Source organism: Mesorhizobium sp. WSM4306 (assembly GCF_007003975.1).
Classification (GTDB): Bacteria; Pseudomonadota; Alphaproteobacteria; order Rhizobiales; family Rhizobiaceae; genus Mesorhizobium.
This window is the reverse complement of sequence record NZ_VFTC01000001.1, coordinates 447,302-504,220: the sequence shown is the minus strand read 5'-3', so window position 1 is coordinate 504,220 and position 56,919 is coordinate 447,302. Positions and strand designations below refer to the sequence as shown.

Sequence of the window (56,919 nt, the reverse complement as noted above, 5' to 3'; positions counted from 1 at the left end):
GAACCAGGAGCACGCCTTCGCGCTCGCCGCGGAGCGGCTGCTCGGTATCGAAGTGCCGAAGCGCGGCCAGCTGATCCGCGTGCTTTATTGCGAGATCGGCCGCATCATGTCGCATATCCTCAATGTGACGACGCAGGCGCTCGATATCGGCGCGCTGACGCCGCCACTGTGGGGCTTCGTCGAACGCGAAAAGCTGATGGTGTTCTATGAGCGGGCTTCCGGCTCGCGCATGCATGCGGCCTATTTCCGCCCTGGCGGCGTGCACCAGGACCTGCCGCAAAAACTGGTCGAGGACATCGGCAAGTGGATCGATCCGTTCCTGAAGTCGCTCGACGATCTCGACAAGCTGCTCACCGGCAACCGCATCTTCAAGCAGCGCAATGTCGATATCGGCACCGTGTCGCTGGCCGACGCCTGGGCCTGGGGCTTTTCCGGTGTCATGGTGCGCGGCTCGGGTGCAGCCTGGGACCTGCGCAAGTCGCAGCCTTATGAATGCTATTCCGAGATGGATTTCGACATTCCGATCGGCAAGAACGGCGACTGCTACGACCGCTATCTCGTGCGCATGGAAGAGATGCGCCAGTCGGCCAAGATCATGCGCCAGTGCGTTGACCTTTTGCTCGGAAAGGAAAGCGCCGGGCCGGTGTCGAACCTCGACGGCAAGGTTGTGCCGCCGAAGCGCCAGGCGATGAAGCGCTCGATGGAAGCGCTGATCCACCACTTCAAGCTCTACACCGAGGGTTATCGTGTGCCGGCCGGGGAGGTCTATGCGGCGGTCGAGGCGCCGAAGGGCGAGTTCGGCGTCTACCTCGTCTCCGACGGCTCCAACAAGCCCTACCGCTGCAAGCTGCGCGCCCCCGGTTTCGCGCATCTGCAAGCCATGGATTTCCTCTGCCGCGGCCACATGCTGGCCGACGTCACCGCCGTTCTCGGCTCCCTCGACATCGTGTTTGGTGAGGTCGATCGCTAAATGTCAGTCCGCCGCCTCGCAGAAGCCAGCGTCCAGCCAGCCTCCTTCGCCTTCAACCGGGCGAATGCGGCCGTGGCCAAGCAATGGATCAAGAAATATCCGAAGGGCCGCGAGCAGTCGGCGATCATTCCCTTGCTGATGATCGCGCAGGAGCAGGAAGGCTGGGTCACCAAGGCGGCGATCGAGACCATCTCGGATATGCTAGGCATGCCCCGCATTCGCGGGCTCGAGGTCGCGACCTTCTACACGCAGTACCAGCTCAACCCGGTCGGCACCCGCGCCCATATCCAGGTCTGCGGCACCACACCCTGCATGCTGCGCGGTTCGGAAGCGCTGATGGATGTCTGCCGCTCCAAAATCCATCACGACCAGTTCCACACCAACGACAAAGGCACGCTGTCGTGGGAGGAGGTCGAATGCCTTGGCGCCTGCGTCAACGCGCCGATGGTCATGGTGTTCAAGGACACGTTCGAGGACCTGACGCCGGAACGGCTGGCCGAAATCATCGATCTCTACGATGCGGGCAAGGGTTCCACGGTTCCTACGGGACCGCAGAACGGCCGCACCGGCTCCGAGCCGGCGCCCGGCCTGACGACGCTGAAGAGCGAAAAGGCGATCCTGAAGTCGACCCGCGACAAGGAAGCCAAAGCGGCGACCAAGGCTGCCAAAGCGGCGCCGGCCGCAGTTGCGCCGGCCGCAACGGTTTCGCAGGCGCCGGCCGCAGCGCCGGTTGCGCCGTCCAAGGCCGGCAAGCCAAAGACCGATGCTCCAGAGACCAGTCCGGCTCTGAAGTCGCCATCGCCGGTCAAGGTCGCGCCCGAGGTGGAAAAAGCAGCGAGCGTTGCCGCACCGCTGCATTCTGCTGCCAATGCCAATCTGGCTGCGCCGGAAGTCGAGGAGGTCTCGAAACAGCGTAGCGGCCCCAGGAACAAAGCCGAGCCGGCGGCTGCCTTCAAGGCGCCGGAAGTCAAGATTCCAGCCGCCAAGCCGGCAAAACCGTCGCTGGAAGACAAGAACCGTCCAGCCGGCATCGACAGGCCGGCAGCGGTCGACGATCTCAAGCTGATTTCCGGTATCGGCCCGAAGATCGAGGGCATCCTGCACACGCTCGGCATCTTCACCTTCGCGCAGGTCTCTTCGTGGAAGAAGGCCGAGCGCGAGTGGGTGGACGGCTATCTCGCCTTCCATGGCCGCATCGACCGCGACGACTGGGTCGGCCAAGCCAAGGCGCTCGCCAAGGGCGGCGTCGCCGAATACATCCGCGTCTTCGGCAAGAAGCCGGTCTGAGGGACGAAAAATGCTTCAGGATAAAGACCGCATCTTCAACAACATCTACGGCCTCTTCGACAAGTCGCTGGCCGGCGCCATGGCGCGCGGCGCCTGGGACAACACGCCCGGCATCATCGCCAAGGGGCGGGAGTGGATCGTCAACGAGATGAAGGCGTCGGGCCTGCGCGGTCGTGGCGGCGCAGGCTTCCCGACCGGGCTGAAATGGTCGTTCATGCCCAAGCAGAGCGATGGAAGGCCGAGCTATCTCGTCGTCAATGCCGACGAATCCGAGCCCGGTACCTGCAAGGACCGCGACATTCTGCGCAACGATCCGCACACGCTGGTCGAGGGCTCGTTCATTGCCGGCTTCGCCATGGGCGCGGTCGCCGCCTATATCTATGTGCGCGGCGAGTTCGTCAGGGAGCGCGAGGCGCTGCAGCGCGCCATCGACGAGGCCTATGAGGCCAAGCTGATCGGCAAGAACAACACGTCCGGCTACGATTTCGACATCTACATGCATCACGGCGCCGGCGCCTACATTTGTGGCGAGGAAACCGCACTGCTCGAAAGCCTCGAAGGCAAGAAGGGCCAGCCCAGGCTGAAGCCGCCATTCCCGGCCAATGTCGGCCTGTACGGTTGTCCGACAACGGTGAACAATGTCGAATCGATCGCGGTGGCGCCGACCATTCTGCGCCGTGGTGCAGCCTGGTTCTCGTCCTTCGGCCGGCCCAACAATGTCGGCACCAAGCTGTTTTGCATCTCGGGCCACGTCAACAATCCGTGCACCGTCGAAGAGGCGATGTCGATCCCGTTCCGCGAGCTGATCGAGACGCATTGCGGCGGCATTCGCGGCGGTTGGGACAATCTGCTTGCGGTCATTCCGGGTGGCGCCTCGGTGCCGCTGGTGCCGGCAGAGCAGATCATCGATGTGCCGATGGATTTCGACGCGCTGCGCGACCTCAAGTCGGGCCTCGGCACGGCGGCTGTCATCGTCATGGACAAGTCGACCGATATCGTGAAGGCGATCGCCAGGCTTTCCTATTTCTACAAGCACGAGAGCTGCGGCCAGTGCACGCCGTGCCGCGAAGGTACCGGCTGGATGTGGCGGGTGATGGAGCGGCTGGTGCGCGGCGAGGCGCAGAAGCGCGAGATCGACATGCTGCTCGACGTGACCAAGCAGGTGGAAGGCCATACGATCTGCGCGCTGGGCGATGCGGCAGCATGGCCGATCCAGGGCCTGATGCGGCATTTCCGCGGCGAGGTGGAGCGTCGCATCGACGAGTTTTCGCGCAACGCGCACCGGGCTGAACCGGTGATGGTGGCGGCGGAATAGATAATACGGGCGTGAAGCCCGGGACTGACATATCGGGGCGGGGCAGACGAAGAAACGACCAGGAGATTTCTATGGCGCCGTATTCGAACCCTTTGATGCCCAAATTGGATGAACTTGAGAAAATGAACCGCGACCTGACCAGAATGATGCCGAAGGAGATGGCCAGCGCCGTCAACCTTCTCGCGCATCCTGTCGCCGGTGCTGCGGCCATGTCGGCGCTTGGCCTCGGCCTTGCCAACCATGCCTTTGGCGTCTGGCTCGGCGCATGGTCGGGTGCGGCCGAGGCATCGCAGCGGATTTTCCAGCCGATCATCGACGATTTCGAGCAGCGCGCCGAGCGTTATACGGAGACCGCCCCCGCCACCAAGGCGCGCGCGGCGACCAAGACCCTGATCGCCGAGGCGCAGACTTTTGCCCAGGACGTGACCGATATTGCCGCCCGCACCGTCGATGCCGAGCCGGAGAAGGCGGATCCGGTCGCCGAAGACGCGACGACCGGGTTGATGCCGGAGGATTTCAGGCAGCCCAAGACCATTGCGCGCCCGTCCAAGCCGTCTGATCTCAAGGCGATAGCGGGCGTCGGGCCGAAGCTGGAAAAGGTGCTGAACGGCCTCGGCATCTGGACCTTTGCCCAGATCGCCGCATGGACGCCGGAAGAGATCGCCTGGATCGAGGATTACCTGTCGCTCAAGGGCCGCGTCGGCCGCGACGAGTGGACCCGCCAGGCGGCGGCGCTGACGCTCGCCGCCAAGGCGAAGAGGTAGGGGGCAGGTATGGATGTCCACGACAGGAGCGATGTTCGCGATGTGCGCAATGCCTTCGCCAGCAACTCCAGATTTGACGATGTGAACCTGTCGAACACGCAGTTTCGCAACGTCAACCTGTCGGCCGTCCGGGTCGAAGACGCGAACCTCTCGAACGCGTTTTTCACCAATGTGAATATGAGCAATTTGAAGATAGAAAACGCTGAAGTCGCCGGCATGATGATCAATGGCATCAAGCTGAGCGATCTGTTTCAGGCATATGAGACGGCGCAGACCGCCGGGGGCAATTGATGGCAAAGCTCAAGGTCGACGGGAAAGAGATCACTGTACCCGACCACTATACGCTGCTGCAGGCGGCCGAGGACGCCGGCGCGGAAGTGCCGCGCTTCTGCTTCCACGAGCGGCTGTCGATCGCCGGCAATTGCCGCATGTGCCTGATCGAGGTGAAGGGCGGGCCGCCCAAGCCGCAGGCTTCCTGCGCCATGGGCGTGCGCGACCTGCGCCCCGGCCCGAACGGCGAGCCGCCGGAGATCTTCACCAACACGCCGATGGTCAAGAAGGCCCGCGAAGGCGTGATGGAGTTCCTGCTGATCAACCATCCGCTGGACTGCCCGATCTGCGACCAGGGCGGCGAGTGCGACCTGCAGGACCAGGCGATGGCCTTCGGCGTCGACTCCTCGCGCTATCACGAGAACAAGCGCGCGGTCGAAGACAAGTACATCGGCCCGCTGGTCAAGACGGTGATGAACCGCTGCATCCACTGCACGCGCTGTGTCCGCTTCACCACGGAAGTCGCCGGCATTTCCGAGCTCGGCCTGATCGGCCGCGGCGAGGACGCCGAGATCACCACCTATCTCGAAAGCGCGATGACCTCGGAGCTGCAGGGCAATGTCATCGATCTCTGCCCGGTCGGCGCGCTGACCTCGAAGCCTTTCGCCTTCCAGGCGCGGCCGTGGGAGCTGACCAAGACCGAATCCATCGACGTCATGGACGCCGTCGGCTCGGCGATCCGCGTTGATAGCCGCGGCCGCGAAGTGATGCGCATCCTGCCGCGCGTCAACGAAGCGGTGAACGAGGAGTGGATTTCCGACAAGACCCGCTTCATCTGGGACGGATTGCGCACGCAGCGCCTCGACCGCCCTTATGTGCGCAAGGACGGCAAGCTGGCGCCCGCCAGCTGGGCCGAAGCCTTCGCGGCGATCAAGGATGCGGTGTCGAAGGCTGCGCCGGAGAAGATCGGCGCCATTGCCGGCGATCTCGCGGCGGTTGAGGAAATCTACGCGCTGAAGCAGCTGATGGCTGCGCTGGGCTCGAAGAACATCGACTGCCGCCAGGATGGCGCCGCACTTGATCCGGCGCTTGGCCGCGCCAGCTACATCTTCAATCCGACCATCGAGGGCATCGAGCAGGCCGATGCGGTGCTGATCATCGGCGCCAATCCGCGCTTCGAAGCCTCGGTGCTCAACACACGCATCCGCAAGCGCTGGCGCATCGGCAATCTGCCGGTCGGCGTCATCGGCGAAGTCGGCGACACACGCTATGACTATGAACAGCTCGGCGCCGGTCCGGAATCGCTGAAGGATCTGGCCGACGGCAATGGCAAGTTCTTCCAGGTGCTGAAGAAGGCGACGCATCCGCTGATCATTGTCGGCCAGGGCGCACTGTCGCGCGCCGATGGCGCGGCGGTGCTCGGCCAGGCGGCGAAGCTCGCCGCTGCCGTCAACGCTGCTCGCGCCGACTGGAACGGCTTTGCCGTGTTGCACAACGCCGCCGCGCGCGTCGGCGGCCTCGATGTCGGCTTCGTGCCGGGCGAGGGCGGCAAGAATGTCGCCGGCATGCTGGGCGACAGCGACGTGCTGTTCCTGCTCGGCGCCGACGAGATCGACATGGGCAAGACCAGCGGGGCCTTCGTCGTCTATGTCGGCACCCATGGCGACGCCGGCGCGCACCGCGCCAACGTCATCCTGCCGGGCGCTGCCTACACCGAGAAGTCGGGCACCTATGTCAACACCGAGGGACGCGTGCAGCAGACCAACCGCGCCGGCTTCGCGCCGGGCGATGCGCGCGAGGACTGGGCGATTCTCAGGGCACTGTCGGATGTGCTCGGCAAGAAGCTGCCGTTCGATTCGCTGCAGCAGCTGCGCGCCAAGCTCTATGGCGAATACCCGCATCTCGCCCGCAACGATCATGTCGAGGCCGGTAACGCCGACGACATCGCCAAGGTGGCGAAGCTCGGCGGGCGGCTGAACAAGGGCACTTTCACCTCGCCGGTCACGGACTTTTATCTGACCAACCCGATCGCACGGGCGTCGGCCGTGATGGCTGAGTGCTCGGCGCTGGCGAAAAACGGCTTCAGGCAGGCGGCAGAGTAGACATGGACACTTTCTTCTCCTTCTACGTGTTGCCGGCGCTGATCATCCTCTTGCAGTCGGTCGTGCTGATCGTCGTTTTGCTGATCGGGGTCGCCTACCTGCTTTACGCCGACCGCAAGATTTGGGCGGCGGTGCAGTTGCGCCGCGGCCCGAACGTCGTCGGCCCCTGGGGCACGCTGCAGGCCTTCGCTGATCTGCTTAAATTCGTCTTCAAGGAGCCGGTCATTCCGTCCGGCGCCAACAAGGGCGTGTTCCTTTTGGCGCCGCTGGTGTCGGCCGTGCTGGCGATCTCCGCCTGGGCGGTCATTCCCGTCAACGCCGGCTGGGCAATCGCCAACGTCAATGTCGGCATCCTCTACGTCTTCGCCATCTCCTCGCTCGAGGTCTATGGCGTGATCATGGGCGGCTGGGCATCGAACTCGAAATATCCGTTCCTCGGTGCGCTGCGCTCGGCGGCGCAGATGGTGTCCTACGAAGTCTCGATCGGCTTCGTCATCGTCACCGTGCTGCTTTGCGTCGGCTCGCTCAACCTGTCCGATATCGTGCTTTCGCAGCAGGATGGGCTGGGCACCAGGCTTGGCCTGCCCAACAGCTTCCTCGACTGGCACTGGCTGGCGCTGTTCCCGATGTTCGTCATCTTTTTCATCTCGGCGCTGGCCGAGACGAACCGCCCGCCCTTCGACCTGGTGGAAGCCGAGTCGGAACTCGTCGCCGGCCATATGGTCGAATATTCCTCGACGCCGTTCCTTTTGTTCTTCCTCGGCGAATACGTTGCCGTGGTGCTGATGTGCGCGCTGGCCACCATCCTGTTCCTCGGCGGCTGGCTGCCGCCCTTCGACTTCGCGCCCTTCACCTGGGTGCCCGGCGTGATCTGGTTCGTGCTCAAGATCTGCCTGATGTTCTTCATGTTCTCGATGGTGAAGGCTTTCGTGCCGCGCTACCGCTACGACCAGCTGATGCGCCTTGGCTGGAAAGTCTTCCTGCCGATCTCGCTGGCGATGGTGGTGATCGTCGCTGCCTTTCTCAAGATCACGGGGTTTGCGTGATGTCCGCTCTTGGCCAAGCCGCAAAATCGCTGCTGCTGCAGGATTTCGTCAGCGCCTTCTTCCTGTCGATGCGCCAGTTCTTCGCGCCGAAGGAGACGATCAACTATCCGCACGAGAAGGGGCCGGTCAGCCCGCGCTTCCGGGGCGAGCATGCGCTGCGCCGCTATCCTAATGGCGAGGAACGCTGCATCGCCTGCAAGCTGTGCGAAGCGATCTGCCCGGCGCAGGCGATCACCATCGAGGCCGGCCCGCGCCGCAATGACGGCACGCGCCGCACCGTGCGCTACGACATCGACATGGTGAAGTGCATCTATTGCGGCTTCTGCCAGGAAGCCTGCCCGGTCGACGCCATCGTCGAGGGACCGAATTTCGAATTCGCGACGGAGACGCGCGAGGAGCTTTACTACGACAAGGACAAGCTGCTGGCGAATGGCGACCGGTGGGAGCGCGAACTGGCGCGCAACATCTCGCTGGACTCGCCCTACCGCTGACATTTGACGCATGGACGGGGCGAGGGGCCTCGTCTAAGGACAACGCAACTTGCCGGCCGGAGGCGGTCGCAAACATCGAACAGGACGGATGTCCTGTTTCGGACAGGAACCCGGGGGATCCCCAATGCTGAGTGGACTAGAGGCGGCCTTTTTCTACCTCTTCGCCTTTGTCGCGGTGGCGTCGGCCTTCATGGTCATTTCGTCGCGTAACCCCGTGCATTCCGTGCTGTTCCTGATCCTGACCTTCTTCAACGCTGCCGGCCTGTTCATGCTGACCGGCGCCGAGTTCCTGGCGATGATCCTGCTCGTCGTCTATGTCGGCGCCGTGATGGTGCTGTTCCTGTTCGTCGTCATGATGCTCGATGTCGACTTCGCCGAGATGAAGGAGGGCGCTCTGCAATATGCGCCGATCGGCGCGATGGTCGGGCTGATCCTGGCGGCGGAGCTGATCGTCGTGCTTGGCGGGTACACATTCGCGCCGCAGCTGGCGTCGACGGTCTCAAAGCCGATCCCGGACCTCGCCGCGCGAACCAACACCGCCGCCCTCGGCGACATCCTCTATACCGACTACCTCTACTACTTCCAGATTTCGGGCCTCATCCTGCTGGTCGCCATGATCGGCGCGATCGTCTTGACGCTGCGCCACAAGGAAGGGATCAAGCGGCAGTCGATCGCAGCCCAGGTTGGCCGCACGCCGGCGACGGGCATGGAAATTCGCAAGGTCAAGTCGGGCGAGGGGCTCTGAGATGGTCGTCGGCATCGCACATTACCTCACCGTATCGGCGATCCTGTTCACGCTCGGCGTGTTCGGCATCTTCCTGAACCGCCGCAACATCATCGTCATCCTGATGTCGATCGAGCTGATCCTTTTGGCGGTCAACATCAATTTCGTCGCCTTCTCGGCCGCACTCGGCGATCTCGTGGGACAGGTGTTTGCGCTGTTCGTGCTGACGGTCGCGGCCGCTGAAGCGGCCATCGGTCTTGCCATTCTTGTCGTCTTCTTCCGCAACCGCGGTTCGATCGCGGTCGAAGACGTGAACCAGATGAAGGGTTGACGAGGCAGTTATGTATCAAGCGATCGTCTTCCTTCCGCTGCTGGGCTTCCTGATTGTCGGCCTGTTCGGCAATTCGCTCGGCGCAAAGGCATCGGAATACATCACCTCGGGCTTCCTGGTGATCTCGGCCGTGCTGTCCTGGGTCGCCTTCTTCTCCGTCGGCTTCGGCGAGGGCGAGGTGTTCACCGTGCCGGTGCTGCGCTGGATCCAGTCGGGCGGTCTCGACGCGTCATGGGCGCTCAGGATCGACACGCTGACGGTGGTCATGCTGGTGGTGGTCAACACCGTGTCGGCGCTGGTTCACATCTATTCGATCGGCTACATGCACCACGACCCGAACCGGCCGCGCTTCTTTGCCTTTCTGTCGCTGTTCACCTTCGCCATGCTGATGCTGGTGACGGCCGACAATCTCGTGCAGATGTTCTTCGGCTGGGAGGGCGTCGGTCTCGCCTCCTACCTGCTGATAGGTTTCTGGTACAAGAAGCCGTCGGCCAATGCCGCCGCCATCAAGGCCTTCATCGTCAACCGCGTCGGCGATTTCGGCTTCGCGCTCGGCATTTTCGGCGTCTTCGTTTTGTTCGGCTCGGTCAATCTCGGCACCATCTTCGCCAACGCCGCGACCTTTATTCCGGCTGAAGGCGCTGAGCACGGTGCGGCCGTGCTCACCTTCCTTGGCTATGCGCTCGACAAGCACTCGGCCATGACCATCGTCTGTCTGCTCCTGTTCATGGGCGCCATGGGCAAGTCGGCGCAGGTGCCGCTGCACACCTGGCTGCCGGACGCCATGGAGGGCCCGACACCGGTTTCCGCGCTCATCCATGCCGCCACCATGGTGACCGCCGGCGTATTCATGCTGGCGCGCCTGTCGCCGCTGTTCGAGCTGTCACATTCGGCGCTGACGGTGGTCACCTTCATCGGCGCCTTCACCGCCTTCTTCGCGGCGACCGTCGGCCTGGTGCAGAACGACATCAAGCGCGTCATCGCCTATTCGACCTGCTCGCAGCTCGGCTACATGTTCGTCGCGCTCGGCCTTGGGGCCTACGGTGCGGCGATCTTCCATCTGTTCACACATGCCTTCTTCAAGGCGTTGCTGTTCCTCGGCTCCGGCTCGGTCATCCATGCCGTCTCCGACGAACAGGACATGCGCAAGATGGGCGGCCTGAGGACGCTTATTCCGAAGACCTACTGGATGATGGTGATGGGCACGCTGGCGCTGACCGGCGTCGGCATTCCGGTGACCGTTATCGGCACCGCCGGCTTCTTCTCCAAGGACGCCATCATCGAGGCTGCCTTTGCCGGGCACAATTCGGTCGCCGGCCTCGCCTTCATCCTGCTGGTCATCGCCGCCTGCTTCACCTCGTTCTACTCCTGGCGGCTGATCTTCATGACCTTCCACGGCGAGCCGCGGGCGAGCCACGACGTCATGCACCATGTCCATGAATCGCCGCCGGTAATGCTGGTGCCGCTGTTCATCCTGGCCGCGGGCGCGCTGTTTGCCGGCATCATCTTCCATGGCGCCTTCATCGGCGAGGGCTATGCCGAGTTCTGGAAGGCGTCGCTGTTCACGCTGCCGGACAACCACATCCTGCACGATATCCACGAATTGCCGCTGTGGGTCGAGCTGGCACCGTTCGTGGCCATGGTCATCGGCTTTGCCGTCGCCTGGAAGTTTTACATACGCTCGCCGGAACTGCCCCGGAGTGTCGCCGCCAACCATCGCCTGCTCTATGCCTTCCTGCTCAACAAGTGGTATTTCGACGAGCTCTACGATGTCCTGTTTGTGCGGCCGGCCAAGGCGCTGGGCAGGTTCCTGTGGAAGACCGGCGACGGCACCATCATTGACGGGCTCGGGCCGGACGGCGTCTCGGCGCGCGTCGTCGACGTCACCAACCGCGTCGTCAAGCTGCAGACCGGCTACCTCTATCACTATGCCTTCGCCATGCTGATCGGCGTTGCCGCACTCGTCACCTGGATGATGCTCTGATGACCGCTTGGTCCAACCTTCTCTCGCTGGTCACCTTCCTGCCGCTGGTGGGTGTGCTGCTCATCCTGTTCATCAGGGATGACAGCCCGAATGCGCGTCGCAACATCCGCGCCATCGCGTTTTCCACGACGGCGTTCACCTTCCTCGTGTCGCTGTTCATCTGGACCGGCTTCGACAACTCGCAGGCCGGCTTCCAGTTCGTCGAGAAATACGCCTGGCTGGATTCGGGCATTTCCTACCATATGGGCGTCGACGGCATTTCGATGCTGTTCGTCATCCTGACGACGTTCCTGATGCCGCTCTGCATCCTGGCGTCGTGGGAAGCGATCGACAAGCGCGTCAAGGCCTACATGATCGCCTTCCTGCTCCTGGAAACGCTGATGATCGGCGTGTTCTGCGCGCTCGACATCGTACTGTTCTATGTCTTCTTCGAAGCCGGCCTGATCCCGATGTTCATCATCATCGGCGTCTGGGGCGGCAAGCGGCGCGTCTATGCCTCGTTCAAGTTCTTCCTCTATACGCTGGCCGGCTCGGTGCTGATGCTGCTTGCCGTCATGGCGATGTTCTTCCAGTCCGGCACCACCGATATCCCGACGCTTTTGACCCACAACTTCCCGGCCAGCATGCAGACCTGGCTGTGGCTCGCCTTCTTCGCCTCCTTTGCCGTGAAGATGCCAATGTGGCCGGTGCACACCTGGCTGCCCGACGCGCACGTCGAGGCGCCGACGGCGGGCTCGGTGATCCTGGCCGCCATCCTGCTCAAAATGGGCGGGTACGGTTTCCTGCGTTTCTCGCTGCCGATGTTCCCGCTGGCGTCGGAGATGTTTGCGCCACTGGTGTTCACGCTGTCGGTCGTCGCCATCATCTACACCTCGCTGGTGGCGCTGATGCAGGAGGACATGAAGAAGCTGATCGCCTATTCCTCGGTCGCCCATATGGGCTTCGTCACCATGGGCATCTTCGCCATGAACCAGGAAGGCGTGCAGGGCGCGATCTTCCAGATGCTTTCGCACGGCCTGGTGTCCGGCGCGCTGTTCCTGTGCGTCGGCGTCATCTACGACCGCATGCACACACGCGAGATCGACGCCTATGGCGGTCTGGTCAACAACATGCCGAAATACGCCACCGTGTTCATGATCTTCACCATGGCCAATGTCGGCCTGCCCGGCACCTCAGGCTTCGTCGGCGAGTTCCTGACCATGCTTGGCGTGTTCCGGGTCAACACCTGGGTGGCGTTCTTCGCCGCCACCGGCGTCGTCCTGTCGGCGGCTTATGCGCTCTGGCTATATCGCCGGGTGATCTTCGGCGCGCTGACCAAGGAAAGCCTGAAGGGGCTGCTCGATCTCTCGACGCGCGAGAAGGCGATCATCTATCCGCTGGTCGTGCTGGTCATCTTCTTCGGCGTCTATCCCGCTCCCGTCTTCGATGCCACGGCCCAGTCGGTCAAGGCGCTCGTCACCAATGTCACCGCATCCATCGGCGCCGCGCAGACCGCGGCGGCGAACTGACCAGAGGTTTTGCGAACCATGACGCCGGACCTTTACTCCAGCCTTTCGCTCTCGACGCCGGAGCTGATCCTCGCCATCGGCGCGCTGGCGCTGTTGATGGTCGGCGCCTATTCGCGCGCCAGCGCCGTCAACCTGGTGACCGGCCTTGCCGTCGCCGTGCTGGTGATATCAGGCCTATGGCTGGTCTTTTCCACGGGGCAGGGCAGCGCCTACGGCAACGCCTTCATCCAGGATCCCTTTTCCCGCTTCATGAAGGTGCTGTCGCTGGTCGGTTCGGCGGTGACGCTGGTGATGTCGATGCGCTTTGCCAAGCAGGAGCATTTCGACAAGTTCGAATACCCCGTGCTGATCCTGCTCTGCACGCTCGGCATGATGCTGATGATCTCGGCCAACGGTATGATCGGGCTTTATCTCGGCCTCGAACTGCAATCGCTGGCGATCTACGTGCTGGCTGCGATCAATCGCGACAATCTGCGTTCGACCGAAGCCGGCCTGAAGTACTTTGTGCTCGGCGCGCTGTCGTCGGGCATGCTGCTCTACGGCATCAGCCTGGTCTACGGCTACACCGGCAATGTCGGCTTTCAGGAAATCGCCTCGGCGCTCGGCAGTGGCGAGCGCCAGCTTGGCCTCGTTGTCGGCCTCGTCTTCGTGCTGGCCGGCCTTGCCTTCAAGATCTCGGCGGTGCCGTTCCATATGTGGACGCCTGACGTTTACGAGGGCGCGCCGACGCCGGTCACCGCCTTCCTGGCGGCAGCCCCCAAGATGGCGGCGATGGCACTGATCGTTCGCGTCACCATGGGCGCGTTCAAGCCGATCGCTTCGGAGTGGCAGCAGATCGTCGTCTTCATTTCCATCGCCTCGATGGCGCTCGGCGCGTTTGCCGCCATCGGCCAGACCAACATCAAGCGACTGATGGCATACTCCTCGATCGGCCATATGGGCTACGCCCTGGTCGGCCTTGCCGCCAACAGCCAGGCCGGCGTGCGCGGCGTCGCCATCTACATGCTCATCTATCTGGTGATGACGCTCGGCACCTTCGCCTTTATCCTCGCCATGCGGCGCAAGGAAGGCAATGTCGAGCAGATCAGCGATCTTGCCGGTCTGTCGTCGACCAATCCGATCATGGCGACTATCCTGACCATCCTGATGTTCTCGCTGGCCGGCATCCCGCCGCTCGCCGGCTTCTGGGGGAAGTGGTACGTCTTCCTCGCCGCCATCAACGCCAACCTCTATGCGCTGGCGATCATCGGCGTGCTGGCCTCGGTGGTGGGCGCCTATTACTATCTGCGCATCATCAAGATCATGTGGTTCGACGAACCGGCCGGCGGCTTCGTGCCAATGGCCAGCGAACTGCGTCTCGTGCTCGGCGTCTCCGGCGCCTTCGTGCTGTTCTATGTGCTGATCGGCGGTCCGATCGCGACCTACGCCGAAGCCGCCGCCAAGACATTTTTCTGAGCGGGATGGCATTTCGGCTGGCTCCAACCTCTGAGACGGAAGGGTTCCGGCTCGAGGCCCATGACAGTATCGGCTCCACCAACACGGTGGCGCTCGACCATGCAAGGGCAGGCGACCCCGGCAAATTGTGGGTCGTTTCCAAAAAGCAGGAAAGCGGGCGCGGTCGGCGGGGTCGAGCCTGGGTATCGCCCGAAGGCAATCTGGCCGCGACTTTGCTCGTCATCACCGGCGGTGAGTTGCGTCTAGCGGCGACACTCGGTTTCGTCGCCGGCCTGTCGCTGGCCGACGCGCTCGATGCCGTCGTGCCGAAGGGCAGGATCGCCATCGGCCTCGATGGCGCCAGCCAGGGACAAAACCGCTTCGAGCTGAAATGGCCGAACGACGTGCTGGCGTCCGGCGCCAAGCTGGCCGGCATCCTTTTGGAATCGGCCATTCTCGAGGGCGGCCGTTTCGCGGTGGCGGTCGGCATTGGCGTCAATGTGGTGGCGCATCCCGAGGATTTGCCCTATCCGGCGACATCGCTGCGGGCGCTTGGCGCGACATGCGATGCCGAAACGCTGTTTTTGGCGCTGTCGGATGCGTGGACCGACAATGCCAGGCTGTGGGATGAAGGACGCGGGCTCGACGCCATCCGGCGGCGCTGGCTGGCGCGCGCGGCGGGGCTCGGCGGCGAGGTTGCTGTCAGGATTGACGGGAATGTGGTGCGCGGTACCTTCGAGACCATTGACGCGGACTGCCGTTTCGTGATCCGCGATGATGAGGGGTCGGTTGTGACGGTAGCCGCCGGCGACGTGCATTTCGGCGCGGTCGCTTCGGCAAGAGTCTGATTGTTGTGCGCAATTCCTGTGGGAAAACCGTTACACACTTTTCCTGGAATTGTTTAAGGGGCTGGCCGCAAGGGCCGGGAAGGGAAAATTGATGGCGAAAGCGCAAAACGCCGAACTCGTCTTCGTGCCGCTCGGCGGCGTCGGCGAGATCGGCATGAACTTCGCCCTTTACGGCTACGGCCCGCCCAGTGCGCGCGAATGGATCGTCGTCGATGTCGGCGTGACCTTTCCCGACGCGGCGCATCCGGGCGTCGACCTGATCCTGCCCGATACGCGCTTCATCGAGGAGAACCTCGCAGATCTGCGCGGCATCATCATTACCCATGCGCATGAAGACCATTATGGCGCGCTGCTCGACACCTGGCCGAAGCTGAAGGCGCCGGTGTGGATGACACCGTTCAGCGCCGGCCTGCTGGATGCCAAGCGCCAGGGCGAGCAGGGCGCGCCGAAAATCCCGGTGACGATCTACCGGGCGGGCGAAAAGTTCACCGTCGGTCCGTTCGAGATCGAGGCCATCCCGGTGGCGCACTCGATCCCAGAACCGATGTCGCTGGCCATCACCTCGCCGGCCGGCACGGTCATCCATACCGGCGACTGGAAGATCGATCCGGAACCGACGATCGGTCCCAAAACCGACGAGGCGCGCTTTCGCGCCTATGGCGACAAGGGCGTGCTGGCGCTGGTCTGCGATTCGACCAATGCGCTGCGCGAAGGTGAATCGCCGTCGGAAGTGGCGGTTGGCGAGGGCCTGAGGGGCGTGATCCAGAGTGCCGTCGGCCGCGTGGCGGTCACCACCTTCTCCTCCAATGTCGGGCGCATCGTGTCGATCGCCAAGGCGGCGCGCGATGCCGGCCGGCAGTGCCTGGTGCTGGGACGCTCGCTGAAGCGGGTCATCGATGTCGCCGGTGAACTCGGCTACATGGACGGGCTGCCGGAGTTCATCGCCGAAGAGGATTTCGGCTTCATCCCGCGCGAAAACCTGGTCATCATCTGCACAGGCAGCCAGGGCGAGCCGCTGGCTGCACTGGCCAAACTGTCGCGCGAAGAGATGAAATCGGTGTCTCTGACGGCAGGCGACACGGTGGTGTTTTCCTCGCGCACCATTCCCGGCAATGAGAAGGCGATCCTCGAGATCAAGAACCGCCTGATCGATCTCGGCATCAAGATCATCGAGGATGGCGACGCGCTGGTGCATGTCTCCGGCCATCCGCGCCGCAGCGAATTGCGCAAGATGTATGAGTGGGTGCGCCCGCAGATCGGCGTCCCCGTGCATGGCGAAGCCGCGCATCTGGTGGCGCAGGGATCGCTGATGTCGACCTCCGGCATCGGCCAGGTGGCGCAGGTGCGCGACGGCGACATGCTGCGGCTGGCGCCCGGCCCTGCGACCATCATCGACCAGGTGCCGTTCGGCCGCATCTACAAGGATGGCAGGCTGATCGGCACCGACCAGGCGATGGGCATACGCGACCGGCGCAAATTGTCGTTCGCCGGCCATGTCGCGGTCAATGTCGTGCTCGACGACAAATACGAGCTCGCCGGCGATCCAGACCTGGTCGCCATCGGCGTCGCCGAAGCGGATGCCCGTGGCGAGAACATGGAAGATCTGATGCTCGACGCGGCCGTCGGCGCGGTGGACTCTATCCCTCGCCAGCGCCGCAAAGACCTCGATCTGGTGCAGGAAGCGGTGCGCCGTGCCGTGCGCGGTGCAGCCAACGAAGCCTGGGGCAAGAAGCCGCTGGTGACGGTGTTCGTGACGCGTTAACGCGGCTACACGTTGAGCTGGTCGCCTACGGGCAGCCAGTGGAAGCTGCCGTTCACCCGCTCGACGTACCCGATACCGGGGAAGGGCATGTGATAGCCGGCGACCAGCAGCCGGTGGTCGGCGGCCATGTTCAACAGGCGCTTGCGGGTCTCGACGGACTGCTCCTTCTCGTCGTCGAGATCGGCATGCCAATCCGGCCGCTGGATCGATACGACAGAGTGCAGGAAGGCATCCGACCAGATGAGCAATTGCTGCCCGTCGCTTTCGACGTGGAACGCCAGCAGCCCCGGCGAATGGCCGGCGGCATCAATGGCGGTGACGCCCGGCACAATTTCGTCGCCCGGCGCCACGAATGTCGCGCGGTCGGCAAGGCCGGCGCAGATGCGCCGGAACAGGTCGCGGTTGTTCAGCCTGGCTTCGCGCACCGTATCGGCCTCGATCCAGAAGACGAATTCGGCCGCGCCGAAGACGTAGCGCGCCCGGCTGAAAACAGCTTCGCCATTGTTCATGAGACCACCGATGTGGTCGGGGTGGCCATGCGTGATGACCACCAAATCGATGTCGCCGGGTTCGAGCCCGAGGTCCCGCAGGCATTGCAGGAGTGCACTGTCGTCGTCGCCGAATCCGGTGTCGAACAGGATCTTTTCGGTGCCGGTGTCGACCAGTGTCGGGATGAAGCAATGGTCGTATCGAACGGGATCGATGGAGTTCGAGACGGCGAGTTCCTGTACGGCGCGCGGCGATTGTCCAGGGGCGAAGGCAGCCGCGAGATTGTCTCTGACATCGACGGCGTCGAGCAGGGCGGCGACCTTGAATGAGCCAAGATCGAAGCTGAAAACGCGGGGGCGGGTATCGGACATTGCCGTTTGTACTTCGCAGACATCGATTGGAACAAGGCGGCGGTTCACCCAAGTGCGACCTTGCGCGCCTCGGCAAAGACTATTGATGTCGGCTGATTTGACGTAAGACGCCAGCATCGAAGCTGGAGGTTTCATGCTGGGACGCCTGAACCATGTCGCGCTTGCCGTGCCGGATCTGGCTGCGGCGATTGCCGCCTATCGTGATACACTTGGCGCGAAGGTCACCGCGCCGCAGGCGCTGCCGGAGCATGGCGTGACGGTAGTGTTTGTCGATGTCGGCAACACCAAGATCGAACTCTTGGAGCCGCTGGGCGAGGGCTCGCTGATCGCGGCCTTCCTGGAAAAGAACCCTTCGGGCGGCATGCATCATGTCTGCTATGAGGTCGACGACATCCTTGCCGCGCGCGATCATCTCAAGGCGAGCGGGGCGCGCGTGCTGGGCGACGGCAATCCCAAAACCGGCGCCCACGGCAAGCCGGTGCTGTTCCTGCATCCCAAGGATTTCTTCGGCACGCTCGTCGAACTGGAGCAGGCATGAGCTGGATTTCGTTTGCCGCGCTGTTCTTCATCACCTGGTGGCTGATGCTGTTCATCGTGCTGCCGTTCAGCGTGCGCACGCAGGACGACGATCACGACGTGACGCTGGGCACGGTTGCCAGTGCGCCGCGCGGGCCGCATATGCTGCGCGCCGTGATCCGCACCACCATTGTCACGGCGGTAGTCATGGGTATTTTTTACGGCCTGACGCACGGGCTGGGTTACAGCCTCGACGAAGTCCCGCACATCATCCCCGAAGCCAGCCAGGCACCGGCTAACTAAAACCTTTTCCGCCGACAGATCGGGCGGGCGGCATGCTGCTGTTTGTGCCTATTTTCGGAGCATCGAACTCCAGTTTCGGCGCGCTCGGCTTGAGGTTAGCAACCCCGCACGCAAGCATAGCCAATCCTGATAGAATCGCGACCAGATCACGCCGGCGCAAGCTCATGTGATTTGGGAATGTGTAGATCTAACCAGATGATTGCGCAAAAAAAATGCAAGGCACAAGGCCTTGCAATTTAAACGCGTTCCGATCTGTTTTCCGGTTTCCGGCGGCAGCGGGTAACCGCGCCTAGATCGCATCCTCCCAAGACTTTGACCGCGTAGGAGAGCAGATTTTTCTCTACCCTCTCGGTTATCGGGGCACACTAGCCTAACCCCGATGAAATTGTCACGCAGAATTTTGCCCGCAAACGGGCAATCCTGTGCTGCACTGCACAATAGTACGGCAGGCTTTGCTTGCGAAACGAACAACGCCGGCGCTGCCGCATTAATGTGACCAGGTGTGCTGCGTCGCTCAGACGCGCAAGGCGTGTATCAGCACTTTCCAGCCTAGCGGAGCACTTTGCGCCTAAGGATTATCGTTTTCGGTTTGAAGGTCTTTGGAAGAAGAAGAATCGATTTTTGCGATTTCGGGCCGATACCGCGGGTCGGGTTTCCATTCCGTCACGAAATAGCTATGAAGCCGGGGCAAGCAAGCCAGCCGCGCCGATTCCGGTGCAGCCACCTCTCTCACGGACCTGTCCATGCGTTTGTCGCAGTTTTTCCTGCCCATCCTGAAAGAAAATCCGCGTGAGGCCGAGATCGTCTCGCACCGGCTGATGCTGCGGGCCGGCATGATCCGCCAGCAGGGGCAGGGCAGCTTTTCCTGGCTGCCGCTGGGCAAGCTGGTGCTGGACAAGGTCTGCCGCATCATCCGCGAGGAACAGAACCGCGCCGGCGCGCTGGAAATCCTGATGCCGACCATCCAGTCGGCCGATCTGTGGCGCGAAAGCGGCCGCTATGACGACTACGGCAAGGAGATGCTGCGCATCAAGGACCGGCAGGACCGCGACATGCTCTACGGTCCGACCAATGAGGAAGTGGTTACCGAGATCGTGCGCGCCTACGTCAAGTCCTACAAGGATTTGCCGCTCAACCTCTACCACATCCAATGGAAGTTCCGCGACGAGGTGCGGCCGCGCTTCGGCGTCATGCGCTCGCGCGAATTCCTGATGAAAGACGCCTATTCCTTCGACCTCGATTTCGAGGGCGCCAAGGCAGCCTACAACAGGATGTTCGTCTCCTACCTCAGGACGTTCACGCGCATGGGCCTGCAGGCGATCCCGATGCGGGCCGACACAGGGCCGATCGGCGGCGACCTCAGCCATGAATTCATCATCCTGGCCGACACCGGCGAGAGCCAGGTCTACTGCGACCGCGAGTATCTGTCGCTCCAGGTGCCCGGCGAAAACACCGACTTCGCCAATGACGGCGAGATCGCCGACATCGTCAAGACATGGACGACGCCCTATGCCGCCACCGACGAGATGCATGACGAGGCGGCCTGGGACAAACTCGGCGAAGCGGACCGGGTCTCGGCGCGCGGCATCGAGGTCGGCCACATCTTCCATTTCGGAGACAAATATTCGAAGCCGATGGGCGCCAAGGTGACCGGGCCAGACGGCAAGGATCATTTCGTCTCCGGCGGCTCCTACGGCATCGGCCCGTCGCGCCTGGTGGCGGCGATCATCGAGGCCAGCCATGACGATAACGGCATCATCTGGCCGGAAGCGGTGGCGCCATTCGATATCGGCCTGATCAACATGAAGGCGGGCGATGCCGACTGCGACCGTGTCTGCGACGAACTCTATGCCGCCTTCACCGGCGCCGGCAAGGATGTGCTTTACGACGACGCCGACCAGCGGCCTGGCGGCAAGTTTGCCACCGCCGACCTGATCGGCCTGCCCTGGCAGGTGATCGTCGGACCGCGCGGCGTTGCCGCCGGCGAGATCGAGATCAAGAACCGCCGGACCGGCGAGCGCGAGACGCTGCCGGTCGCGGAGGCCAGGAAACGCTTCGGTGCAACCGCATGAGCCAAGCCGCGGCAGCGAAATCTCCGGTCGCCAAGTCGCCGGTCGCCAAATCTCCGGTCGCTGGCCCGTTCTCCATGTTCGAACGCATGGTCGCCTGGCGCTATCTGCGGTCGCGCCGCAAGGAGACGGTGATCTCGGTCATCGCCTCGATCTCCTTCCTCGGTATCATGCTCGGTGTCGCCACGCTGATCGTCGTCATGGCGGTGATGAACGGATTCCGGGCTGAGCTTCTGACCCGCATCCTCGGCGTCAACGGCCATCTGATCGTCCAGCCGCTGGATTCGCCGCTTGAAGATTACGCGCAGGTTGCCGCCCGCATCAACGGCGTGGCCGGCGTCAAATACGCCATTCCGCTGATTGACGGCCAGGTGTTGGCGCAAGGCAATGTCGGCGGCGGCATGGGCGCGCTGGTTCGCGGCATACGCGCCGAAGACCTCGGCAAGATCGCCATCGTCGCCCAAAACGTCAAACAAGGCACGCTTGACGGCTTCGACTCCGGCGAGGGCGTCGCCATCGGCAAGCGCATGGCCGAAAATCTCGGTCTTGTGCTCGGCGACACCATCACGCTGATCTCGCCCGACGGCGATGTGACGCCGATGGGCACGACGCCGCGGCTGAAGGGCTACAAGGTGGCCGCTATCTTCGAAGTCGGCATGTCGGAATATGACAGCTCCATCGTCTACATGCCGTTTTCGGAGGCACAGCTCTATTTCAACATGGACGGCAGGGCGCAGACGATCGAGATCTATGTCGACAATCCCGATAATGTCGACGCGCTGAAACCGCTGGTCGATGCTGCGGCGCAGCGGCCGATCGATATGGTCGACTGGCGCCAGCGCAACGAAACGTTCTTCTCGGCGTTGCAGGTCGAGCGCAATGTCATGTTCATGATCCTGACGCTGATCGTGCTGGTGGCGGCGCTCAACATCATCTCCGGCCTGATCATGCTGGTGAAGGACAAGGGCCACGATATCGCCATCCTGCGCACGATGGGCGCCTCGCGCGCCGCCATCCTGCGCATCTTCCTGATGACGGGCGCGGCGATCGGTGTCACCGGCACCATCGCCGGCGTGCTGCTCGGGGTGCTCATCTGCACCAACATCGAATCCATCCGCCAGTTCTTCTCCTGGATGACCGGCAAGGTGCTGTTCAATCCGGAGCTCTACTTCCTCAGCCAGCTGCCGGCAAAGATGGACCCGCGCGAGACCACCTACGTCATCCTGATGGCGCTCGGTCTGTCCTTCCTGGCCACCGTGTTTCCGGCGTGGCGGGCCGCACGGCTCGATCCGGTCGAGGCCTTGAGATACGAATGAAGTCCGAGATCATTATCGAGCTGAAGAGCGTCGAGCGGCACTATGTCCAGGGGCCGCGCAAGCTCACCATCCTCAACGGCGCCGACTTTTCCCTGAAGCGCGGCGAGATGGTGGCGCTGGTGGCGCCGTCGGGCACCGGCAAGTCGACGCTGCTGCATACAGCGGGCCTGCTCGAGCGCCCCGACGCCGGCGACGTCATTTTGGCCGGCCGCGCCTGCGGACGGCTGTCCGATGACGAACGCACCGCGATCCGCCGCAACGATGTCGGCTTCGTCTATCAGTTCCATCATCTGCTGCCGGAGTTTTCGGCGCTGGAAAACATCATGATGCCGCAGCTGATCAAAGGGCTGTCGCGCAAGGAGGCAGCGGAGCGCGCGGCGCAGCTGCTCGACTATATGCAGATCGGCAAGCGCGCGTCGCACCGTCCGTCGGAGCTGTCCGGCGGCGAACAGCAGCGCGTCGCCATTGCCCGTGCGGTCGCCAACGCGCCATTGCTTCTTCTGGCCGACGAGCCGACCGGCAATCTCGACCCGGTCACTGCCTCCTATGTGTTCGAGGCGCTGGGCGCACTGGTCAGGCAGTCCGGCCTTGCCGCGCTGATCGCCACCCACAATCACGAGCTGGCCTCGCGCATGGATCGTCGGGTGACGCTGCACGAGGGCAAGGTGGTGCCGCTTTAGGGCACGGCGATACTCGGCCGGCCTGCGGATGCCCATGCTGTCCTTGGCGAGGTTCTCAGGGCAAGCAAGATCGCCGAAGGCAGTGCCGCCCCTCATTGTCCTGCCGGACATTTCTCCCCGTATAGTGACGGGGAGAAAGGGGCCTGCCGCCCCCCTCGGCGCTTAATCCTGCAACGCTGGCGATTGGCGAAGTCATCGATGACAGCGCCCCTCTCCCCGTCACTATACGGGGAGAGGATGCCGGCAGGCAGGTGAGGGGCGGCGCCGACATTCGCGAACAATTCGCCACCTGAAGCAGTGGATAGCTTTTCGTCTTCCGATCTGCAACGTCATCCCATCAACGCTTTCTTAACCCTGCCCAAACCGGCTGTCAGTATCCGTCGGCATGCCGCTTTCCGGTCGTTGACATTCGAACAAAATTAGAACAAATTACGAACATAGCAACAACAGGAGAGAGTTATGAGCGATCTTGTTCAGGACGTCGTTTCGTTGGTGTGCATGAGTGCGTTTCTGGTTTCCATGGCGGTCTGGATCGGCGCCATGTGATGATCTGCGGTCCGCCGCAGTGTTTTAGGGCGAGCAGGAGGGCGTTACGCCGTTAAGCCTTTCTTGCCGCCATGACGCTAGAGTGCCCTGTCAAGACAGGGAGCAAACGCCCAAGTGTCGCCGATCATCACGGCCCTTCTCGTGGCCGGCAATCTCGGACTGATTTTCCTTTTGATGACCGCGCCGCTCGGTTTGCGTACGGTGAGGCTCAGCCGCGTGGTTGCCATGGACCGGCAGCGCCTCTGGCAGGCGCTGTGGCCGCTCGGCAGCGATGCCGGCTGGTCCGGCGAGATCCTGTCGGCGCAAGCGCTGGACGGGCAGGGCACGGCCCGAATCATGCTGTCCTGGGAAGGTCGCGACGGCCAGCCGATCGAGCGCAGGTCGCGCTTCGAGGACGTCGTCGAGGGCAGTCGGTTTTCGATGCGCGTCATCGAGGATACCGCGCTCGATGCTTCGTTCTGGAAGGATTTTTACGAGACCACCGAACTCGTCTCGGAAGGCGCGGGTACGCGTGTCACGCTCAGCCAGACCGACCGCTATCGCGGCGTCGCCTTCCTGGTGTTCCGCTACTTCGCCATGCGCCGCGAGCTTGGCAAGCTGCAGCACTGGGCGAGGACCGGAGAATATCGCAAGGGGGGCTGGTTCGAGCATCCGCTGAGCCAGGTCGGCTTCGCCATTCTGTCGGCCTTCATCCTGTGGCCGTTCTTCGGGCTCAATCTCGGTGGCTTTGCGCTGGCTGCGATCCTGACCTCGGTCGTCGCCTTGCACGAGCTCGGCCACATGGCGGCCTTCCGGCTGACCGGTCATCGCAAGGCGCGGATGATCTTCATCCCGCTGCTTGGCGGCATCGCCATTGGCGGCCGGCCCTATGACAGCCGGTTCGAGGTCGCCTTCGTGGCGCTGATGGGGGCGGGCTTTTCCGCGTTTTTGGTGCCATTGTTGATCGTAGCCAGCGGGCTTGCTTCAGGCGAGGGGCATCGGCTGGCCGCCGCCCTTTTGGCGACGCTTGCCGGTTTTGCCGCGCTGTTCAACATCGCCAATCTGGTGCCGGTGTGGAAATTCGACGGCGGCCAAGTGCTGCGCCAGATCTGTCCGGGTCCGATCATGCTGGCACTGGCCTCGTTTTCCCTGCTCTCGGCCTTGCTGGCAATCGGCTGGCTGGCCGGTTTTTCACAAAGCTTTCTGCTGGTGGCGGGCGCTGTCTTTGCCATCCTCAGCCTGCTGACCGTGGGCAGCGGGGTAAAGCCGCGCCACGACTTGAAGCCGATCCGCACCTTCGACCGTTTCGCCATGGCCGGCGCGCTATTGGCGGTGTTCGCCATCCACGGTTACGGGCTGTTGTGGGCGTCGGCGAAGCTACTTTGAGCGTTTGATCGAGACGAGAGGTCAGCCGGCCTTGCGCGCCGGTTCGGCAGACATGCCCTCGGCCGCGCCAAAAACATCCTCGAATGCGGATTTCAGCGCCATGTCGAAATCGGCCATGGTCACGGGAAGGCCGAGATCGACGAGGCTGGTGACGCCGTGGTCCGGCACGCCGCAGGGCACGATGCCGCTGAAATGGCTGAGATCCGGTTCGACATTGACGGCGATGCCGTGAAAGCTGACCCAGCGCCGCAGGCGGATGCCGATGGCCGCGATCTTGTCCTCGGCCGGCGAGCCATCGGGCAGGGAAGGGCGGTCGGGCCGCACCACCCAGACGCCGACGCGGTCCTCGCGGCGTTCGCCGCGCACGTTGAAGGCGGCAAGCGTGCCGATGATCCACTGTTCGAGCGCGGCGACGAAGGCGCGCACGTCCTCGCGCCGGCGCTTCAGGTCAAGCATCACATAGGCGACCCGCTGGCCGGGTCCGTGATAGGTGTATTCGCCGCCGCGTCCTGCGGCAAAGACCGGGAAACGGTCGGGATCGATCAAGTCCTCGATGCGGGCGCTGGTGCCGGCGGTGTAAAGCGGCGGGTGCTCGACCAGCCAGACCAATTCGGCGGCGGCACCGGTGCGGATCGCGTCGGCACGTGCTTCCATCAGGGCAAGCGCATCGGTGTAGCCGGTCAGGCCGGGCTCGATGCGCCATTCGACCGGTGCTGAGCCGGGCAAGGGCAGGAACGACGTGGCGATCTGGCTGCGTTCTGTCATGGCTTTTCGTTTTTCGCTCGATCAAAATGACGTTTCGTTGAATCGTCATCCTGATCAGTCTCTTTGCTGGAGCGTGATCTTTTGCGAAAACCGGTTCCCACTTTTCGGGATCACGCTCTAATGCACGCCGGCTTCCAAAACCGCTTCAGGCCTGGGGCGGAATGCATTTGCCCTTTCATATGGCGGTATCCAGCTGAAACGTCCAGTTCGCCCTGCACTTTGGCCTTCCCGACCGTTATGCCAATTCCCGGCGATTATTGCGCGCCGCGCCCTTGTTTCGCCGGAAACGATTTGCTACACGCCGCGAGCCGGTTCGTTCCGGCTCCTACCACGGGCGGTCGTGGCGGAATTGGTAGACGCGCAGCGTTGAGGTCGCTGTGGGGCAACCCGTGGAAGTTCGAGTCTTCTCGACCGCACCAAAACTTTCCCTAGAACGCGGCTTGCGTTTCTAAGTCCCTTCACCGAATTGGCTTTGCCCAAAGGCCTATGCAAAACTGCCGGCGTGACTGACACACCACCTCCAAGACATGACATGCGCGACCTGATAGCAACGGTCGGCGAGGTTCTATTGTTTTGGGGAGGGGCTCGCATGAGCATCAGCAGACTCGCGTCGATAATCGGCGCGCCGGTGATGCTCGTCGGTCTCTGGGTGATAACCGATAGCGATCGTCTGCTTGCAGCTGAATCGCTTCTCGAAGAGAGCATTCAAATTGATCAGCAGTGCTTCGGTGATACCGTGGACGTCTACCTTGTCAATCAGATGTCGGGCGAGCCCAAGGTGCTTCTGCACGTGCCCGTCAACGCCAACCCGGTCGTCTATCCACCGCGATCCCGGAAGTCAGTCCGACAAACTGAATCGACCTGTGCCGAGGAGCCGATCCTCGCCCGGTCGCTATACTTCGACCCAGGACATCTCCCGGAGCTCAACATTGCGCTTGGCTTCCGGGCTGACGAGCCAACTGTACGGCGATTCGAGCTGTACTACAGCAAGGGTATCGAAAAATCGCTCTATGAAAAGAAATTGCAGAGGGCCAGTAGTGCAGCTGCCGAGGGGAAAACGGGGATCACGCCGGAAGGATTTACGAGGCTCAATCCCTCGGGAGACGATTCCGGAGAATATATAGCACCAAAATCCTACACAGAGCCGAGTGGCATTCCGCTACAGTTTTTTTGCTTTCCGTCAGTATATTCTTCCGAGTGCAATATACAGTATTGGGTCCACGGAGACCTTGTGGTGAACTACTGGTTTATTACAGACAAGACGAAACGCCCGGACTGGATGCGGTTAGACGAAGCCATGCGGCGAGTCACCAGCAATATGATCGACAAAAGCTATCTCAACCGATGGCTTGATACGACGGGAGGCGTGCAGTGACGGCGTTTACATTCACTTCGCAAGAAGCCGCTCAAATTGTAACCCTATGCGAGCAGCGTAAGCCGCTCTCGGTTTGTTGTTTTTAACGACAAGGCGATCGAGACCGCCGCTATCCAGAGTCAGCAAACCGACATCATCCCAACGGGCGATGTATTCTCGTATCAGCGCAGCTCCTCTGTCCTGAAACGGCTTCTCACGCTGTTGAAAAGCTTCCCCATATGCCTCCCTGGCAAAGTCGGTACGATTTGGAATCGCCCATTGCCGGCGCGCTTCATGCCGCCGATGGCTACGAGAACGAGCTTGAGCAGATGGCATTTTTCTCCGAGCCGCTGAACTTTGAAAGACTTTTTCTATGGAATTTGTAGAATTATGTTTGGATGTGATCTCGTTACTGGTCGCTAAGTTCTGACGGGGCCTTCGTCTCCTCGGCAAAAATTGCGCCAGCGATTTTAGCGAATGGAGGTTCCCATGACCAAACTCGTCGATCAGATCATCCCGGAAGCCGATGTTGTCCCGCTGACGGGACGTGTCGGCGCGGAGATCAGAAACATACGGCTTTCCGGCGACCTGCCGCAGCAGACCGTAGCGGCGATCAACCAGATCCTTCTGCGACACAAGGTGGTGTTTTTCCGCGATCAGGCGCATCTCGACGATGCCGAGCAGGAGCGCTTCGCGCATCGTCTCGGCGACCTAGTGCCGCATCCGACCCAAGGTCCCGTCAAGGGAACGGCGTCCATTCTTGAGCTCGATTCAAGCCGCGGCGGCGGTCGCGCCGACCAATGGCATACCGATGTCACCTTCGTTGACGCCTATCCGAAATTCTCCGTTCTTCGCGGCGTCGTCATACCGCAGGCCGGTGGCGACACCATCTGGTCGAACACCGCCGCCGCCTACCAGGACCTGCCCGAGCCGTTGAAGCTGCTGGCGGACAATCTCTGGGCGGTTCACAGCAACGTCTACGACTACGCCGCGGTCCGGCCGCGTGCGAGCGCTGCGGAAAAGAAGCACTTTGAGGAGGTCTTCACCTCGACGATCTACGAGACCGAGCATCCCGTCGTCCGCGTCCATCCCGAAACAGGCGAGCGCACGCTTTTGCTCGGCAATTTCGTGCAACGGCTGATCGGTCTTTCCAAAAGCGATTCAGCGCGGCTCTACGAGGTGTTCCAGTCCTATGTCACGGCGCCGGAGAACACCATCCGGTGGCGCTGGAAAGCCGGCGATGTGGCGATCTGGGATAACCGGGCCACGCAGCACTATGCAGTCAACGACTATGGCGATCAGCACCGGGTGGTGCGCCGCGCCACGGTCGACGGCGACATTCCCGTCAGCGTCGACGGCCGCCGCAGCGCCACCCGCACTAAGGTTGCGAAGCCCGCGACCGACAAGGCTGCCTAAGGCCTGGGCTGCTTGACCTCTGGGCCGCCCGAGAGCGGTTGAACTCGAGGGCCGCCGTACAGGCGGCCTTCTTCATCCGCGACAGTGTCTCGGCCACCACCCACCGAAGGAAGCATTCCAACCGCCACGTCGGCGTCGCAAATGGCGTGACCGACGGTGTCGCGCTTACCTATAGTGCCCATGACAATTTCATTCAGGGGCATCGCGTATGTTGGGCAACGTTCGTGCGGTGGTCGTCGGTGGCGGCTGTGTCGGCGCAGGTATTCTTTACGGCCTGGCGAAGCGCGGCTGGAGCGATGTCGCGCTGCTTGAGCGGACGCAGCTCACAGCCGGTTCGACATGGCATGCGGCGGGGCTGATACCCTCCTATGCCCGCAGTCTCAGCGTCGGGCGGATGATCGCCAAATCCATTGAGATCTATGAGGGTCTCGAAGCCGAAACCGGCCAGAAGGTCGGCTGGCGCAAATGCGGCCAGCTGCGCATCGCCAACACGCGCGACCGGCTCGACGAATACCGCAGCTATATCGATGTTGCCGAGGTCCAGGGCATACGGGCGCGGATCGTATCGCCCGCCGAGGCGCGAGAAATCTGGCCGCTGCTCAACAACAGCGGCATGCTGGGCGGGCTCTATCATCCCGATGACGGTCACATCGCGCCCGCTGACGTGACCCAGGCCATGGCCAAGGGTGCACGCGACCTCGGCGCGAAGATCCATCTCGGCACCGAAGTGACGGGGTTCGACCGGATGCCGGGCGGTGAGTGGAAGGTCAGAACCTCCCGCGGCGACATGGTCTGCGAACACGTAATCCTCGCCACCGGCAATTATGCACGCCAGACCGGCGCCATGCTGGGCCTCGACATTCCGGCAATTCCGATCGTGCATCAGTACTGGATCACCGACGCGGTGCCCGAAGTCGCGGAGCGCAAGCGGCAGGGCCTTCCGGAAATGCCGATCCTGAGGGACGAGGGTTACGAGGGGTACCTGCGCGAAGAGGGAGACGGGCTGCTGTTCGGCCCCTACGAGCGCACCGAACGGCTCAAGCTGTTCGCCGAGAACGGCGTGCCGGAATGGTTCGGCGCCGACCTGCTCGATGAGGATTTCGAGGCTGTCTCCTGGAACTGGGAACGGGCGAGCGAACTCGTGCCAGCGCTCGGGCGCGCCGGCATCAAGAGAAATGTACGCGGACCGTTCCAGATGACGGCCGACGAGTTGCCGTTGATGGGGCCGGCCTGGGGGCTTCAGAATGTCTGGCTCGCCGAAGGCGTGCCGGGCGGCATCCTGTGGGGCGGAGCGATCGGCCACTATCTTTCGGAGCGGATTGTCGAAGGCGGCAACAGTATCGATACGGCGGAGCTGGATCCGCGGCGCTTCGGCGACCATGCCAACAAGAGCTGGACCCGGGAGAAGGTGCGGGAAGCCTGGGGCACCCACGCAACACAGCATTATCCGGGCCAGGACATGCCGGCGGCACGTCCGCAGAAAACAGCTCCGTCCTACGACCGCCTGAGCCAGCTCGGTGCCGTGTGGGATGTGCTGAACGGCTGGGAAATGCCAAGCTGGTTCGCACCTTCGGGCGTCGAGGCACGCAATTCGTACAGTTGGCGCTGGACCGCCAAGGGCAGCTATGTCGGCGAAGAGGTCCAGGCTGTCCGGCAGGCCGTCGGCCTGGTCGAGATGACGCCGATGACGAAATTCGAGGTCGGCGGCCCGGGTGCCGAGCGCTGGCTCGACGGGATTCTCGCCAATCGCCTGCCGCGCCTTGGCCGCATCGCGCTCGCCCATCATCTCACGCCGGCCGGTGGTGTGCAGGCTGAGTATGTCGTGGCGCGGCTACGGAGAGACCTGTTCTACCTGGTCTCGACGCCGCGTGCCGAGCGCTGGAACTACGACGACCTGAACCGGCTGCTGCCGCAGGACGGCAGTGTGCAACTGCGCAATGTCACCAACGATCGCGGCAGCTTCACCGTGGTCGGGCCCATGGCGCGCGACGTTCTGCAGCCGCTGACGGAGATCGATCTGTCGAACGACGCTTTCCCCTGGTTCAGCGTGCAGTCGGCGACCGTCGCTCTCGCCAGCGACGTGCGGCTGATGCGCGTCAACTATTCGGGCGAGCTCGGCTGGGAGCTCTATCATCCGCTCTGTTATCAACGGCATTTGCTGGATGCGCTTCTGGCATCAGGTGAGGCGCACGGGCTCAGGCTGGTCGGGCTGCAGGCGCTGGAATCGCTGCGTCTCGACAAGTCTTTCCGCGCCATGTACCGCGACATGAATCTCGAACTGTCGGCCTGGGAGAGCGGTCTCGACCGCTTCGTGAGGCTCGACAAGGGAGACTTCATCGGCCGCGCCGCCCTGGTCGCGAAGCAAAAGCAGGGCACGGCACGCCGGATCGTGACGCTGTCCATCGACACGGATGGGGCAAGCGCCTTTGCCTATGAGGGCGTCTATCGCGACGGCAGCCTTGTCGGCCGCGTCACATCGGCGGGTTACTCCTACACGTTTGGCCACGACATAGCATTGGCGCTGCTGCCGCTGGAGCTTGGCACGCCGGGCACGGCGCTGGAGGTTTCAATTCTCGGCGAGCGGCGCCCGGCACGGGTGATCGCCGACTCTACCTATGACCCGGAAGGCGCGCGCGGGCGTATGTGAGGGACCCAGAGCACAGTCAGCGAAACCGGGCCTATCCCGTCCAGCCCAACCCCGCCGAGATGCAATTGATCGATACGAGCAGGGCGTCGGTCGCCCGCTTTTGATCCGCCGTGCCGGTTCTTGCCCTGACTTCACGCAGCAGATCGACCTGCAGCCGGTGAATGTCGTCCATCTGACGCCGCAGGCTGTCGAAACGCCGCTTGAACATCGGAAAGCGCACGGAAAGATCGCCCCCGGTGAGGTCGCGGATCAGGCGTCGTGTCAATTCGTATTCGGCAAGAATGCGGATGTAGATGCGTTGCGACGCATCGCTGTCGGACACCAGGCCGGCATAGAGCCGGGCGATCTCCATGTCGGACTGGTAGAGTGTCTTCTCGGCCTCATCGACGATCAGGCGGAAGAAGCGCGAGTGTTCGAACATGCGCGCCAGAAGGTCTCGCCCGGCATCGCCGCGTACGGTAACGAAGGAGCTCAGCGCGCTGCCGATGCCATACCAGCCGGTCAGCAGATGGCGGTTCTGGCTCCAGGCGAACACCCAGGGAATGGCGCGCAGGTCGGCAATGCCGTTGGCGCCGAAGCGGCGCTCCGGCCGTGAGCCCATTTTCAGGAGCCCCAGTTCCGCGACAGGGCTCGCCTGATTGAAATAGTCGAGGAAACCCGGCTCCGCCATCAACCTGGCGTAGGAGGCCTGCGACATGCCGGCCAGCGCTTCCAGCGCTTCGTCGAATTCGGGTGTCTGCTTCGTTTCGGCGTCGCCGGGCGACACGGCACTGTGAGCCAGCACGGCGGCGGCGAGGATCTCGAGCTGGTTGAGGCCGGTGCCGCGATTGGCGAATTTCGACGACACGACCTCGCCCTGTTCCGTCACCCGCATGGCTCCAGCGACCGTGGCTGCCGGCTGCGCCGCGATCGCCCGGCCGGTTGGCGCGCCGCCACGGCTGACGGAGCCGCCACGGCCGTGAAAGAAACTGATCCTGACCTTGTGCTTGCGGCCGACGGCGGTGAGGCGCTTTTGCGCCTTGGCCAGTTCCCAATTGGAGGCGAGGAAACCGCCATCCTTGTTGGAATCGGAATAGCCGAGCATGATCTCCTGGCGCGCGCCAAAATCCCGCACCGTGCGCCGCACCAGGGCAGTGTCGAGCAATCCGCTCAGGATGCCGGGGGCGGCCTGCAGGTCGGCGATGGTCTCGAACAAGGGCACGATCCGCAGGCTGATCGTGCCGTCGCTGCCGGGCCCGGTCGAGAGACCGCAATATTGCGCCAAGAGATAAACCGCGAGCAGATCGTCAACCGAGCGGGTCATGCTGAGGATGAAACAGCCAACGGCATCGGCATCGGAGCCCGAGACGTGGTCGGCGATGACAGAGAGTGTCGCAAGCAGCTCCCTTGCCTCGGGCGAGAGCCGGTCCGCGTCGATCTCCAACCGCTCGCTTTGGCCAAGAGCGGCGCGGATGCGCGCCGACCATTGCGGCGTGGCTGGCATGACTGGGTCTTCCAGCGCAAAAAGCTCGGCCAGTACCCGATTGACGACAGTGGAGTTTTGCCGGATGTCGAGCGAGACCGTCCGGAAGCCGAAGCTTCCAATCTGCCAGAGCAGCGGCTGGACGAAACGTCTGGCTACCGCGCGCCCTCCGATCGCTTCGAGGACGAGAGCCAGCCCACTGAGATCAGCGCCAAACGCCTCCGCGGAGGGGTAGGCGGCGACCCCGCCGTCGCGTGTGGCCACAAGCCGGGCCAACACGGCCGAAGCGAACTGGCGAAGCGGTTCTTCGGGGTTGCGCGCGGCGATGTCATGCGCCTGTCCGCTTTTGTCGAGGGCCTTTCGCAGAAGCGGCGTGAAACTGGCCGGCAGATCGACGACATTCGAACTGGCGCTGAGCACCGTCACCAGCCGCTGCATTTGCGTCAGGTACCAGCCAATGGCGGTGTTGCGGTATTCGGCCAGGGCATGAGCGGTCATGGCGGTGGTGACGTTCGGATTGCCGTCGCGATCGCCACCGATCCACGAGGCATAGCGCATGAAGGAAGGGATTCTGACCGGTGCTCCGGGATAGTGGTGCTGGAAGGCGTCCTGAAGCTTGCCGTAGAGCTGTGGCGTCGCCTCGAAAATGACTTCGCGGAAGAAATGCAGGCCCCAGGCGATTTCGCGTTCGACCGTTGGGCGCTCCAGCCTGAGCTCGCCCGTCATCCACAGCAGCTCGATCTCGCTTTCAAGATCGGCGACCAACAGATCGCGTTCGCGCGGAGCCCAGCGTGGCTGGTCGAGTTCGGTCAGCTTGCGATAGATACGGCGGTGGATCTCCAGCACCGTGACGCGTTTGGCCTCTGTCGGGTGGGCGGTCATGGTCGGCCCGACGCAAAGCTCATCAAGTGCAGTCTGCACGTCCGCGGCCGAGTGCCCGTTCGCCGCCATCTGCGCGATCACGCTGGCGAAGGAGCCCGGCACGTCGTCGGCGCCCGCGCCCTGTTCGAGCTCGCGGCGCGTGCGCATGGCCAGCAATTCGTCGGCGATCGCCAGCAACTGGAACCATACGCCGCTAGCCTGCAACGCCGGGATGCGCTGTTGCGGGGCAAGCGACACAAGCGACCTCCGCCCGCTCAGAACCGCGGCGATCTCGGGCTCGCGCGCGCTGGCGACCTGAAGCAGCAGCCGCAACAGCAGGCTGCGCTCGTCCTCGCGAAACCTGATAGGTTTGCTTTGTTCCAAAACGCTTTCCTCCGGGGCCGAGGGCGGCGCCTTCTGTCAGGCGACCCGGTTGGGGACCGGGCGACCCTCGAAGAAGGCGATCAGGTTCTCCACCACCTTCATGCCCATCGCCACGCGCGTTTCCTCGGTCGCGCTGCCGAGATGCGGCAACAGCACGACGTTCTCCAACCGCTTCAGCGCCTCCGGAACGGCCGGTTCCTCGGCAAAGACATCGAGACCAGCGCCTGCGATCTCATGCCTTTCCAGTGCGCCGATCAGGGCATCCTGGTCGACGACATCGCCGCGCGCCGTGTTGATCAGGAATGCGCCGGGTTTCATCAGACGCAGGCTGCGGGCATCGATGAGATGGCGGTTTTCCGCGCCGCCCGGACAGTGCAGCGACACGAAGTCGGATGCCGCGAGCAGCCCTTCCATAGTCTGCATCTGCACCGCGCCCATGGCGCGTGTCTCCTCGTCGTCGACAGCTGAGCGATTGAAGAACACGATCTTCATGCCGAAGCCGAAATGCGCGCGCCTGGCCGTTGCCTTGCCGATGCGGCCCATGCCGACAATACCAAGGGTTTTGCCCGACACTTTCGCGCCGGCCATGTGCGTCGGCGACCAGCCGCGCCATTCTCCGGCCCGCAACTGGCGCTCGCCTTCACCGGTCCGGCGTGCGACGGCCAATATCAGGCTAAGCGCCAGGTCGGCGGTGCAATCGGTCAGCACGCCCGGCGTGTTGGTCACCACGATGTCGCGGTCGCGGGCGGCGGCGACATCGATATGGCTGAAGCCGACGCCGAAATTGGCGATGATCCGGGTGCGGGCGGAACTGTCGGGAAACACCGTGTCAGGCAAGCGGTCGCTGACCGTCGCCAGGATCGCGTCGTAATCCGCGAAGGCGGATGTCATCGCTGCCGGGCTCAATGGCGTATCGCTGGCGTTGAACGTCGTGTCGAAGCGTTCGGCGAGGATCGCTTCGACAGGCGCCGGCCATTTGCGGGTAACAATCAAACGCGGTTTCATCTGACATCCTGCCGGTCGAGGGGGCTGGCGATGCCTGGCGCCAGCCCCAATTTCACATTGCTCTATGCGGGCTTCGTCCGCCCAGGCCTCACGCCGCCTTCTTCATCCGCGACAGCGTGTCGGCCACGACCTCGCCGAAGGAAGACGGCGTCGGCACGATGGTGACGCCGGCTTCCTTCAGGATTTCGACCTTCTCCTGCGCCGACTCGCCGAAGGCAGAGATGATGGCGCCGGCATGGCCCATGCGGCGGCCTTTCGGGGCGGAGAGGCCGGCGATATAGGCGATCAGGGGCTTCCTCATATTGTCACGCGCCCAGATCGCGGCTTCGGCTTCCTGCGGCCCGCCGATCTCGCCGATCATGACAACGGCGTCGGTCTCGTCATCCTGTTCGAACAGCTTCAGCATGTCCTTGAAGGAGGAGCCGTTGATCGGATCGCCGCCGATGCCGACGCTTGTGGATACGCCGATGCCGAGCGCCTTCATCTGTGACGCGGCCTCGTAGCCGAGCGTGCCGGAGCGGCCGACAATGCCGACGCGGCCGGGCAGGTAGATGCTGCCAGGCATGATGCCCATCAGCGCCTGTCCGGGCGTGATGACGCCGGCGCAGTTCGGGCCGATCAGGCGCATGCGGTCTTCGTAGCGGTAGCGCATCATGTAGCGCTTGACCTGCATCATGTCCTGCGAGGGGATGCCGTCGGTGATGCAGACGCAGAGCTTGATGCCGGCGTCGGCCGCTTCCATAATCGAATCGGCGGCAAAGGGCGGCGGCACGAACACGATGCTCGCCTCCGCGCGGGTCTCGCGCACCGCGCCTTTCACCGTGTTGAAGACGGGCAGGCCAAGATGCTTCTGGCCGCCCTTGCCGGGTGTAACGCCGCCGACAAGCTTGGTGCCGTAACGTTTCATGTCCTCGGCATGGAAGCTGCCTATCTTGCCCGTGAATCCTTGCACGATCACGCGGGTGCTGCGGTTGAGCAGAATTGCCATTTTGTTCGACCTCCCTCAGGCTGCTTTTTTCTTTTTGGCGGCCGCGCGCCAGGCGGCGACGGCTTTTTCGGCGGCTTCGGCCAGCGTGTCGGCAACGATTACCGCCTCGCCGGAATCAGCCAGGATACGACGGCCTTCCTCAGCCTTGGTGCCGGAGAGCCGCACCACCAGCGGCACGTTGACGCCGACCTCGCGGATTGCCTTGATGACGCCTTCGGCGACCCAATCGCAGCGGTTGATGCCGGCGAAGATGTTGACCAGGATGGTCTCGACATTCTTGTCGCCGAGCACGGCGCGGAAGGATTTCGCCACACGCTCGGGCGAGGCGCCGCCGCCGATGTCGAGGAAGTTGGCGGGTTCGCCTCCGGCGATCTTGATCATGTCCATGGTTGCCATGGCCAGCCCGGCGCCGTTGATGATGCAGCCGATATTGCCGTCGAGGCCGACATAGGAGAGGCCGCGGTCGCTGGCGAAGGTCTCGCGCGGGTCTTCCTGGCTCTTGTCGCGCAGCTCCGAGATTTCCGGCCGGCGGAACAGCGCATTCTCGTCGAACGACATTTTGGCGTCGAGCGCGATCAGATTGCCGTCGCGGGTCACCACCAGCGGATTGATCTCCAGCATCGAGGCGTCGTAGTCGCGGAACACCTGGTAGCAGCTGAAGATGGTCTCGGTCGCCTTGCCGATCAGATTGTGGTCGAGGCCAAGCCCGAAGGCGATTTCGCGCGCCTGAAAACGCTGCATGCCGACGCCGGGATCGACCGAGGTGCGCAGGATGGAATTGGGCGCCTTCTCGACGATGTCCTCGATCTCCATGCCGCCGGCGGCGGAGGCCACGATCATGACACGCTCCTCCTTGCGGTCGAGGACGAAGCCGACATAGAGCTCCTGCGCGATGTCGACGGCTTCCTCGAGATAAAGCCGGGAGATCAGCTTGCCGCGGGGACCGGTCTGCTGCGTCACCAGCTTGCGGCCGAGCATGGCCTCGGCGGCGTTGGAGATTTCCTCGTCATTGGCGCAGAGCTTGATGCCGCCGGCCTTGCCGCGTGCGCCGGAATGAACCTGCGCCTTCAGCACCCATTTGGCGCCGCCGATCTCACGCGCCCGGTAAGTCGCCTGCTCGGGGCTGTAGGCCAGCCCGCCGCGCGGCACATGCACGCCATGGCGCGCCAGCAGTTCCTTGGCCTGATATTCGTGGATGTCCATTTTGTCCTCCCAAAAAAGTCAGTGCGTGGCGACGCGGGCGTGGCCGGCGCGCTCGATGGCTTCGTTGACCACCAGAACATTGCGGGCCATGCGCTCCGACGCGGCGTCGATCATCTTGCCGTCGAGGGCGGCCGCTCCCTTGCCCTGCGCCTCCGCCTCCTTCAGCACTTCAAGGATGCGCCTGGCGCGGGTGACCTCTTTTTCCGGCGGCGAGAAGACGTCGTTGGCGAGCGCGATCTGCGAGGGATGGATTGCCCATTTGCCCTCGATGCCGAGAGCGGCGGCGCGCCTGGCGCCGGCGATGTAGCCTTCCGGATCGGAGAAATCGCCGAACGGCCCGTCAATGGCGCGCAGGCCATAGGCGCGGCAGGCGACGGTCATGCGCGACAGCGCGAAATGCCACTGGTCGCCGGGATAGTCGGGGTTCAGCCCGCCTATGTTGACGGTGCGCGCCTTGCAGCTCGCCGCGTAGTCGGCGACGCCGAAATGCATGGCTTCCAGCCGGCCGGGTGTCGCGGCGATAGCCTCGACATTGGCCATGCCGAGCGCAGTCTCGATCAGCGCCTCGAGGCCGACCCGGGTCTTGAAACCCTTGGCCATCTCGATCTGGTTGACCATGGCCTCGACCATATAGAGGTCGGCCGGCACGCCGACCTTCGGCACCAGGATCGTGTCCAGCCGGTCGCCGGCCTGTTCCATGACGTCGACCACGTCGCGATACATGTAGTGCGTGTCGAGGCCGTTGATGCGCACCGAGACGGTCTTGCCCTTGGCGCGCCAGTCGATGTCGTTGAGCGCCTGGATGATGTTCTTGCGGGCACGCTCCTTGTCGGGCGGGGCGACGGCATCCTCGATGTCAAGGAAGATGAAGTCGGCGGCGCTGTTCGCCGCCTTGTCGATCATCTCCGGGCTGGAGCCGGGAACGGCGAGTTCTGAGCGCTGCAGCCGCAGCTTCTTCAGATGGTTGATGGTGTGGCTCATCGTCGGTTCCTCAGGCGGCTTCGGCGACCGGCACGGCGGCCGAGGCGCGGAAATGCTGGATGGCGGCGCCGACGCCGGAGCCGGGCGCCAGCCTGACGCCGCAATCGAGCAGCGTCATTTCGGCGGCCGACAGCGAGGCCAGCACCATCACCTCGTTCAGCCAGCCGAGATGGCCGATGCGGAAGACCTTGCCCATCACCTTGTTGAGGCCGCCGCCGAGCGAGGTCTGGTAAGTCTTGTAGGCGCGCTTGACGACGTCGCCGCTGTCGATGCCTTCGGGCACCAGAATGGCGCTGACCGTATCGGAATGCCATTTCGGCGCCTTGGCGCAGAGTTTCAGGCCCCAGGCATCGACCGCCTTGCGCACGCCTTCGGCAAGGCGATGGTGACGGGCGAAGATGTTCTCCAGCCCTTCCTCGGCGATGAGGTCGAGCGAGGCGCGCAGGCCGCGCAGCAATTGCGTAGCCGGCGTATAGGGGAAATAGCCGGCGTCATTGGCGCGGATCATGTCCTCGAAGGAGAAGTAGCAGCGGCGATGGGTGGCGGTTCTCGAAGCGACAAGCGCCTTCTTGCTGACCGACAGGAAACCCAGGCCGGCAGGCATCATGAAACCCTTCTGCGAACCGCTGACGGCGCAGTCGACGGCCCATTCTTCCTGGCGGAAGTCGATCGAGCCGATCGACGAGACACCGTCGACGAAGAGCAAAGCAGGGTGTTTGGCGTCGTCGAGCACGGCGCGGCAGCCGGCGACGTCGCTGGTTACCCCGGTCGCCGTCTCGTTCTGGGTGCAGAAGATTGCCTTGATGCGGTGCGCCTTGTCGGCCTTCAGCCGCTCGGCATAGAGCTCCAGCGGCACGCCGGTTCCCCATTCGCAGTCGATGACATCGACCTCGAAGCCAAGGCGCTCGGCCATGTCGACCCACAGGTGCGAGAACTGGCCGAAGCGCGACATCAGCACGCGGTCGCCGGGGCTGAGCACGTTGGTCATCGCCGCTTCCCAGGCGCCGGTGCCGGAGGAGGGGTAGATGAAGACGCGGCCGGTCTCGTTCTTGAAGACGCGCTTGATGTCTTCGAACAGCGGCAAAGTCAGATCGGGGAAGGTTGCGGCGCGCATATCCTCCATCGGCAGGTTCATCGCCTGCCGGACCTGCTCGGGGATATTGGTCGGTCCTGGAATGAAAAGATGGGTGAAACCGGCCATGTCGCGAACTCCTCCTGATCCAGCAAAGCGGTGATGGGGAGTTTCGTTTCGGCGGCTAAAGGCAACAACACCTTGCCGGGTAACATCTCGACGCGTGCGGGTGGGGAAGGCCTACCCGATCGGCCTACCCGGGTGGCACGGTGCTTGCCCTACCCGAAAGGTTGCTTGGAGGTGCGCCTTTCCCTCGAATAGAGGGCGACAGCCATGGCCCGGTTGCGGACGTCGAGCTTGTCGTAGAGATTCTTGAGGTGATACTTCACGGTGTTTTCGGAAATGCCGGTCCGCGTTGCGATCTGCAAATTGGTCCAGCCGTCGGACAGCACCGCCAGCAGCTCGCGTTCGCGCACGGTTAGCTGCGACAAGGGCGTGTCGTTGACCTTGTTGATGTCGATATAGGGGATGCAGATGCGGCCATGCGCGACCGCCAGGATCGTCTCGAAGATGATCGAGGGATCGTCGAACTGGAAGCAGTAGCCCTGCGCTCCGAGCCGCACGCACTGCTTCAGAATGCCGATGTCATGGTCGTTGGAGAACACTGCGATGCGCACGCCGAGCTTGCGGCTGTGAACCTCGGCCAGCACATCGGCGCCGTCCATGTCGGCGAGCTTCCAGCCGATGACGGCGACGTCGAATTCGCCTTCCGCTGCCAGCTCGAGGAAATGCCTGCCGCTTTGCACGCAGGCCAGGAGCTCGAAGCGCCCGTCGCAGTCCAGCATGTCGCGCAAGGCCGATATGACGAGCGGATTGCGTTCGGCCACGACCACGCGCACGCGCCGTTCCGCTGATACCTTGGGTTCTATCTGCGACCTGATCTTCAAGGGCTTCCGGCTGTTCTGGTTACGGCCTGGGCGGGTCCGGCCGTTGTCAGGACCTGCATCATGACAATTCTGCCCCAACCGTGCGGGGGTGCTCTTTCCCCAGCGACATGCGCTGTCGCGCTGCCTCAAGCCGGAACGCGTGCTGTTTCGATGGCAACGACAGGGTTCCGGTGTGGCCGGCACGGTCGCTTCACGGCAAAATGACGCCAACCGCCAAGCGGGCGTTTCGCTTGAAATTCCCGTGCGTTAGAGCGACAGCTTGCATTGTCGAATCGTGTTGCGGCCCTATCTAGTTTTGCTTGAGCGCCGGACCCAAAACCGGTTTCCAGTTTTCAAGATCATGGTCTAGACCTGACGGACACCTTTTCCCAAGGGATGATGGCGGGAGGCGCTGGTGGAAAGCCAGGACGAACAAACGACCGGCGCCAAAGCCGCCGACGATCCCCACGTCGACATCTATGGCGAGGACGGCGTCGTTCTGTCGTCGTTCCTGGCGCAGATCGGCGCTGCGATCGCCGATCGCGACACGCTGACGCTGAAGCGCGAAGTCGACGACCTGCACCAGTCCGAGCTCGGCGATCTCATCGAGGCGCTGCACCCCGAACAGCGCCGCGCTTTGGTCGAACTGCTTGGCGCCGATTTCGACTTTTCTGCGCTGACCGAGGTCGACGAGGCGATCCGCCGCGACATCGTCGACAACCTGCCCAACGAGCAGATCGCGCAGGGCGTGCAGGACCTCGATTCCGATGACGCGGTCTACATTCTCGAGGACCTCGAAAAGGAAGACCAGGACGATATCCTGTCGCAACTGCCGTTCACCGAGCGGATCAGGCTGCGCCGCTCGCTCGACTACCCGGAAGAATCGGCCGGGCGACGCATGCAGACCGAGTTCGTCGCGGTGCCGCCCTTCTGGACCATCGGCCAGACCATCGACTACATGCGCGAGGACAAGAACCTCCCCGACCGCTTCAGCCAGATCTTCGTCATCGATCCGAGCTTCAAGTTGCTCGGGGCTATCGACCTCGACCAGATCCTGCGCACCAAGCGCGCGATCAAGGTCGAAGAGGTGATGCACGAGACGCGTCACGCCATCCCGGCCACCATGGACCAGGAAGAGGCGGCGCGGGATTTCGAGCAGTACGATCTTCTCTCCGCCGCCGTCGTCGATGAGAACGAGCGGCTGGTTGGCGTGCTGACCATTGATGATGTCGTCGACGTCATCCAGCAGGAGGCCGAGGAAGATCTGTTGCGCATGGGCGGCGTCGGCGACGAAGAGCTGTCCGACAGCATCTTGTCGACCTCGCGCTCGCGCGTGCCCTGGCTGCTCGTCAATCTGCTGACGGCGTTCCTGGCGGCTTCGGTGATCGGCCTGTTCGACCGCACCATCGAGCATATCGTGGCGCTGGCTGTGCTGATGCCGATCGTGGCGGGCATGGGCGGCAATGCGGGGTCGCAGACCATGACCGTCACCGTGCGGGCGCTGGCGACGAAAGACCTCGACATCTACAATGCCGGACGCATCATCCGCCGTGAAATGGGTGTGGGTTCGATCAACGGCATCATCTTCGCCGTTCTGATCGGCATCGTCGCGGCGGCCTGGTTCCGCGATCCCAATCTGGGCGGCATCATTGCGGCCGCGATGATCATCAACATGTTCGTGGCAGCGCTCGCCGGCATCCTGATCCCGCTGCTGCTCGACCGCTTCAAGATCGATCCGGCGGTGGCCTCGGCGGTTTTCGTCACCACGGTCACCGACGTCGTCGGCTTTTTCGCCTTTCTCGGACTGGCGACCTGGTGGTTCGCCATCCGTTGAAGAAACAAGGCATTGCTCTGTCAATTGACTTTTACGTAAATGCCGTGCGACGCTGTCTCGGGGTTTCCTGCCGAGTCCGGTATGGAGCGGGTTTGATCGGAATTGGGGGAGGTGCCGCGCCAGCGGCCGCTGACTCATGTTCCGGCATTTGGAGCAATGATGCGGGAATACTATACGATCACCGAGCTGACGCGCGAATTCGATGTGTCGACGCGCACACTGCGCTTTTACGAGGATGAGGGGCTGGTGCAGCCGGTGCGGCGCGGCCGCACAAGGCTGTTTCGACCTTCGGATCGGCATCTGATCCGCCAGATCATGCGCGGAAAGCGGCTCGGCTTCTCGATCAACGAAATCCGCGAAATCATCCAGATGTACAAGGAGCCGCCCGGCGAGGTCGGTCAACTCAACCTGATGATCAAGCGCATCGAGGAAAAGCGCGAGGATCTCAGGCAGAAGCGGCGGGATCTTGAGGAGACGCTGGCGGAGCTCGACCAGGCGGAGGAGTCTTGCGTCGAGCGGTTGGTGGAACTGGGTGTGAATACCTGAGCGGACTCTGGGCGGTTCAGCGGCAAACGTTGGAGGTTAGCGGAGTCTCCCGAACCTCGTCATTCTAGGGCGAAGCAGGAGCGAAGCTCCGTCGCGGAGACCCTAGAATCCATTCCGTGACATTGGCTGTGGAGTGCAGCGGTGCAGAATTCTGCATCGTAGCAACGCTTTAACGTCGCGGCATGGATCCTCGGGTCTGCGCTGCGTCGCTGCGCTCCTTGCTTCGCCCGTGGATGACGAAGAGACGGGCGTGCCTGCCAATCGCCAAGGCATGCGACCCCTGCCGGCGACCACGCGCCGGCTCAGATCCAGCGCCTGACCCGCTTCGCATAATCGCGGTACTTCTTGCCGAATTTGGCCGCCAGCACTTTTTCCTCTTTTTCGATCGCGACCTTTTGGGTGGCGAAGGCTGCGATCAGGGCCAGCGGCAGGAACCATACGATCCCCGAGACAAAGGCGACGCCGATGAGCATCAGCGTGTTGGCGAGATACATCGGGTTGCGGGTGACACCGAACGGGCCTGACGTGACCAGATGCTCGGGCACGCCGTTGGGGTTCATCGTCGTTCTGGCCCGCATCATGGCGCGGATGGCGGTGAACCAGAGGGCGGCGACAGCAAACAGCACCACAAAGCCGGCCGCGAACAACAGGTCGCCCAGGAGATCGCCGATCCAGGGCAGGGGATAGAAGAGGCCAAGCACGATGCTGATGGCGATGGCGGCGCAGTAGATCAGCGGCGGCCAGGGAATCAGCCCTGATTTCGGTAGCCCGGGTTTTGCCGGCCCGGGTTTTGCAAGCTTGTCGGTCATTGTTGCCCTCCCTGCGTCATCGGGCTCTCCTCCGTTTTGGCGGTGCAGATGCCGGCGAGTTCAGCGAGATGCGCTTTGAACTCCAGGGTCTGGTCGCCATTATAGAGCCGGTCGAATGCTGCCTCGCCTTGCAGCGTGTCCAGCATGCACACACAATAGCTGGCGCAGAACTCCGTGTCGCGCTGCTGTTCGCAGGATACCTGGCATTCCTTGAGGAAGACCACTTCCCGTGTCTCGACCGGCGCCGGCGAGATTTGCGAGAACAGCCAGACACAGCCGAACAGCAGCGGCTGGTGGATCAGGTAGAACGCCAGGCTGTGGCGGCCGATGAAGGTGAGCGGCTTGGCCCAGCTTCCCGGCGTCAGCGTCGCCAGCCGCGCCAGCAAGCCGGTGGTAGACGCCAGCTTTGCCGTCGCAATGCCGACAAGCACCGGGCCGAACCAGGGAAACAGCGGCACATAGTCGTTGGAGCGCGGGTTGATCGCCGACAGGCCGACCCACCACAGCGCCGGATGATCGAAGGCCTCGGATCGGAGATAGAGGGGCGCTGCGATCACCACCGCCGCCACGACCAGCGTCAGCAAGGACGGCAGTCGCAGGAACAGCAAACCAAGCAGGCTGGCCAGCGCTATCTCGTGCAGGATGCCGAAGAAGATGAAGCTGCCCGGCGTCACGAAGTATGTGACTGCAGATATGGCGGCCGCCGCCACCGCGACCATGGCAAAGCGCTTCCAGAAGCCGTTCCAGCGGATCTGCCTGCCATGGGCGAGGAACAGGCTGACGCCGACCAGGAACAGGAAGGTCGAGGCGATGCAGCGCGCATAGATCTTCCACCAGCCGAAGGCGGTGAGGCCGGGATCGGTGTAATGGAAGTTCTCGAGATCCCAGGTGAAGTGGTAGCTGGCCATGGCGATCAGCGCGACGCCGCGCACGATGTCGATGGCGGCGATACGCTTCGATTGATCCGGAACAGGTGCGATCGGCGTTTGGATGCTCATGGTCTCGTAGTCTGATTCAGCCCCTGAAGACGACTATCACGGTTGCACCGGACAAAAGAAGGCCGTGCGGGCTTGCCTGCGGGCTGTATCGTGCATGCTGCATCAGCCGGCACTTTAGGCCGGCGGGCGGAAGGCCTTTGACCGAATTCGCTTTCTGCCGGGAACGGATCGGTGTTCGCCACGCCCAGCATGCTGGCGGCCGTCTGCGGCTTCGTCACCTAGCGCTACTTACCGAAATCGCTTTGATCAGAGCGCCGCATGCCGTTCGCGCACCCAGTTGTGGAAGCGGTGCAGGTCATATTCCTCGGGCATCAGCACGCCGGCCTGGTGGCGCATCGAGCGCAGGCCTTTCTGGTTGACCTCGCAGATCGCGGCATCCTCCTCGAGCACCTGGGTGCCGAAGGCGACGACATTGTCGATATCGGTCTGAGCCAGCGCCTCGGGCGCGAACAGCCATTCGGCGGTGAGTTCGGTCTGTTCCGGGCCGAGCGGTGTCAGCCGCACGGTGCGGACATAGTCGACATGGCCGACGATGAACATCGACGGCAGGTTGGTGGCATAGGTCTGGCCGGCTGCGCGTTCGGCCGGCGTCAGGCCGGTGAATATGGGACCATGCGTCTGGCCGTCGCGCGACCAGGTCTCGGCGCCGGCGCGCAGGCCGCCGGAAAATTCCGGCGCGTCATTGTCGGCATGGCGCACCCAGTCGGGGTCGTCATGCCGGCTCATCAGGCCGCGGCCGTAGATTGGCACCAGCCGCGACAGGTCCTTGTGGACGCCGGGGCAGTGCAGGCACTCGTTGAAGTTCTCCCAAAAGATCTTCCAGTTGCAGTTCATCACCTTGCGCAGCACATGGCCCGATACCAGCGTTTCCAGCGGCCAGTTGCCGAGGTTGCCGGATGCCGGATCGAAGGATGCCTGCGCCGAGCCCGCCGCACCCTCCTGCAGGTTGACGAAGACGAAACCGCGCCACACCGACAGCGCCACCCGGTAGAGCGGATGGTCGGCCTTGTCGAAACCGTCGGGCAGCGATTTCGAAGGAACGCGCACGAGATCGCCGCGCAGCGAATAGGACCAGGCGTGGTAGGGGCAGGTGATGAGCCGCGCCTTCAACCGGCCCTCGCTCTCCTGGCAAAGCTGCGAACCGCGATGTCGGCAGGTGTTGTGAAAGGCGCGCAATTGCCCGGTGTCGTCGCGCAGCACGACGATCTCCTGCGTGCCGACGCGGAAGGTTCTGAACGCCAAAGGCTGGGCGAGGTCGGCCTCGCGGCAGACGAGCAGCCAGTTTTTGTACCAGATGGCGTCGAGGTCGCGCTGGTAAGCAACGGTATCCCAATAAGCCGAGGACGGCAGCGTCGGCTCGGCCCGGGTCAGACCTTTATAGGGGTCGCGCTGGCTCGGAATGGGTTGCATGGCTGGCTTCCTGCAGGATACGCCAGCCGACACCCCGGCAAATCGTTTGTCAATCACGGCTGACATTGCCGGTTGCGGGCGCGGCGCATAATCATATCAGGTCATGGGGATTCGCGAATTGGCCGCACGACAGATGTCGCTTACGCCGGAACTGGTGGCGCGCTGCTGGCGCGAGATCAGCGACAGCGGACCCGACCCCGATGCGACGCATATGGACGACGGCGACTACGACGCGCTGCTCGACACATTGCAGGCCGAGCTTCCGGACACCGAGCCGCTGTGGCTGTTCGGCTATGGCTCGCTGATCTGGAAACCGGAAATCGATTATGTCGAGGATCGCGTCGCACTGGCGCGCGGCTGGCACCGGTCCTTTTGCATGAACATGACGCGCTGGCGCGGCACCAAGGAAAGCCCCGGTCTGATGATGGCGCTCGACAGCGGCGGACAGTGCAAAGGCGTGGCCTTCCGGCTGAGGGATGACAACAGGCGAGAACAGCTGGGCCGCCTGTTCCGGCGCGAAGTCACGCTGAAGCCGACAAGTTACCGGCCGCGCATGCTGAAGCTTGCAAGCGAGGCCGGTCCGCTCAGGGCGCTGGCTTTCGTCATCAACCGCAACGGCCTGACCTATTCCGGCCCGCTCGACGAGGCGAAGATCGTCGACAGGCTGGCTACATCCTGCGGGCACTGGGGGTCGGGCGCCGACTATCTCTACAACACGGTGAAGAATCTGGAGGCGCGCGGCATTCACGACCGCCATCTGTGGCGGCTGCAGCGGCTGGTTGCCGAGCGGATCACCGCCTTGAACCCGTAATGCCGCATGGCGCATTCGCGCTGTTGGCCGGCGGAATTTGGTTTGCCGGACGCGGCTGTTTCAGCCTATAGTCATGCATGTCGTCGGTTCCATTAGGGACCAAGAGGGAATGCGGTGAGGGCTAAGTTGTTGCCCAATGCCGTGGCTGCCCCCGCAACTGTGTGCGGTAGTCCTCTCCAAGCCACTGAAGGATTTCTTCGGGAAGGTGGGGAAGGGCGTTATTCCGTGAGCCAGGAGACCTGCCGGCGACAGGGAACTGACTTCGATGCCCTCGGGTGGAGGGCGAAAGGACAAGACATATGAATACCGCTTCCGTCTCCCTCGGCGCTTCCGTCTCCTCGCAGTCGCGCTTCATGCAGCTCGTGCTTAGCGCGTTTCTGGGCATTTTCGTCATCGGCGTTGTCGGCTTCTCGCATATCGATGCGGTCCACAATGCCGCGCACGACTATCGCCATTCGATGGCGTTTCCCTGCCACTGACGAGGGTCTGACATCATGAACCTGTTTCGCAACGTCGTGTTCGTCGCGGCGATCGCCGGGCTCGTGGCCGGCGTCGTTCTCGCCTGCATGCAGGCCTATGCCACCGTTCCGCTCATCCTGAAGGCGGAAGTCTACGAACAGGCCGGTGGCGGCCATCAACATGAGCATGCCGCAGCGCCCGCCGCCAACGCTACGGACACCAATGCCATGAGCACCGCAGCACCGGCTGAAGCAGCCGCGCCGGCGGAGGACGAAGGCTGGGCGCCGGCCGACGGCTTCGAGCGCTTCGCCTTCAGCATTCTGGCCAATATCGTCACCGGCATCGGTTTCGCGCTGGTCCTGGTAGCGGTTTCCGAATTCGCCGGCGGCATCGGCAACTGGCGCCAGGGTGTATTCTGGGGTCTGGCCGGTTTTGCCGCGTTCACGCTCGCGCCGGGCCTCGGCCTGCCGCCGGAACTGCCGGCGATGCCGGCGGCCGACCTCACCCAGCGCCAGATCTGGTGGTGGGCAACGGTGGCGGCGACCGCGGCCGGTCTTGGCCTGATCGCCTTCCGCAAATCGCTGCCGCTGGCGATCCTGGCCGTGGCCCTGATCGTGGCACCGCATGTTGTCGGCGCGCCGCAGCCGGACAGCTTCGAGACGCCGATCCCGGAAGGCCTGCATCACCAGTTCGTGGTGGCGGTGACGGTGACCAATCTGGTGTTCTGGCTGGTGCTCGGCGCGGTTGTCGGCGTGGTGCGCGGACGCTTTACCGGTACGGCGACCAGCCTGCGCGACAGCTTTGCCTGATCGCGCAGCTTTGCCTGATAGCAGGGGGTCTTTGACCTTCATCATCGGCGGTGGGGGCTCCGGCAAGAGCGCGCATGCCGAAACCCTGGCGACGGCACTGCCGCCGCCATGGGCCTATATCGCCACCGCTGACGCCTATGACGACGAAATGCGCGAGCGCATCGCGCAACACAGGTCGCGGCGCGGCGAAGGCTGGGCGACCATCGATGCGCCGCTCGATCTTGCAGGCGCGCTCGAAGCGCTACCCGACAACCAGCCGGTGCTCGTCGATTGCCTGACGCTGTGGCTGACCAACCATATGCTTTCCGACCATGACCTCGACGCAGAATGCCGGCGGTTGGCCGATGTGCTGTCGCGACCGCGCGGGCCGTGGTTCGTGGTCTCCAACGAAGTCGGGCAAGGCATCGTGCCGGACAATGCGCTGGCACGCCGGTTCCGCGACGCTGCCGGCCGACTCAACCAGCAGGTCGCGGCGTTAGCTGATACGGTGCTATTGATGGTGGCCGGGCTGCCGCTCAAGGTGAAATAATGACCGATATCGACGCAAAAGACGAGGAACGTCACCGCGCCAAGATGGCCAAGCGCAAGGCGGTGCAGGACGCCGAGGTTGCCGAAAAGACAGTCGAGAAGGGGCTGCTGATCGTCAACACCGGACCCGGCAAGGGCAAGACCACGGCGGCCTTCGGCCTGGCACTGCGCATGCTCGGCTATGGCAAGCGCGTCGGCGTCATCCAGTTCATCAAGGGCAAATGGCATACCGGCGAAAAGGATGCCTTTGCTGCGTTCGGCGACCGCGTCGTCTGGCACGCGATGGGCGAGGGGTTCACCTGGGAAACGCAGGATTTGAAGCGCGACATCGCGGCAGCCGAAGCCGCCTGGACCAAGGCGCTGGAACTGATCGCCGATCCCTCCATCAGCCTTGTCGTGCTCGACGAACTGAACATTGCGCTGCGCTACGACTATCTCGATCTCGACAAGGTCGTGGCGGCGCTGAAGGCGCGGCGTGAAGGCCTGCATATCGTCGTCACCGGCCGCAACGCCAAGCCGGCGCTGGTCGAGGCTGCCGACCTCGTCACCGAAATGGGCGTGACCAAGCACCATTTTTCCGCGGGCGTGAAGGCGCAGCAGGGGATCGAGTTCTGAGGTTCTTTTTACCCTCCCCCTTGTGGGGAGGGTCGGCGCGAAGCGCCGGGGTGGGGGACAGCGCCCTACGAGGACCCCCACCCCGATCCGCTATGCGGATCGACCCTCCCCACAAGGGGGAGGGTAAGGAAAGGGCGGCGGTAAAGCTCAAAACGTCGCCGCGATCAGCACCGCCGACAGCAACCCGAACAGCCCGATCAGCAAATAGTCAGCCACCTGATAAACCTTCAGCGCCCGTCGGATGTCCAGGCTCTCGGCCTCGCGCCGGCCGCCTTCGCCCATGAACTCATCCTCGACGACAACGCCGCCATAGCTGCGCGGACCGGCGAGCGCCAGGCCGAGGGCGCCGGCCATCGCTGCCTCAGGCCAGCCGGCATTGGGCGAGCGGTGCTTTTTGGCGTCGCGCCGCACCGCTTGCCAGGCATTGCGGGGATCGGCGCCGTCGACAAGAAAGGCCGCGGCAACGATCAGCAATGCGGTCAGCCGGGAGGCCGGCAGGTTGATCCAGTCGTCGAAAAGTGCCGCCGCCCTGCCGAAAGCCTCGTGGCGCGGCGTGCGGTGGCCGATCATCGAATCGGCTGTGTTGACGGCCTTGTAGGCGACGCCGCCAGCCAGCCCGCACACGCCCGTCCAGAAGGCGGGCGCGACGATGCCGTCGGAGAAATTCTCGGCCAGGCTTTCGATGGCGGCGCGGCTGACGCCGGCGTGGTCGAGCTTTTCGGGATCGCGACCGACGATGCGGGCAACCGCAATGCGGCCGAGCGCCAGTCCGCCGGTGTCCAGCGCGTCGGCCACCGCTTCGACATGTTCGGTGAGGCTCTTCTGCGATAGCAGCGACGAGGCCAAGATCGCGGTGAGGATCATGCCGGCAGGAAAGAGCTGCCAGAGGAGGATTTGCACGGCGAAGGCAATCAGCGCCGGCACCAGCACGATCACCAGCAGCGCCTGCATGCCGCGGCGACGACGCTGCGCGTCGGAATCAGTGGCGCGGTTGAGCCGGAGGTCGAGAAAGGCTATCAGCCTGCCGAACCAAGTGACGGGATGGCCGACGGCACGGAACAGCCAGTCCGGGTAGCCCAGGATGCGTTCAATGGCCAGCGACAGGAAAGCGATCAGGACCGACATGAAGCTTTCTGATGGAGCGATTGCTGCGGTGGATCACGGTGGATCCCTTGGCCGGGCGAGCGCGCTCTTCCCCCACGCGCCACAGCCTTTCGTCGATCTCTCGACAGGTATCAATCCGCACTCCTACCCGCTTTTCGAGCTGCCCGCCACCGCTCTGTCACGATTGCCGGAAGCCGGGCGTATGCGCGATCTGGCCAGGATCGCGGCCGGCGCCTATGGCGCGCCGTCGGCGGCCCATGTGGCGGCAGCCCCAGGCACACAAATCCTGCTGCCGCGCGTGGCTTCACTGGTCAACCCAGGCAAGGCGCTGGTTCTCGGGCCGACCTATGCCGAGCATGCCAGGGCGGCTACGATCGCCGGCCATGCCGTGAAGGAGGTCGAGGATGTCGAGGCGCTTGCCGGTGCCGACCTTGCCATCGTGGTCAATCCCAATAACCCCGATGGGCGGGTCGTTTCGCGGGAGACGTTGCTGCGGCTTGCCGGGCAAATGCGCGCCAAAGGCGGATTGTTGGTCGTCGACGAGGCTTTCATGGATGTCGGCCCGGCCGACCAAAGCCTGGCCGGCGATGTCGGGCAGGGCGGCATCGTCGTGCTGCGCTCCTTCGGCAAGTTTTTTGGCCTGGCTGGCCTGCGGCTCGGTTTTGCGCTATCCGACACGCTGACGGTCGAGCGGCTGGAGACGCAATTCGGACCGTGGGCCGTCGCCGGTCCGGCGCTCGAATATGGCATCCGGGCTCTTGCCGACAGCGGCTGGCAGGCCGACATGCGCCGCCGGCTGGCCGAGGATGCTGCGGGGCTCGACGCGCTGTTCGGTCGGTTTGGCATTCCCGTCGCCGGCGGGACGACGCTGTTTCGCTATCTGCGATTTGCCGATGCGCCCGGTCTGTTTTCGGCGCTTGGCGAGCGCGGCATCCTGCTCCGGCATTTTTCCGACCGCCCGCAGGTGTTGCGCGCGGGGCTGCCTGGAAGTCAGAAGGAATGGCAGCGGCTCGAATCGGCGCTTGCCGACTGGCACGCGCGGCGCGACGATAGCGCCAGGGAGATCGCGCGATGATCCATGTCTGTTCGCTGGCAAAGCTCGAGGATACGGTGGCCAGAAGCGGCGCCGATCGCCTGCTGTCGCTGCTCGCCGCCGGCACCGAGGTGACGCGGCCGGCCTCGATTGCGCGGGAAAACCATCTGCATCTGGTTATGCACGACATCGCGGTGGCACAGGACGGCATGACCATGCCGGGCGAGGACCATGTGCGCAATCTGCTGGCTTTCGCCCGCAAATGGGACCGCGCCAAGCCCATGGTGGTGCATTGCTATGCCGGCATCAGCCGCTCGACCGCCTCGGCCTACATCATTGCCGCGGCACTGGCGCCGAAGCGCGATGAGGTGGAACTGGCGCAGACATTGCGGAAGCTGTCACCGTCTGCGACGCCCAATCCACGGCTGATTGCCGTTGCCGATGCGCTGCTCGGGCGCGACGGGAGGATGATCGAAGCGATCGAAGCGATCGGGCGTGGCGCCGATGCGTTCGAGGGCACGCCGTTTGCCCTAAAGATTGATGCGTAGTCGTTTGGCTTCGTGATTTTGACGACTCCAAATCGTTCATAAGACTTCATCCATTCGTTACATGGACCGATGCAACCGTTGGAGTTTAGCCGAAGCCTCACCGCGTTCGTCATCCACGGGCGGAGCAGGAGCGAAGCTCCGTCGCGGAGACCCGAGGATCCATGCCGCGACATCAGGGAAGGTTGCAGCGGTGCAGAATTCTGCACTGTGGCGGCGCTCAGGAGTCCCGGCATGGATCCTGGGGTCTGCGTCGCGTCGCTTCGCTCCTTGCTTCGCCCCAGGATGACGAGGGAGAAAGGCTTTGGCCAATCTCAGAAAGGCGCAATCTGCCATCGGACCGTCAGAGCACCGGCACCAGGCAACGGTGCTAAGCCAGCCACTCGGCAAGCTTGGCCTTGCGCACATCCCTGAGAAGGCTGATGAAACGGTCGGCCTGATGCTCTGCCGTTAGCCGGCCTTTTTCCGCAGTGGCGATGGAGGCGTCGCCGACGACGCCGTTGGGGTTGAGATCCCCAGCGATCCAGGCGAAGGCGTGTGTGCCTGTGTGGCGCAGCAGCGCAAATTCGGTCTCGGCGCGGGCGACCTTGGAGACGAAATTGTCGGCCTTGGCCATGTCGACGAGGTCCGGGCGGAAATGCAGCATCAACGAAGTCTCGACATCGCCGCCATGAATGCCGTGGCGGTCTTCCAGCTCGGTGTACATGCCGGCCGGGCGACCAAAGCGCTGCCAACTGGTCTTCACCGCCAGCATTTTGGCGGCAACGCGCAACTCCCGCGTGACGATGCCCATGATCTCCTCATTGCCGCCATGCGAGTTGACGACGATCAGTTTTCTTACCCCGGCGCGGGCGACTGACAGGCCAAGCTCGGTCCAGGCATCGACCAGGGTCGTCGCCGGCAAGGTCAGCGTGCCCGGCGCATGCAGATGTTCGTTCGACTTGCCGACCGCCTGGACCGGCAGAATGCGGATGTCGAGATCGCCTGGCAGGCGGGCGATCACCGTCTCCAGCATGCCGTTCATGATCGATGTGTCGGTCGAAACCGGCAGATGCGGGCCGTGCTGCTCGATCGCCGCCACCGGCAACACCGCAATCGTTGCCTCCGGGTCGATCCCTGCGTATTCGGTGGTCCGGTAGTCGCCCCACCAAACGCGTCTGTTTGCAACGGTCATGTCATGTCTCTTTGATGTGAGGGCAGACCTAGCGCGCCAGATGCCGCCTGTCGATCACCCAGCAGCAATCGCCTCGACCTCGACCTTGAATTCCGGCCGCGCAAAGCCCGAGACGATCATCAGCGTCGAGGCCGGCGCCGGGCTGGAGAACAGCCGGTCGCGGACGTCCATATAGGGGCGCAGATGTGCGCGGTCGGTGACATAGGTGTTGATGCGAACGATGTCGGAAAGCCCGAGCCCGGCCTCGGCCAGAACAGCGGAAATGTTTTGAAAGCACAGTTCGGCCTGGGCGCCGGCATCTTCGGGGATCTGGTCGTCCGCCGTGATGGCGACCTGGCCGGAGCACAGGACCAGCCGCTTGCCCGAGGGCACTTCGACGCCGTGGCTGTAGCGGGCGAAGGGCGGTTTGATCGACTTGGGGGTGAGGAATCTGAACATGGCAATCTCCAGTTTACGATCAGCCTAGAACCGTATGGCTGGACCCTCAAGATGTGGTGCATGTCGCCCGGGCGATTGTGGACAGGCGTCCAAAAAATAGGCACGATGCCTTCCGCACAGCATGACCCGTCCGGTCTTGGCAATGACTGCCGCGTGAAGCAGGCGGTCCGGGCGGTGGCATGTGTCTTGCTTCTTGGACCAATGGTGTCGAGCCCGGCGCGTGACGCTCCGGAGCCAACAAAGGGTGGTGTCGATGTACGGAAAACAGAAGATTTCAGCGCTCGCGCTCGCGCTGCTTGGAGCCAGCACGCTAGGGGCTGCGGCAAACGAGAAGGTCACCTTCGGCACCAACTGGCTGGCCGAGCCCGAGCATGGCGGCTACTATCAGGCCGTGGCCGACGGCACCTATGCCGCCTGCGGACTCGACGTGACGATTTCGCAGGGTGGCCCGCAGGTCAGCGGCCGGCCGCTGCTGCTCGCCGGCAAGCTCGATTTCTATATGGGCGGCAATCTGCTGTCGGCCTTCGACGCCGTCCAGCAGGGCATTCCGATGCGCGTGGTGGCGGCCGACTTCCAGAAGGACCCGCAGGTAATCATGTCCCAGCCGGGGCAGGGGCTGGACAAATGGGAAGACCTGAAGAACGCCGACCAGTACATATTGGGTGACGAGGGCGCGCAGACCTTCTTCCAGTGGATGGTCACCGATCTCGGCTTCGATGCCGCCAAGCGCGTGCCCTACACTTTCAATCCGGCGCCCTTCATCGCCAACAAGAAGTCGATCCAGCAGGGCTATGTCACCTCGGAGCCGTTCGCGGTGCAGAAAGCGGGGGGCTTCCTGCCCAACCAGTTCCTGCTCGCCGACTATGGCTGGGAAACCTATGCGACCACCGTCGAGGTCATGCAGGACACGATCGACAAACGGCCGGAGGTGGTCCAGTGCTTCGTCGATGGCTCGGCCAAGGGCTGGTACAATTACCTCTACGGCGACAACAAGGCCGCCAACGACATGATCAAGAAGGACAATCCTGACATGACGGATGAGCAGATCGCCTTCTCGATCGAACAGCTGAAAAAATTCGGCGTGGTCGATTCCGGCGATTCGGAAAAACTCGGCATCGGCGCCATGACCGACGCACGCATCCAGAGTTTCTACGACAAGATGGTCAAGGCCAAGGTGGCGCAGCCCGGCATCGACATCAAGAAGGCGTATACGCTGGCCTTCATCAACAAGGGCGTCGGGCTCGAGCTGAAGAAGTAATCGTGAGACTGGAGACAATGGCGCAGGCGCCCATGACGGCATCGGGTGAAAGCCCGATGCTGCTGGCGCTGCGCCATGTCGGCAAGGTGTTTTCCAACGGCGTAACGGCGCTGAGCGATGTCGATCTTGCCATTCGCGAGGGCGATTTTCTCAGCCTGCTCGGGCCGTCCGGCTGCGGCAAGTCGACGGCGCTCAGGCTGATCGCCGGCCTGTCGACGCCGACCTCAGGCGTGCTCGACTGGCGCGGTTCGATCGACCGTTCGAACATCGGCTTCGTCTTCCAGGAGCCGACGCTACTGCCCTGGGCCGATGTCTTCGACAACGTCTGGCTGCCGCTGAGGTTGAAAGGCATTTCACGCGCCAAGGCAATGCCGGCGGTGACGGAAATGCTGGCGCGGGTGCACCTCACAGGTTTCGAGAATGCCGTGCCGCGCGAACTTTCCGGCGGCATGAAGATGCGCGTCTCGATCGCGCGGGCCATGGTGACCAAGCCGCGCATCCTGTTGATGGACGAGCCGTTCGCCGCGCTCGACGAGATCACCCGCTTCAAGCTCAACAACGACCTTCTGGAGCTGTGGCAGGACGAGCGCTTCACCGTCGTCTTCGTCACCCACAGCGTCTTCGAAAGCGTGTTTTTGTCCAACCGTGTCGTCGTCATGGCGGCGCGGCCGGGACGCGTCCATGCCGAATTGGCAATCGATGCGGCGTATCCGCGCGACGAGGTGTTCCGCACCTCGCCCGATTATGCCGCGCTCTGCCGCCAGGCCTCGGATATTCTGGTCAACGCCATCAACACATCAGCCGGACCGCACCATGACGGCCATTGATCAATCTTCGCTAACTCTCGATCCGGAGGAGGCGGGCCGCGTGCGCCAGGAGCGGCTTGAGCGGATCGGCCGGTGGGTGCTGCCGCTGGCGATCATGATCCTGGCGATTTGGTTCTGGGACCGCGTCTGCGTCTGGAACGAGATCCCGAAATACATCCTGCCGCGCCCGGGCGTGGTGCTGCAGACGCTTTACGACGATGCCGGGCTGCTGTTCTCGTCGCTGCTGGTGACGCTGCGGATCACCTTCCTCAGCCTGTTGCTGGCCGTCATCGGCGGCGTCGGGCTGGCGGTGCTATTTGCGCAATCGAAATGGGTGGAGATGTCGTTCTTCCCCTTCGCCATCGTCCTGCAGGTGACGCCGATCGTGGCGATCTTCCCGCTGATCAACATCTATGTGAACAACCAGACGGTGAAGCTGCTGCTTTGCGCCTGGATCGTCGCCTTCTTCCCGATCCTGTCCAACACCACGCTCGGCCTCAACTCGGTCGATCGCAATCTGCGCGACATGTTCAAGCTCAATGGCGCCACGCACTGGCAGCAATTGCGCTATCTCAGGCTGCCGGCGGCGATGCCGTATTTCCTCGGCGGCTTGAAGATCGCCGGCGGCTTGTCGCTGATCGGCGCCGTCGTGGCCGAGTTCGTCGCCGGCGCGCAGGGGCAATCGTCGGGGTTGGCATCGCGCATCATCGAGGCCGGCTACCGCCTCAACGCGCCAAGGTTGTTCGCGGCGCTGATCCTGATTTCGCTCACCGGCATCTTGATCTTCCTGGTGCTGTCGCTGGTGTCGCATCTCATCTTGCGGCGCTGGCACGAAAGCGCGCTGAAGCAGGAGCGGTGATGATGTTTTGCGCTGTGGACAAAGGCTGGCTGTCGTCGGTGCCAACGTTGGTGCTGCCCCTCATTGTCCTGCCGGACATTTCTCCCCGTATAGAGACGGGGAGAAAGACGCCATCACGTATGGTTTCGCCAATCGTCAACCTCGCAACACGAGCGCTGACGGCCGCGACAGCCCCTTCTCCCCGTCACTATACGGGGAGAAGGTGCCGGCAGGCGGATGAGGGGCAGCGGTGACCTCACAGATTCCAGATTCCGGCCAGTTTGTACTTGGCAACGTTCGTCTCCACCGGTCACTAACGCCCGGTCTTGCCGCCACCTTCGATACTGACGGTTTCGCATTGGCCGACATCACCGTCGCCAACGGCAATATCTCGGGTGTCGCCGCGCATAAGAAATCAAAGGCGTCGTCCGGTGCCATCAACCTTGCCGGCCGCATCGTGCTGCCGTGTTTCGTCGACTGCCACACCCATATCGACAAGGGCCATATCTGGCCGCGAAAACCCAATCCCGACGGCACCTTCATGGGCGCACTCAATGCCACCGGCGCCGACCGCGCGGCGCGCTGGAGTGCCGAGGACGTAGCGAAGCGCATGGATTTCTCGCTGCGCTCGGCCTATGCGCATGGCACCAAGGCGCTGCGCACGCATCTCGACAGCGTGCCGCCGCAGGAAGAAATCTCCTGGCCGGTGTTCGAGGCGATGCGGGAGAAATGGCGCGGTCGCATCGAGTTGCAGGCGGCCTGCCTGCTCGGCATCGAAGGCGTGCGCGACACAAAATGGTTCGAAAGGCTGGCCAAGCGCGTGGCTGCGGCCAAGGGTGTGCTCGGCGTCGTCACCTATATGGTGCCGGACCTCGAGGTGCTGCTCGACAAAGTATTCGCCGAGGCGATCAAGCATGGGCTCGACCTCGATTTCCACGCCGACGAGACGGACGATGTCGCGGCGATCTCGCTGAAGAAGATCGCCGAGGCTGCCCTCTGGAATGGCTTTGAGGGCAACATCCTCGTCGGACATTGCTGCTCGCTGGCGCGCCAGCCGGATCTCGACGTGCTGGACACGCTGGACAAGGTGGCCAAGGCCGGGCTGGCCGTGGTGTCGCTGCCGATGTGCAATCTCTATCTGCAGGACCGGCGCGCCGACCTGACCACGCCACGCTGGCGCGGCGTAACGCTGCTGCACGAGATGAAGGCGAGGGGCATTCCGGTCGCTGTCGCCTCCGACAACACCCGCGACCCGTTCTATGCCTATGGCGATCTCGACATGCTGGAGGTCTACCGTATGGCGACGCGCATCCTGCATTTCGACCATCCGGTCGGCGATTGGCCGCAAA

At 63.3% G+C, this 56,919-nt stretch carries 53 protein-coding genes, 1 tRNA gene and 1 riboswitch (2 of these 55 only partly in view); of the genes, 38 read left to right on the top strand and 16 right to left on the bottom strand.

All coding sequences use genetic code 11. The annotated features are described in order from the left end of the window. The 15 genes from FJV77_RS02540 to FJV77_RS02470 all read left to right on the top strand — a co-directional run. Positions 1-970: the 3' portion of an NADH-quinone oxidoreductase subunit D gene (locus tag FJV77_RS02540; protein WP_142865270.1), read on the top strand. It extends 221 nt beyond the left edge of the window; only the last 970 of its 1,191 coding nucleotides appear in the window; its start codon lies beyond the left edge, outside the window; it ends in the stop codon at positions 968-970. Beyond that, positions 971-2,257: an NADH-quinone oxidoreductase subunit E gene (locus tag FJV77_RS02535; RefSeq protein WP_142865269.1), complete on the top strand. Its 1,287-nt coding sequence runs from the start codon at positions 971-973 to the stop codon at positions 2,255-2,257. 10 nt (positions 2,258-2,267) lie between these two features. Continuing rightward, a complete protein-coding gene (gene nuoF / locus FJV77_RS02530) occupies positions 2,268-3,572 on the top strand; it encodes an NADH-quinone oxidoreductase subunit NuoF (protein ID WP_142865268.1) in 1,305 nt (434 codons plus the stop codon). A gap of 71 nt (positions 3,573-3,643) precedes the next feature. Beyond that, positions 3,644-4,336 carry an NADH-ubiquinone dehydrogenase gene (locus FJV77_RS02525; RefSeq protein WP_142865267.1) on the top strand — a complete coding sequence of 231 codons (693 nt, stop codon included), beginning with the start codon at positions 3,644-3,646 and terminating at the stop codon, positions 4,334-4,336. Positions 4,337-4,378: 42 nt separating this feature from the next. Then, positions 4,379-4,627, top strand: coding sequence for a pentapeptide repeat-containing protein (locus FJV77_RS02520; RefSeq protein WP_246691114.1), 249 nt, complete (start codon positions 4,379-4,381; stop codon positions 4,625-4,627). After that, positions 4,627-6,708 carry an NADH-quinone oxidoreductase subunit NuoG gene (gene nuoG, locus FJV77_RS02515; RefSeq protein ID WP_142865265.1) on the top strand — a complete coding sequence of 694 codons (2,082 nt, stop codon included), beginning with the start codon at positions 4,627-4,629 and terminating at the stop codon, positions 6,706-6,708. Before FJV77_RS02520 ends, nuoG begins: the two co-directional genes overlap by 1 nt. 2 nt (positions 6,709-6,710) lie before the next feature. Further along, positions 6,711-7,754: an NADH-quinone oxidoreductase subunit NuoH gene (nuoH, locus tag FJV77_RS02510; protein WP_142865264.1), complete on the top strand. Its 1,044-nt coding sequence runs from the start codon at positions 6,711-6,713 to the stop codon at positions 7,752-7,754. Next, positions 7,754-8,245 (top strand): NADH-quinone oxidoreductase subunit NuoI, encoded by a 492-nt coding sequence (gene nuoI, locus FJV77_RS02505; protein WP_112565120.1) that lies wholly within the window; start codon positions 7,754-7,756, stop codon positions 8,243-8,245. The genes nuoH and nuoI overlap by 1 nt, the downstream gene beginning before the upstream one ends. 124 nt (positions 8,246-8,369) lie before the next feature. Continuing rightward, a complete protein-coding gene (locus FJV77_RS02500; RefSeq protein WP_142865263.1) occupies positions 8,370-8,990 on the top strand; it encodes an NADH-quinone oxidoreductase subunit J in 621 nt (206 codons plus the stop codon). A gap of 1 nt (position 8,991) precedes the next feature. Next, positions 8,992-9,300, top strand: coding sequence for an NADH-quinone oxidoreductase subunit NuoK (gene nuoK / locus FJV77_RS02495; RefSeq protein WP_023670810.1), 309 nt, complete (start codon positions 8,992-8,994; stop codon positions 9,298-9,300). 10 nt (positions 9,301-9,310) lie between these two features. Further along, on the top strand, positions 9,311-11,284 hold the full coding sequence (nuoL, locus tag FJV77_RS02490; RefSeq protein ID WP_142865262.1) for an NADH-quinone oxidoreductase subunit L: 1,974 nt from the start codon (positions 9,311-9,313) through the stop codon (positions 11,282-11,284). Next, positions 11,284-12,792 (top strand): NADH-quinone oxidoreductase subunit M, encoded by a 1,509-nt coding sequence (locus FJV77_RS02485; RefSeq protein ID WP_142865261.1) that lies wholly within the window; start codon positions 11,284-11,286, stop codon positions 12,790-12,792. The genes nuoL and FJV77_RS02485 overlap by 1 nt, the downstream gene beginning before the upstream one ends. 18 nt (positions 12,793-12,810) lie before the next feature. Next, positions 12,811-14,247 (top strand): NADH-quinone oxidoreductase subunit NuoN, encoded by a 1,437-nt coding sequence (nuoN, locus tag FJV77_RS02480; protein ID WP_142865260.1) that lies wholly within the window; start codon positions 12,811-12,813, stop codon positions 14,245-14,247. 5 nt (positions 14,248-14,252) lie between these two features. Then, positions 14,253-15,074 (top strand): biotin--[acetyl-CoA-carboxylase] ligase, encoded by an 822-nt coding sequence (locus FJV77_RS02475; RefSeq protein ID WP_142865259.1) that lies wholly within the window; start codon positions 14,253-14,255, stop codon positions 15,072-15,074. Positions 15,075-15,165: 91 nt separating this feature from the next. Continuing rightward, positions 15,166-16,836: a ribonuclease J gene (locus FJV77_RS02470; protein WP_142865258.1), complete on the top strand. Its 1,671-nt coding sequence runs from the start codon at positions 15,166-15,168 to the stop codon at positions 16,834-16,836. Positions 16,837-16,841: 5 nt separating this feature from the next. Here FJV77_RS02470 and FJV77_RS02465 read toward each other — a convergent pair whose 3' ends face one another. After that, positions 16,842-17,696, bottom strand: coding sequence for an MBL fold metallo-hydrolase (locus FJV77_RS02465; RefSeq protein ID WP_142865257.1), 855 nt, complete (start codon positions 17,694-17,696; stop codon positions 16,842-16,844). Between the two features lie 133 nt (positions 17,697-17,829). Here FJV77_RS02465 and mce point away from each other — a divergent pair, with 133 nt between their 5' ends. The 6 genes from mce (at position 17,830) to FJV77_RS02430 (ending at position 24,491) form a co-directional block, all read left to right on the top strand. Continuing rightward, positions 17,830-18,234 (top strand): methylmalonyl-CoA epimerase, encoded by a 405-nt coding sequence (gene mce, locus FJV77_RS02460; protein ID WP_142865256.1) that lies wholly within the window; start codon positions 17,830-17,832, stop codon positions 18,232-18,234. Further along, on the top strand, positions 18,231-18,515 hold the full coding sequence (locus tag FJV77_RS02455) for a DUF1467 family protein (RefSeq protein ID WP_142865255.1): 285 nt from the start codon (positions 18,231-18,233) through the stop codon (positions 18,513-18,515). Before mce ends, FJV77_RS02455 begins: the two co-directional genes overlap by 4 nt. 743 nt (positions 18,516-19,258) lie before the next feature. Then, the gene (proS, locus tag FJV77_RS02450; RefSeq protein ID WP_142865254.1) at positions 19,259-20,587 is read left to right on the top strand and encodes a proline--tRNA ligase; all 1,329 of its coding nucleotides are present in this window, start codon (positions 19,259-19,261) and stop codon (positions 20,585-20,587) included. Continuing rightward, complete coding sequence (locus FJV77_RS02445; protein WP_142865253.1) at positions 20,584-21,900, top strand: lipoprotein-releasing ABC transporter permease subunit; 1,317 nt, start codon at positions 20,584-20,586, stop codon at positions 21,898-21,900. The genes proS and FJV77_RS02445 overlap by 4 nt, the downstream gene beginning before the upstream one ends. Continuing rightward, on the top strand, positions 21,897-22,580 hold the full coding sequence (locus tag FJV77_RS02440) for an ABC transporter ATP-binding protein (RefSeq protein WP_142865252.1): 684 nt from the start codon (positions 21,897-21,899) through the stop codon (positions 22,578-22,580). Before FJV77_RS02445 ends, FJV77_RS02440 begins: the two co-directional genes overlap by 4 nt. 660 nt (positions 22,581-23,240) lie before the next feature. Then, positions 23,241-24,491 (top strand): site-2 protease family protein, encoded by a 1,251-nt coding sequence (locus tag FJV77_RS02430; protein ID WP_142865251.1) that lies wholly within the window; start codon positions 23,241-23,243, stop codon positions 24,489-24,491. A gap of 21 nt (positions 24,492-24,512) precedes the next feature. Here the strand turns inward: FJV77_RS02430 and lipB are convergent, their stop codons facing one another. Then, positions 24,513-25,256, bottom strand: a complete 744-nt coding sequence (lipB, locus tag FJV77_RS02425) for a lipoyl(octanoyl) transferase LipB (RefSeq protein ID WP_142865250.1) — start codon at positions 25,254-25,256, stop codon at positions 24,513-24,515. Between the two features lie 334 nt (positions 25,257-25,590). On the opposite strand from lipB, the gene FJV77_RS02420 reads away from it, so the two are divergent. Continuing rightward, positions 25,591-25,675 (top strand) — tRNA-Leu (locus FJV77_RS02420). Positions 25,676-25,845: 170 nt separating this feature from the next. Next, entirely contained in the window at positions 25,846-26,631 is a 786-nt protein-coding gene (locus FJV77_RS02415) for a hypothetical protein (protein ID WP_142865249.1), read from the top strand. 12 nt (positions 26,632-26,643) lie between these two features. Here the strand turns inward: FJV77_RS02415 and FJV77_RS02410 are convergent, their stop codons facing one another. Continuing rightward, positions 26,644-26,946 carry a hypothetical protein gene (locus tag FJV77_RS02410; RefSeq protein WP_142865248.1) on the bottom strand — a complete coding sequence of 101 codons (303 nt, stop codon included), beginning with the start codon at positions 26,944-26,946 and terminating at the stop codon, positions 26,644-26,646. A 141-nt stretch (positions 26,947-27,087) separates the two neighbouring features. On the opposite strand from FJV77_RS02410, the gene FJV77_RS02405 reads away from it, so the two are divergent. Next, positions 27,088-28,026 carry a TauD/TfdA family dioxygenase gene (locus tag FJV77_RS02405; protein ID WP_142865247.1) on the top strand — a complete coding sequence of 313 codons (939 nt, stop codon included), beginning with the start codon at positions 27,088-27,090 and terminating at the stop codon, positions 28,024-28,026. 208 nt (positions 28,027-28,234) lie between these two features. After that, a complete protein-coding gene (locus FJV77_RS02400; protein WP_142865246.1) occupies positions 28,235-30,673 on the top strand; it encodes an FAD-dependent oxidoreductase in 2,439 nt (812 codons plus the stop codon). A gap of 31 nt (positions 30,674-30,704) precedes the next feature. On the opposite strand, the gene FJV77_RS02395 is transcribed toward FJV77_RS02400, so the two are convergent. The 7 genes from FJV77_RS02395 to FJV77_RS02365 all read right to left on the bottom strand — a co-directional run bounded on the left by FJV77_RS02395 (position 30,705) and on the right by FJV77_RS02365 (position 39,528). Continuing rightward, the gene (locus FJV77_RS02395) at positions 30,705-33,380 is read right to left on the bottom strand and encodes a phosphoenolpyruvate carboxylase (RefSeq protein WP_142865245.1); all 2,676 of its coding nucleotides are present in this window, start codon (positions 33,378-33,380) and stop codon (positions 30,705-30,707) included. A 36-nt stretch (positions 33,381-33,416) separates the two neighbouring features. Next, entirely contained in the window at positions 33,417-34,385 is a 969-nt protein-coding gene (locus FJV77_RS02390; RefSeq protein ID WP_142865244.1) for a D-glycerate dehydrogenase, read from the bottom strand. Between the two features lie 88 nt (positions 34,386-34,473). Next, positions 34,474-35,373 (bottom strand): succinate--CoA ligase subunit alpha, encoded by a 900-nt coding sequence (sucD, locus tag FJV77_RS02385; protein ID WP_142865243.1) that lies wholly within the window; start codon positions 35,371-35,373, stop codon positions 34,474-34,476. Positions 35,374-35,388: 15 nt separating this feature from the next. Next, positions 35,389-36,576, bottom strand: coding sequence for a malate--CoA ligase subunit beta (locus FJV77_RS02380; RefSeq protein ID WP_142865242.1), 1,188 nt, complete (start codon positions 36,574-36,576; stop codon positions 35,389-35,391). A gap of 18 nt (positions 36,577-36,594) precedes the next feature. Further along, entirely contained in the window at positions 36,595-37,557 is a 963-nt protein-coding gene (locus FJV77_RS02375; protein ID WP_142865241.1) for a CoA ester lyase, read from the bottom strand. A 10-nt stretch (positions 37,558-37,567) separates the two neighbouring features. After that, the gene (locus FJV77_RS02370) at positions 37,568-38,758 is read right to left on the bottom strand and encodes an aminotransferase class V-fold PLP-dependent enzyme (RefSeq protein ID WP_142865240.1); all 1,191 of its coding nucleotides are present in this window, start codon (positions 38,756-38,758) and stop codon (positions 37,568-37,570) included. A gap of 149 nt (positions 38,759-38,907) precedes the next feature. Further along, positions 38,908-39,528 carry a response regulator transcription factor gene (locus FJV77_RS02365; protein ID WP_142865239.1) on the bottom strand — a complete coding sequence of 207 codons (621 nt, stop codon included), beginning with the start codon at positions 39,526-39,528 and terminating at the stop codon, positions 38,908-38,910. Between the two features lie 442 nt (positions 39,529-39,970). Between FJV77_RS02365 and mgtE the strand changes: the two genes are divergently transcribed. Next, positions 39,971-41,389 (top strand): magnesium transporter, encoded by a 1,419-nt coding sequence (gene mgtE / locus FJV77_RS02360; protein WP_142865238.1) that lies wholly within the window; start codon positions 39,971-39,973, stop codon positions 41,387-41,389. 159 nt (positions 41,390-41,548) lie between these two features. Continuing rightward, a complete protein-coding gene (locus FJV77_RS02355) occupies positions 41,549-41,935 on the top strand; it encodes a MerR family DNA-binding transcriptional regulator (protein ID WP_112565167.1) in 387 nt (128 codons plus the stop codon). 302 nt (positions 41,936-42,237) lie between these two features. Here FJV77_RS02355 and FJV77_RS02350 read toward each other — a convergent pair whose 3' ends face one another. The 3 genes from FJV77_RS02350 to FJV77_RS02340 all read right to left on the bottom strand — a co-directional run bounded on the left by FJV77_RS02350 (position 42,238) and on the right by FJV77_RS02340 (position 45,152). Beyond that, a complete protein-coding gene (locus tag FJV77_RS02350) occupies positions 42,238-42,744 on the bottom strand; it encodes an isoprenylcysteine carboxylmethyltransferase family protein (RefSeq protein WP_142865237.1) in 507 nt (168 codons plus the stop codon). Then, positions 42,741-43,742 (bottom strand): DUF1624 domain-containing protein, encoded by a 1,002-nt coding sequence (locus FJV77_RS02345; RefSeq protein WP_142865236.1) that lies wholly within the window; start codon positions 43,740-43,742, stop codon positions 42,741-42,743. The genes FJV77_RS02350 and FJV77_RS02345 overlap by 4 nt, the downstream gene beginning before the upstream one ends. Before the next feature lie 246 nt (positions 43,743-43,988). Then, positions 43,989-45,152, bottom strand: a complete 1,164-nt coding sequence (locus FJV77_RS02340) for an aromatic ring-hydroxylating dioxygenase subunit alpha (protein WP_142865235.1) — start codon at positions 45,150-45,152, stop codon at positions 43,989-43,991. Positions 45,153-45,270: 118 nt separating this feature from the next. On the opposite strand from FJV77_RS02340, the gene FJV77_RS02335 reads away from it, so the two are divergent. From FJV77_RS02335 to cobO, 5 genes are all read left to right on the top strand, one after another. Further along, positions 45,271-45,963, top strand: a complete 693-nt coding sequence (locus tag FJV77_RS02335) for a gamma-glutamylcyclotransferase (protein WP_142865234.1) — start codon at positions 45,271-45,273, stop codon at positions 45,961-45,963. A gap of 67 nt (positions 45,964-46,030) precedes the next feature. After that, a riboswitch (cobalamin riboswitch) is annotated at positions 46,031-46,225 on the top strand. 37 nt (positions 46,226-46,262) lie between these two features. Further along, complete coding sequence (locus tag FJV77_RS02330; protein ID WP_112565177.1) at positions 46,263-46,442, top strand: CbtB domain-containing protein; 180 nt, start codon at positions 46,263-46,265, stop codon at positions 46,440-46,442. A 15-nt stretch (positions 46,443-46,457) separates the two neighbouring features. Then, entirely contained in the window at positions 46,458-47,231 is a 774-nt protein-coding gene (locus FJV77_RS02325; protein WP_142865233.1) for a CbtA family protein, read from the top strand. Between the two features lie 10 nt (positions 47,232-47,241). Then, positions 47,242-47,760 carry a bifunctional adenosylcobinamide kinase/adenosylcobinamide-phosphate guanylyltransferase gene (cobU, locus tag FJV77_RS02320; protein ID WP_142865232.1) on the top strand — a complete coding sequence of 173 codons (519 nt, stop codon included), beginning with the start codon at positions 47,242-47,244 and terminating at the stop codon, positions 47,758-47,760. Then, positions 47,760-48,374, top strand: coding sequence for a cob(I)yrinic acid a,c-diamide adenosyltransferase (cobO, locus tag FJV77_RS02315; RefSeq protein WP_142865231.1), 615 nt, complete (start codon positions 47,760-47,762; stop codon positions 48,372-48,374). Before cobU ends, cobO begins: the two co-directional genes overlap by 1 nt. Positions 48,375-48,521: 147 nt before the next feature. Here cobO and cbiB read toward each other — a convergent pair whose 3' ends face one another. Continuing rightward, complete coding sequence (gene cbiB / locus FJV77_RS02310; RefSeq protein ID WP_142865230.1) at positions 48,522-49,499, bottom strand: adenosylcobinamide-phosphate synthase CbiB; 978 nt, start codon at positions 49,497-49,499, stop codon at positions 48,522-48,524. Here cbiB and cobD point away from each other — a divergent pair. Both cobD and FJV77_RS02300 read left to right on the top strand, forming a co-directional pair. Beyond that, positions 49,498-50,553, top strand: coding sequence for a threonine-phosphate decarboxylase CobD (gene cobD, locus FJV77_RS02305; RefSeq protein ID WP_142865516.1), 1,056 nt, complete (start codon positions 49,498-49,500; stop codon positions 50,551-50,553). The genes cbiB and cobD overlap by 2 nt on opposite strands. Beyond that, positions 50,550-51,059 (top strand): tyrosine phosphatase family protein, encoded by a 510-nt coding sequence (locus FJV77_RS02300; protein ID WP_142865229.1) that lies wholly within the window; start codon positions 50,550-50,552, stop codon positions 51,057-51,059. Before cobD ends, FJV77_RS02300 begins: the two co-directional genes overlap by 4 nt. 367 nt (positions 51,060-51,426) lie before the next feature. Here the strand turns inward: FJV77_RS02300 and FJV77_RS02295 are convergent, their stop codons facing one another. Together FJV77_RS02295 and FJV77_RS02290 are read right to left on the bottom strand one after the other, a co-directional pair. Next, complete coding sequence (locus tag FJV77_RS02295; protein ID WP_142865228.1) at positions 51,427-52,230, bottom strand: creatininase family protein; 804 nt, start codon at positions 52,228-52,230, stop codon at positions 51,427-51,429. A gap of 54 nt (positions 52,231-52,284) precedes the next feature. Further along, positions 52,285-52,668 (bottom strand): RidA family protein, encoded by a 384-nt coding sequence (locus tag FJV77_RS02290; protein WP_142865227.1) that lies wholly within the window; start codon positions 52,666-52,668, stop codon positions 52,285-52,287. Between the two features lie 253 nt (positions 52,669-52,921). On the opposite strand from FJV77_RS02290, the gene FJV77_RS02285 reads away from it, so the two are divergent. The 4 genes from FJV77_RS02285 to FJV77_RS02265 all read left to right on the top strand — a co-directional run. Further along, complete coding sequence (locus FJV77_RS02285) at positions 52,922-53,926, top strand: ABC transporter substrate-binding protein (protein ID WP_142865226.1); 1,005 nt, start codon at positions 52,922-52,924, stop codon at positions 53,924-53,926. 2 nt (positions 53,927-53,928) lie between these two features. Then, positions 53,929-54,753 (top strand): ABC transporter ATP-binding protein, encoded by an 825-nt coding sequence (locus FJV77_RS02280; RefSeq protein ID WP_185970171.1) that lies wholly within the window; start codon positions 53,929-53,931, stop codon positions 54,751-54,753. Further along, entirely contained in the window at positions 54,740-55,591 is an 852-nt protein-coding gene (locus tag FJV77_RS02275; RefSeq protein ID WP_142865224.1) for an ABC transporter permease, read from the top strand. Before FJV77_RS02280 ends, FJV77_RS02275 begins: the two co-directional genes overlap by 14 nt. 229 nt (positions 55,592-55,820) lie before the next feature. Beyond that, positions 55,821-56,919 carry the 5' portion of a cytosine deaminase gene (locus FJV77_RS02265; RefSeq protein WP_246691113.1) on the top strand. The gene runs 212 nt beyond the window's last position, so the window shows 1,099 of its 1,311 coding nt (coding positions 1-1,099); its start codon is at positions 55,821-55,823; its stop codon lies beyond the right edge, outside the window.

Coding starts and splice junctions, on each gene's coding strand:
- FJV77_RS02535 (WP_142865269.1), top strand. CDS start 971: ATGTCAGTCCGCCGCCTCGCAGAAGCCAGCGTCCAGCCAGCCTCCTTC.
- nuoF (WP_142865268.1), top strand. CDS start 2,268: ATGCTTCAGGATAAAGACCGCATCTTCAACAACATCTACGGCCTCTTC.
- FJV77_RS02525 (WP_142865267.1), top strand. CDS start 3,644: ATGGCGCCGTATTCGAACCCTTTGATGCCCAAATTGGATGAACTTGAG.
- nuoG (WP_142865265.1), top strand. CDS start 4,627: ATGGCAAAGCTCAAGGTCGACGGGAAAGAGATCACTGTACCCGACCAC.
- nuoH (WP_142865264.1), top strand. CDS start 6,711: ATGGACACTTTCTTCTCCTTCTACGTGTTGCCGGCGCTGATCATCCTC.
- nuoI (WP_112565120.1), top strand. CDS start 7,754: ATGTCCGCTCTTGGCCAAGCCGCAAAATCGCTGCTGCTGCAGGATTTC.
- FJV77_RS02500 (WP_142865263.1), top strand. CDS start 8,370: ATGCTGAGTGGACTAGAGGCGGCCTTTTTCTACCTCTTCGCCTTTGTC.
- nuoK (WP_023670810.1), top strand. CDS start 8,992: ATGGTCGTCGGCATCGCACATTACCTCACCGTATCGGCGATCCTGTTC.
- nuoL (WP_142865262.1), top strand. CDS start 9,311: ATGTATCAAGCGATCGTCTTCCTTCCGCTGCTGGGCTTCCTGATTGTC.
- FJV77_RS02485 (WP_142865261.1), top strand. CDS start 11,284: ATGACCGCTTGGTCCAACCTTCTCTCGCTGGTCACCTTCCTGCCGCTG.
- nuoN (WP_142865260.1), top strand. CDS start 12,811: ATGACGCCGGACCTTTACTCCAGCCTTTCGCTCTCGACGCCGGAGCTG.
- FJV77_RS02475 (WP_142865259.1), top strand. CDS start 14,253: ATGGCATTTCGGCTGGCTCCAACCTCTGAGACGGAAGGGTTCCGGCTC.
- FJV77_RS02470 (WP_142865258.1), top strand. CDS start 15,166: ATGGCGAAAGCGCAAAACGCCGAACTCGTCTTCGTGCCGCTCGGCGGC.
- FJV77_RS02465 (WP_142865257.1), bottom strand. CDS start 17,696: ATGTCCGATACCCGCCCCCGCGTTTTCAGCTTCGATCTTGGCTCATTC.
- mce (WP_142865256.1), top strand. CDS start 17,830: ATGCTGGGACGCCTGAACCATGTCGCGCTTGCCGTGCCGGATCTGGCT.
- FJV77_RS02455 (WP_142865255.1), top strand. CDS start 18,231: ATGAGCTGGATTTCGTTTGCCGCGCTGTTCTTCATCACCTGGTGGCTG.
- proS (WP_142865254.1), top strand. CDS start 19,259: ATGCGTTTGTCGCAGTTTTTCCTGCCCATCCTGAAAGAAAATCCGCGT.
- FJV77_RS02445 (WP_142865253.1), top strand. CDS start 20,584: ATGAGCCAAGCCGCGGCAGCGAAATCTCCGGTCGCCAAGTCGCCGGTC.
- FJV77_RS02440 (WP_142865252.1), top strand. CDS start 21,897: ATGAAGTCCGAGATCATTATCGAGCTGAAGAGCGTCGAGCGGCACTAT.
- lipB (WP_142865250.1), bottom strand. CDS start 25,256: ATGACAGAACGCAGCCAGATCGCCACGTCGTTCCTGCCCTTGCCCGGC.
- FJV77_RS02415 (WP_142865249.1), top strand. CDS start 25,846: ATGAGCATCAGCAGACTCGCGTCGATAATCGGCGCGCCGGTGATGCTC.
- FJV77_RS02410 (WP_142865248.1), bottom strand. CDS start 26,946: ATGCCATCTGCTCAAGCTCGTTCTCGTAGCCATCGGCGGCATGAAGCG.
- FJV77_RS02405 (WP_142865247.1), top strand. CDS start 27,088: ATGGAGGTTCCCATGACCAAACTCGTCGATCAGATCATCCCGGAAGCC.
- FJV77_RS02400 (WP_142865246.1), top strand. CDS start 28,235: ATGTTGGGCAACGTTCGTGCGGTGGTCGTCGGTGGCGGCTGTGTCGGC.
- FJV77_RS02390 (WP_142865244.1), bottom strand. CDS start 34,385: ATGAAACCGCGTTTGATTGTTACCCGCAAATGGCCGGCGCCTGTCGAA.
- sucD (WP_142865243.1), bottom strand. CDS start 35,373: ATGGCAATTCTGCTCAACCGCAGCACCCGCGTGATCGTGCAAGGATTC.
- FJV77_RS02380 (WP_142865242.1), bottom strand. CDS start 36,576: ATGGACATCCACGAATATCAGGCCAAGGAACTGCTGGCGCGCCATGGC.
- FJV77_RS02375 (WP_142865241.1), bottom strand. CDS start 37,557: ATGAGCCACACCATCAACCATCTGAAGAAGCTGCGGCTGCAGCGCTCA.
- FJV77_RS02370 (WP_142865240.1), bottom strand. CDS start 38,758: ATGGCCGGTTTCACCCATCTTTTCATTCCAGGACCGACCAATATCCCC.
- FJV77_RS02355 (WP_112565167.1), top strand. CDS start 41,549: ATGCGGGAATACTATACGATCACCGAGCTGACGCGCGAATTCGATGTG.
- FJV77_RS02350 (WP_142865237.1), bottom strand. CDS start 42,744: ATGACCGACAAGCTTGCAAAACCCGGGCCGGCAAAACCCGGGCTACCG.
- FJV77_RS02345 (WP_142865236.1), bottom strand. CDS start 43,742: ATGAGCATCCAAACGCCGATCGCACCTGTTCCGGATCAATCGAAGCGT.
- FJV77_RS02340 (WP_142865235.1), bottom strand. CDS start 45,152: ATGCAACCCATTCCGAGCCAGCGCGACCCCTATAAAGGTCTGACCCGG.
- FJV77_RS02330 (WP_112565177.1), top strand. CDS start 46,263: ATGAATACCGCTTCCGTCTCCCTCGGCGCTTCCGTCTCCTCGCAGTCG.
- FJV77_RS02325 (WP_142865233.1), top strand. CDS start 46,458: ATGAACCTGTTTCGCAACGTCGTGTTCGTCGCGGCGATCGCCGGGCTC.
- cobO (WP_142865231.1), top strand. CDS start 47,760: ATGACCGATATCGACGCAAAAGACGAGGAACGTCACCGCGCCAAGATG.
- cobD (WP_142865516.1), top strand. CDS start 49,498: ATGAAGCTTTCTGATGGAGCGATTGCTGCGGTGGATCACGGTGGATCC.
- cbiB (WP_142865230.1), bottom strand. CDS start 49,499: ATGTCGGTCCTGATCGCTTTCCTGTCGCTGGCCATTGAACGCATCCTG.
- FJV77_RS02300 (WP_142865229.1), top strand. CDS start 50,550: ATGATCCATGTCTGTTCGCTGGCAAAGCTCGAGGATACGGTGGCCAGA.
- FJV77_RS02295 (WP_142865228.1), bottom strand. CDS start 52,230: ATGACCGTTGCAAACAGACGCGTTTGGTGGGGCGACTACCGGACCACC.
- FJV77_RS02290 (WP_142865227.1), bottom strand. CDS start 52,668: ATGTTCAGATTCCTCACCCCCAAGTCGATCAAACCGCCCTTCGCCCGC.
- FJV77_RS02285 (WP_142865226.1), top strand. CDS start 52,922: ATGTACGGAAAACAGAAGATTTCAGCGCTCGCGCTCGCGCTGCTTGGA.
- FJV77_RS02275 (WP_142865224.1), top strand. CDS start 54,740: ATGACGGCCATTGATCAATCTTCGCTAACTCTCGATCCGGAGGAGGCG.